Origin of the sequence: Alcaligenes sp. SJTW-7 (assembly GCF_047716895.1) — a bacterium.
GTDB classification, from domain to species: domain Bacteria; phylum Pseudomonadota; class Gammaproteobacteria; order Burkholderiales; family Burkholderiaceae_B; genus Alcaligenes; species Alcaligenes ammonioxydans.
The window spans coordinates 2,174,144-2,231,814 of sequence record NZ_CP136682.1; the positions used below are offsets into that span (position 1 = coordinate 2,174,144).

A 57,671-nucleotide genomic window follows, 5' to 3' on the forward strand; every position below is an offset into this window, starting at 1 on the left:
CACCCGTATTGGAGGACTGCTCGTTCAACACATAAGACTGCTCAAAAAATGGAATGGAGAGCCAGAAAATCAACAGCGTGGCGGGCAAAAGAAAAAAGATGACGCCAAAGATGTCGATCCAGACTTGAACACGAGGTGGGAAGCGTTCTGCCACGGCATCCACCCGTACATGCTCATTGACAAAGAAGGTATAGCCCGCCGCCAGCAGGAAAATTGCACCGAACAAATACCATTGCAATTCCAGCCACTGGTTGGAGCTAATGCCGTAGACCTTGCGCACCACGGCATTGATCGCACTGACCAACACCACAATGAGGGTCAGCCAGGTTACGGATTTACCAACGACCGTGTTCAGTCGGTCGATCAAACTAGACAATCGTAAAAAGAATTTCATGGCCTTGCTCAGGATATGGTCGCCTTCAGGACTCGCTTGTGGCGGATGCCCGAAGGTGGTCGGCCTTATACAGATAAGAATGTAAGAAAGAAAATGGCTTCACATTTTATACGATTGAAACAGGTGAAGCCGATTCGGATACCGGGGATAAACCCTTTAGAAATGCGCTAGATCATCATTTATTTTCAGCTGCCTTGGCAAAACGCAGTCCGCTCAATTCATAGAGCAAGTCATCGGGGTCCGACGTGGGGAGATCAAAGTGAGCCGGATAATCCACCCCGGCCAGATACAGGCCACTGGCCTCAAAAGTCGGAGCCGACAAGCGGCGATCACGCTGGGCCAGGAGATGCAGCACCCAGGAGGGAGGCTGGCGGCCTTGTCCGATATAGACCAGCATGCCCATCAGATTACGGATCATGTGATGCAAAAACGCATTGGCGCTAAAGCGAAATAGAAAAAAATCACCCTGCTGCTGAATCTGAATCTGGGTCATGGTCCTTACGGGACTGGCAGCCTGGCACTGCGAGGAGCGAAACGCACTGAAGTCGTGCTCACCCACCAAGTGCTGGGCAGCTTGCTGCATCAGGGACAGCTCCAAAGGACGAAACACCCAGGCAACCCGCCCCTGCAACAAAGGGGAGCGTACCCGGTGTTGGCGCAGCAGGTAGATATAGTGACGTCCTTGCGCGGAAAAGCGCGCATGGAAGTCTTCCGGCACTTCGCGCGCCCATTGCACCGCTACCGAGTCCGGCAACAACGCGTTAAGCCCGCGCACCCAGGACTCCAGACTACGCTCGACTGTCGTGTCCAGATGAACCACTTGATTGAGCGCATGAACGCCCGTATCCGTGCGCCCGGCGCAGATCGTAGAAACGGGCTGGGCCGTAAAACGGCCCAGTGCCTGCTCCAGAACATCTTGAACGGTGTTGCCACCGGCCTGACTTTGCCAGCCTAGCCAGGGCGTCCCCTCATAGCAGACACCCAGTGCAATACGTCTCATGGTGGGTTTGCCTTACTGACGTACAGGAGGCTCGTCCGAAGGCGGCTGATCCAGGTCCAGATTGATTTTTTCCAGTTTCTCCCGAACCATTGCCTCGCTGACAGGCGCAGGCGAATCATCACCATGACGATTTTCGGTATTGGCCCGGCGCAAGACCCAGGTCACCAGGACCACGATCAACGCCAGTACCACGGCCATGACGGCCAACATATGTTCTTGTATCCAGGACACGGTCTTTTTTGCCTTGTTAACTGCACCGGCCATCTTGCCCTGCTCGGGCTCGGGAGGCACGGAAATCGCTCCTGCCACCGCGGCAGAAGAAGCGGCGCCAGAAGCGCCAGATTGAGAAGATGAGTGGGTCGTCTCATTGCCGGACTGGCCCAGACCCAGCTCGTTAGCAGAGTCCAGAATCAAGTCTTTGGCCGCCTCGCCTTGGGACTGCAAGGCACGGCCCAGCGTCGAGACATTTTCTTCCAACTGCGAAACACGATCCCCGGTCTCACGTAATTCGTGCTGCAATTGCTGCTTGTCATCACGGGCTTGAGAACCGGCCGACAGAAGCAGACGATCCTGGCCTGCCCCATTTGCAGCGGATTCGCCACTCTCGGTCTGCATCCGACCTTGGGACGCATCGCCCTGATCGCCTCCAGCTTGCGCTGCCAAGCGCAACGCCTGGGCCTGATCCACGTAGAAACGGCGGGCCTGGGCATCGTTTATCGCCAACATGGCCGCCGCATCCGGAATCTGCAGAGTCTTGCCGGCCTTCAGACGATGCATGTTCTGATCGATGAAGGCATCGGGGTTGTGCTGCTGCACCGCCCGCATCCACTGGTAAGCGCTGACACCGGCCACGGCGTGGCGACGGGCCAAAGCATGCAAGGTATCGCCCGAGCGGACGCGCACCGCATTCGCGCCTTTCGTATCCGATGAGTTCGACGCAGCTGAAACCTGCACCGCCACAGGGGCCGGACGAGCCACCTGATCCTGGGCCACCGGCCGGACAGTCAGTGGGGCGGGAGCCAGAACACTGACCTGATGCAAGAACTGCCCGCTGTCGCTTTGAATCTGCAACAGCACATCCGCAACAGAACCCGAGAACATCTGCTCGGAGGACAGCCGGATACGTCGCACCTGCCCCTGCTCGTCACGCTCGATGAATGCTCTGAGAGAGTCCAGGTCAACGGGCGGTGTCAAGCCAGCCTGTTGCCAGGCCGACAAAGGTGCGGGCGCCACTTTCAATGACAGACTTTCTTCGGGACTGATCTGGCGAATACCCACATCCAGCGTGAAAAGCTGATTGGGCGCGGACACCAGACGACTATGACCGAGCTCCAGCGCGCACACCGGCGCGGCCGCCAGCATCCCGGCCACAAGCAGGGCCGAACCCAGCGTACGTACAGGATGCAGACGGCCAGCCATGATCAGAGCTCGCCCAGGGCAATACGCAACATGCGGCGCAATGGCTCGGCAGCACCCCACAGCAACTGGTCGCCCACCGTGAAGGCGCTCAAGTACTCGGGGCCCATGTTCAGCTTGCGCAGACGACCTACCGGGATGTCCAGCGTGCCAGTCACGGCAACCGGCGTCAGCGCTTCTATCGTGGCCTGACGCTCGTTGGGCACGACCTTGGCCCACTTGGAGCCCTCCGCCAGGATGTCCGTGATCTCGTCCAGCGGCACATCACGGGTCAGTTTGATGGTCAGTGCCTGACTGTGACAGCGCATGGCACCAATACGTACACACAGGCCGTCGATAGGAATGTGCTTGTCCTGTGCACCGCGGCCCAGGATCTTGTTGGTTTCCACGCCGCCCTTCCACTCTTCGCGCGTCATGCCGTTGCCCAGGTCGGAGTCGATCCAGGGAATCAGGCTGCCGCCCAGTGGAACACCAAAGTTTTTCTGAGGCAGATTGGGATCGCGCTGAGTCTGCAAGACACCGCGATCAATATCCAGAATGGCCGAGGCAGGATCGTCCAGCAAGCTGGCAACGGACTGGTTGATCAGGCCAAACTGTGTCAGCAGCTCACGCATGTGCTGAGCGCCACCGCCCGAGGCAGCCTGGTAGGTCATGCTGGTCATCCACTCAACCAGATTCTGGTTGAACAGCCCCCCCAGGCCCATCAACATGCAGCTGACCGTACAGTTGCCGCCAATGAACTGCTTGCCACCTTTGGCCAGCGCCGCGTCAATAACAGGACGGTTGATGGGGTCCAGCACGATCACGGAGTTTTCATCCATGCGCAGCGTGCTGGCCGCATCAATCCACAAACCGTTCCAGCCGGCGGCACGCAGCTTGGGGTAGATCTGGCTTGTGTAATCTCCACCTTGGGCGGTCACAATAATGGGCAGCTTTTTCAAAGCGTCAATATCGTGAGCATCCTGCAATGGGCCAGCGCCATCAGCCCACGAGGGAGCTGCGCCGCCAGCATTGCTAGTCGAGAAAAACACCGGCTGAAAAAGGGAAAAATCACCTTCGTCGCGCATGCGCTGCATGAGCACGGAGCCCACCATCCCACGCCAGCCGACCAAACCTACCGCTTGAGTCATGGTAATACCACCTGGATATATAAAAAAATAAAACGATAAAAGATACTATCGCAAAGCCTTGAGCACTGCATCCCCCATCGCGCTGGTGCTCAGCAATTGACAACCGTCTTCGTAGATGTCGCCGGTACGCAGGCCCTGCTCCAGCACGCTGGCAACCGCCGCCTCAATGCGTTTGGCCTGATCTTCTGCATTGAGCGAATAGCGCAGCAACATGGCGGCAGACAAAATGGTGGCCAGGGGATTGGCTTTGTTCTGGCCGGCAATATCGGGGGCCGAGCCATGGCTGGGTTCGTACAAGCCTTGCTGGGAGGCATTCAGAGAAGCCGAGGGCAACATACCGATCGAGCCCGTAAGCATGGCGGCTTCATCCGATAGGATATCGCCAAACAGGTTGCCTGTGACAATCACGTCGAATTCTTTTGGCGCACGCACCAATTGCATGGCAGCGTTGTCCACGTACATGTGGCTCAATTCGACGTCCGGATACTCACGGGCCACATCAATCATGATGTCGCGCCAGAACTGGGATGTTTCCAGCACATTGGACTTGTCCACGCTGCACAAACGTTTCTGCCGTTTTTGTGCGGCCTGGAAACCCACGTGGGCAATACGGCGCACTTCGCTTTCGGCGTAGTGCATGGTGTCGAAACCCTGACGCTCGCCTGCGAAGTTACCCTCTTCCACGGTACGCACGCCACGCGGCTGGCCGAAGTAGATATCGCCCGTCAGTTCACGCACGATCAGGATATCCAGACCCGACACGACTTTTGGTTTCAAGGTGGAAGCGTTGGCCAGTTGCGGGTACAGGATGGCGGGACGCAGATTGGCGAACAGGCCCATCGCACGACGCAGGCCCAAAATGGCCTGTTCGGGGCGCAGGTGGCGCTCCAGCGAGTCATATTTCCAGTCACCCACGGCACCGAACAGCACGGCGTCGGAGCGTTGAGCCAGGCTCAAGGTTTCGGGTGGCAAGGGGTGACCGTGCAAATCGTAAGCGGCGCCGCCCACCGGGGCCACGGTCATCTCCAGATCCAGGCCCAGAGCGCCCAGCACACGCTGAGCCTGTTCGGTAATCTCGGGACCGATGCCGTCACCGGGCAATACTGCAATTTTATGAGTCATGATCAATGGGACGTAAAAATGAGAGAGTGGGAGGGAAAGGTTCCGGCTCGATCGCCGGAACATCCCAACAAAATCCTAGCGGGACGATCTTGCGCCTGGCATCAGGCCCCTGGCTGGCCCACCAGCCAGGGATGACGGGCCAAACGCTCGGCCTCGTACTGACGGATCATGTCCGCCTTTTGCAAAGTCAGGCCGATTTCATCCAGTCCATTCAAGAGGCTGTGCTTGCGCGAAGCATCAATGGTGAACGGCAGCTCACGACCTTCGGGCGTAATGACGCGCTGTTCAGCCAGGTCAATACGCAATTTGTAGCCAGGAAAGGCTTTGACCTCATCGAACAGACGGGCCACATCCAGCTCGTTCAATACGATGGGCAACAGCCCATTCTTGAAGCTGTTGTTAAAGAAAATATCGGCAAAGGACGGCGCGATAATGGCGCGAAAGCCATATTGCATCAGGGCCCAGGGGGCATGTTCGCGACTGGAGCCACAACCGAAATTCTTGCGGGCCAGCAGCACGGAGGCGCCCTGGTAACGGTCCTGGTTCAACACAAAATCCGGGTTCAGCGGACGGCGGGAATTGTCCATGCCAGGCTCGCCGTGGTCCAGATAACGCAGCTCATCAAACAGATTGGGGCCAAAGCCGGTGCGCTTGATGGATTTGAGGAACTGCTTGGGGATGATCAGGTCCGTATCCACGTTTTCCCGATCCAAGGGAGCGACCAGACCTTCATGAGTAGTAAATGCTTGCATGGTGTGGATTTCCTCAGTTGAACGAACGCACGTCGACAAAATGGCCCGCAATGGCGGCCGCTGCGGCCATGGCCGGGCTGACCAGATGGGTTCGTCCACCCTGCCCCTGACGTCCTTCAAAGTTACGGTTGGAGGTTGAGGCACAGCGTTCGCCCGGCTCCAGGCGGTCGGCGTTCATGGCCAAACACATGGAGCAGCCTGGTTCGCGCCACTCAAAACCGGCATTCAGAAAAATCTTGTCCAGCCCTTCCTGCTCAGCCTGACGCTTGACCAGGCCAGAGCCGGGGACGATCATGGCCTGCTTCACATTGGAAGCCACTTTGCGCCCTTTGGCCACGGCGGCTGCGGCGCGCAAATCTTCAATGCGGGCGTTGGTACAGGAGCCGATAAACACGCGATCGATACGGATATCAGTCAGGGGCATATTGGGCGTCAGGCCCATGTACTCCAGGGCACGCTCCATACCATTACGGGTGACTTCATCTTTTTCTTTATCGGGGTCCGGCACCCGGCTGTCGATGGGCAGTACCATTTCAGGCGAGGTTCCCCAGGTCAGCTGAGGGGTAATCTGACTGGCATCAATCTGAACCACGCGATCAAACTGCGCCCCTTGGTCAGTATGCAAGGTTTTCCAGTACGCAACGGCCTGATCCCACAACGCGCCTTTGGGCGAATAAGGTCGACCACGCAGGTACTCAATGGTTTGCTCATCGACGGCAACCATCCCTGAACGAGCCCCGGCCTCAATCGCCATATTGCACACGGTCATGCGTCCTTCCATGGACAGGGCACGAATGGCCGAGCCACCGAACTCAATGGCGTAGCCCGTTCCCCCGGCAGTGCCGATCTGCCCAATGACATACAGGATCAGGTCTTTGGCCGTGCAGCCAAAGGGCAGCTTGCCATCCACCTGAATCAGCATGCTTTTGCTTTTTTTCATCAGCAAGGTCTGGGTGGCCAGCGTATGCTCAACTTCAGAGGTGCCAATACCGAAGGCCAGAGCGCCCACGGCACCGTGCGTACTGGTGTGAGAGTCGCCACACACCACCGTCATGCCGGGCAAGGTAGCCCCCTGCTCAGGACCGACAATATGCACAATGCCCTGACGCACATCATTCATGCGAAATTCGGTAATGCCAAACTCTTCGCAGTTGGCGTCCAGGGTATCGACCTGCAAACGCGAAATGGGATCTTCAATGCCATTCTGACGCGAGGTGGTGGGGACGTTATGATCTGCCACCGCCAGATTGGCACTGACGCGCCAAGGCTTGCGTCCGGCCAGAGTCAGACCCTCGAAGGCTTGCGGGCTGGTCACTTCATGCAGCAAGTGGCGATCAATGTAGATCAAACAGGTGCCATCCGTGTCCTGATGTACGACGTGTTCGTCGAACAACTTATCGTATAAGGTTTTTGCCATTGCACTCTCGCGATTCAGTTGTGATTGCGTCCCGCAGCACACGGGGCGCACTAAAATTTGCACTTATTATGACAGGCGCAGTAACTGGGACAAGACCAATCACCATCCTAGTATTGGAACTACCACGATAGGACGCTTTCCCCGAATCCAAGGCAGACACTCAAGCCATATTCTGCTTCGCGCAGTCAACTCCCGTGATTCACAGCCAGGGCTTGGCTAAAGAGTGATAAGCACCACTCGCCTCCCCGACTAAACGCTGTCACCCTAGGCCTCATTCAGACCAAACTGGCGCTGGACAAAAGCAGCCTGGGCAAAGTGTTGGTCGAGCGGGTGTATTGACACACTTCACCAATCAAGGACGGCTCTTTCTGTCTGGACATGCATGCCACCTCGCTGGGCAACCCGGGTGTGGCGAACGCCAAGCATGGGCAAGTAAACCGCGTTCCATAAAAAAACCCAAACCGGCACCGGTTTGGGTTGTGGTCCGAACGCGGTCACCCCGTCACGGCTTGGCCGCCTGCTGATACAAGGGCATGACCCGCTCCGAGATCGCCTGCAAATCTGCAATGCGAGTTGAGGACGCCGGGTGAGTCGACAAGAACTCGGGCTGGGCTCGGCTCTGCTCCAAAGACCCCATTTTCTGCCATAGCGTCACGGCAGCCCGTGGGTCATACCCTGCACGAGCTGCCAATTCAACACCGATCAAGTCTGCCTCGGATTCATGCGTGCGACTATTGGGCAATTCGAACATCACTTCACTCAGCGTGCCGCCCAGATCATTGACCGCTTGTACCCCTGTCAGGGCGGACAAGACTGTCAGCCCCAAGGACGTCGCCATTTTCTGGGACACCTGCTCGCGTGAGTGCTCTCGCAAAGCGTGCGCGATTTCATGACCGATCACCGCTGCCAATTCAGCGTCGCTAGGGGCGATGCGCTTGAGCAAACCACTGTAGACCGCAATCTTGCCTCCGGGCATGCACCAGGCATTGACCTCGTCCGCATTGATGACATGCACCTCCCAGTTCCAGGCAGGAGCATCGGCACGGAACGCGCCAACCTGTCCAATCAAACGTTGAGCGATCGCTTTCACCCGCTGAGTCTGGGCAGCGTCCGTATCCAGCGCCTTTTGCTGGCGTGCTTGCGACAGGACCTGCGCATAGTTCTGGGCGGCAGCCTGATTCAGCTCGGCCTCAGAAACCAGATTGGAGATGAACTGTTTGCGTTCGACCCCCACTGCCCCGCTTTGCGTGGTCTGGACCGACGCACAACCCGCGCTAGCCAGTATCAAACCGGCCGCCAAGACGCGTTTTCCGTTCACAATACCTTTCATGATCAGCTCCTGCAAACCAACCTGATTAGAAAATGACGTGCCGGCCTCCGGCGCAAACCCTTACATCAGACTCCGCATTGCGAGCGGTGACGCAAGCAATGATCCATCAGCACAATGGCCAGCAAAGCCTCGGCAATCGGTGTGGCACGAATACCCACGCAGGGATCATGACGACCCAGGGTTTGAACCTCGACCGCTTCTCCGGCCCGATTAATGGAGGGGCGCAGGGTACGAATGCTGGCGGTCGGCTTGATCGCCAGCGAGACGGTAATGGCCTGCCCTGAAGAAATACCACCCAGCACGCCCCCGGCCTGATTTGTCTTGAATCCATCCGGGTACAGCGCATCACCATGCTCTGAACCTTTTTGGGTGATGCAATCAAATCCGGCCCCGATGGAGACACCTTTAACCGCATTCAAGCCCATCATGGCGTGAGCAATATCAGCGTCCAGACGGTCATAAATCGGCTCTCCCCAACCGGCAGGCACCCCTTCGGCCACCACTTCAATGCGGGCCCCAATGGACTCACCTTCTTTGCGCAGCTCGTCCATATAAGCTTCCAACTGCGGCACCACATCCAGATCGGGGGCATAGAAGGGATTTTGCTCGACCATGTCCCAGCTTTTGAACGGAATGGCGATGGGGCCCAGTTGGCTCATATAGCCGCGAATCTTGACGCCGACGTGTTCGGCCAGCCATTTCTTGGCAATCGCCCCCGCAGCCACAGTAGGCGCGGTCAAGCGAGCCGAAGAACGCCCCCCTCCACGCGGGTCACGGTTGTCGAACTTTTTCCAGTAGGTGTAATCGGCATGACCGGGACGGAAAGTATCGAGCAGATTGCCGTAATCTTTGCTGCGCGCATCGGAATTGCGAATCAGCAGACTAATGGGCGTGCCGGTTGTGCGGCCTTCGTAAATGCCGGACAGAATTTCCACCTGATCAGGTTCGCGGCGTTGGGTTACATGGCGCGATGTGCCTGGACGACGGCGATCCAGCTCAAACTGAATGTCCTGTTCAGACAGCTCCAGACCCGGAGGGCAGCCATCGATCACTGCGCCAATCGCTGGACCATGGGATTCGCCGTAATTCGTGACGCGGAAGCTTTTACCTAGAGTATTGCCGGACATAAAGAAAGTGAACGCAAAGAAATGGAAAATTAAAAGTCAGGCACGATTATGGCATTGTTCCCGAATCCGGACATGCCCTGGACCGCGCCCGGTCTTTTAGGAAGAACAACTGACGGCCAGTTCCGCACTGCCTTCAGGCGGCGGCATGGCATAGGCCTCAAAACCGGCCCGCTCGGTGTAAGGATCTCGCAGCAACATCAGCAAGGTGTCAATTTCGCTGGCATCGTCCTTGGCAGCCGCCTGAATGGCCTGCTCGGCCAAGTGGTTACGCAAGACATACAAGGGATTGACGCGATTCATGGCCTCGCGCTGCTCAGGCGTGTCGGAGCCGTCCAGAGTCAGACGTTGGCTATAGGCTTGCCACCAGGCCCGAGCCTGATCTTCGGAGCCATCAAACAGGCTCAGAAACGCCTCAGGGGCCTTGCTGGCTTGTGCCAGAGCACGGAAGGACAAGGTGAAATCGGCCCCGCTGTTATGCAGCAAACGCCACCAGTCATCGACCAGTTGGGCATCGTCCGCCTGCCAGGTACGCAGGCCGAACTTGGCCTGCAAGTTGGCGTGATAGCGATTCAGGAAACTGGCTTCGAACGTCTGTAAACGCTCTTTCACCACTTCCACATCCAGGCCCAGCACCATCAAGGCACTGGCCAGGCGATACAAGTTCCAATGCACAATCGCAGGCTGCGCATTCCAGGCATAACGGCCTTGATTGTCGCTGTGATTGCAGACGTGATTCACACGAAATCGGTCCATGAAGCCGTACGGGCCGTAATCAATGGTCAGGCCCAGGATGGACATATTGTCGGTATTCATGACACCGTGGCAAAAGCCGACGGTTTGCCAGTCCGCCACCATCTCGGCACTGCGGCGCGTGACCTCCTGCAAGAAGCGGCAGACGCGCTCCTGCTCCGAATCGCCGTCCTGGCGCAGTTCGGGATAGAAATCGCGCAGCACATAGTCCAGCAGCTCACGCAAGCGCTCGGCGTCGTTCGCCCAATGTTCAAATGAGCCAAACCGCACAAAACTCGGGGCGACGCGGGTGACAATCGCGCCCGTTTCCACGCTTTCACGATAGACAGGCGTATCGGAAGTGACCAGCGCCAACGCGCGACTGGTGGCAATGCCCAGACCCGCCATCGCCTCACTGGCCAGATACTCACGCACACTGGAGCGCAGCACGGCACGACCGTCACCCATACGGGAATATGGCGTTTTGCCCGCGCCTTTCAATTGCAGCTCCTGAGGGCCTTCGGGCGTATCAATCTGTCCCAGCAGATGCGCCCGGCCATCACCAAGCTGCCCTGCCCACACACCGAACTGGTGCCCGCTATAGACGGCCGATACGGTCAGCCCCCCGGGCAAGGGAGACTGGCCACTGACGACATCGAGAAACTCTGGCTCGCCCAGGCGTGACACATCCAGACCCAGTTGCGCCGCCAGCGCCTGATTGACATGGAGCAAACGGGCATTTGCCAAAGGTTGCGGCGGCACTGCCGTATGGAAAGCCGACGGCAGATCGGCAAAATGATGACTGATGGTCAGACCATCGAACGCACTGGACATACGCCCCCCTCAGGCTGATTTGGCGGCTTTGGCAGCCTCGGCTTTTTCGGCTTTGCTGCGCTGCTTGGCCGCTTTTTTGGCAGGCCAGAGATAAAAAATGGCGCAGAAATAATAGATCAGGGACAAGACAATTTCTGCCACCGCCCAGGGTAAAACCTCTGCGACCGGATCGGACCAGGCACGCATGACCCCTTCTGCGAAATACAGAAGAATCATCATGGACGTCCATTGCAGCGTATATAAATTGCCCTTGAGCACGCTGCGCAACGGCAACACCAGAGGGAGGACTTTCAGCGCCAGCCAGGAGCCGCCCGGTTTCAGGGGCGCAAAATGCAGCTCCCAAGCCAGACACAAAACAATCAAGGCGACCAAGGCCAGGGCCGCCACTCGATGAAGTATGGGGTTTAAAGGTTCATGCATGCTGTTATTATCACCTGAACCCTGTCGAAAAGCAGCGTCCGCCGCATCAAACCGCTATGAAAAACGACGAGAATCCTCCTATGCCCTCTGAGCAAGCTGAACCCACAGACTTGAACCCAGACACAACAGACCCTGCTGTCGGGCAGAAGCCCCCGCCACCCACTGCCAGACACCACTTTTTGAATGTGCTGCGCTTTGCGATCAAGCGGGTGGCAGAAAAAGATCTGATGAAGGTGGCCTCCAGCCTCACCTACACCACGATTTTGGCTATTGTGCCTTTATTGACCGTGGTGCTGGCCCTGTTCACGGCGTTCCCCCTGTTTCAGGAATTTGAACATGCCCTCGAAGGGTTTCTGACGCGCAATCTGATGCCCGAGGTGGTTTCAGAGAACGTCATGCTGTATCTGAACCAGTTCGCCGCCAAGGCCTCGGGTCTGACGGCAGTAGGCAGCTTGTTTTTGATCGTCACCTCCATCATGCTCATCATGACCATTGATGAGACGTTCAACAATATTTTTCAGGTCCATGTTCAACGTCCGCTGGGCCAGCGCCTGTTGGTGTACTGGGCCATTATTTCCCTAGGCCCGATTCTGACCGGTGCCAGCTTGTGGGCAACCACCATTCTGGCGCGCGAGTCCATGGGGTATATCGGGGACTTGTCCGGTATTGTGTCTTTCGCCCTGGCCTACGTGCCCTTTTTGTTCACGGCGCTGGGGCTGACTGCACTGTTCATGTACGTACCCAACCGGCGCGTATGGTGGCGCGATGCGCTGATCGGCGGGGTCGTGACAGCGGCCCTGCTGGAGCTGATGAAAGCCGGCTTCGCCTTTTATCTGACCCGCTTTCCCACCTATACGATTATTTACGGCGCCTTTGCGATCTTGCCGATCTTCTTGCTGTGGATCTATATCTCCTGGCTGATCGTCCTGCTCGGAGCTTCCATGGTCGCCATCTTGCCCGACTGGCGAGGCCGCAACTGGGTCAAAACAAATGTGCCCGGCATCGCCTTTACCGACGCCGTCAATCTGCTCCATCAACTCTGGCTGAACCGCCAGAACCCGGAAGGCCTAAGCGTCAGAGAGCTCAGCCACACACTGGAACGAGACCCCGACGAGCTCTACAACGTTTTATGCCAGCTCAAGTCCATGGGCCTGATTGCCGATACCCAACTGAACAATGACGAGCAATGGGTATTGAGCTGCGATCTGCGGCTGGTCAGTCTGAATCAACTTATCACCGCATTTTTGCTGGACCGCGCCCATACGCACGAGGGTCCGCTAGAATATGTATTCAACTACCTTTCTCAGTTTTTCGATCAGCGACTCTCTAATCTGGAAGCACTGTTCGAGTCGCCGCAAGGCATTCTGACAGAGCAACCAGCCATACCAAACGCCGATCCCGGTCAGGAGACCCAGTATGCTAAAAGTCAGTGAAATCCTGCGTGTCAAGGGAGACACGCTTTATACAGGCACCCCCGAAATGACCGTCGAAAAAGCGGTGCAGAGCATGAGCGAGCTCGATATTGGTTCGCTGGTGATCATGGAGCACGGTCAGTTGGTGGGTATGTTGACCTTTCGCGAGATCATTCGCCACTGGCACGCCCATGGCAATAAGGCCCCAGGCTTTACCGTACGCAGCATCATGGATGACGCCCCCGTCAGCGTGACTCCCAATACCAGTGCCGACGAAGTCCAGCGCCTGATGCTGAACAACCACGCACGCTACATGCCCGTCATGGATGGCCCGGTGCTGATGGGTGTGATTTCCTTCTTTGACATGGCGCGCGCCATTGTTCACGCTCAGCAGTTCGAGAACAATATGCTCAAGGCGTATATCCGCGACTGGCCGACCGATTCCGAGGCTGCCAGCGCATCCTGATCCATCCGATTCGGGCCCGTTTTACTGGCGACTCTGCAATTGCTCCCAGGCCTGCGCAAGCAGGCCTGGATCGTTTTTGGACAGCCACGTGTGTTCCGACAAGGTACGGCGCCACTGACGTGCGCCTTTTTTGCCATGCGGCCAGCCGAGCATGCTTTTGATCACGATACGCAAGGGCACACCGACTTGAACATGATGCCGGGCGTAATCAATCATGCGCTCGACCACGGTGTTTTCGTCCATCAGGGGATGTTCGGGCCACAAACGACGATGTATCTCGCTTAAGACGGCGGGCGTATGCCAGGCCGCCCGCCCCAGCATCACCCCATCGAACTGCTCTTGCAAGGCCACCGCCTGATCAGGCTCCTGGATGCCTCCGTTCAAGATAAACAAGGCCTGGGGAAAGTCTTTTTTCAATTGCAGCGCCATGTCATAGCGCAACGGTGGAATTTCCCGATTATCTTTGGGCGACAGACCTTTCAATACCGCATTGCGGGCATGCACGGTAAAGACACGGCAGCCGGCTTCAAACAAAGTCCCGACAAAGTCGCGTACAAAATCATAGGACTCGTTGTAATCCAGACCCAGCCGGTGCTTAACGGTAACAGGCACCGATACCGCATCTTGCATCGCTTTGACGCAATCGGCCACCAGGCGCGGCTCGCTCATCAAACAGGCACCAAAAGCCCCTTTCTGGACTCGCTCCGACGGACAGCCACAATTCAGATTGATTTCGTCGTAACCCCACTTCTCACCGGCCAGGGCGCTGGTGACCAGGGCGTCCCGGTCACTGCCACCCAATTGCAGGGCAACTGGATGCTCCGCCTGATCAAAGTCCAGATGGCGCGCCTGATCGCCATGAGTCAAGGCGCCGGTCGTGATCATCTCCGTAAACAGCAAAGCGCGTGGCGCTAACAGACGATGAAAAAAGCGGCTGTGGCGATCGGTCACGTCAATCATGGGCGCCACACTCAAACGCCACATCTGGCTGTCCGGCATCACAAAATTAGTCATAAGCAAGGGAACAGATGGCCTGACTTCAGGCCTGATACGAAGAAGAAACGTTCATTTTAATGGTTTCAGACCCGCACAGGATGAAGATAAAGCGCCGTAAATTGTCGCAAGACTCCAAAAAGGCGGCGCACTGGTCTAAAATCGGCCGTTTGACATACTTGCGCGCCCGATAGTGCGCCAACAACCGGACCCTCACTGAAAGCATGGCTGTTTTTACTTCTGTCAGCGAACTTGACGCCCGCGAACTGCTGGAACACTACACAATTGGCGAGTTTGTTTCCTTACGCGGCATTACCGCCGGCATTGAAAACACCAATTACTTTCTGAGCACCACCCAGGGTGAGTATGTTCTGACCTTGTTTGAAGTTCTGACCCAGGAACAACTGCCTTTTTACATCGAACTCATGCACCACCTGGCCGCCAAAGGTGTACCGGTGCCCCAGCCCATGACCCGCCGCGACGGCAAACGCATTTGCGTCATGCACGGCAAGCCCTGTTCGATCGTCACGCGCCTGCGGGGAGGCTACGAGCCCGAGCCCACCGTTGAGCACTGTCGCCAGATCGCCCGCACCCAGGCCCAGGCCCACCTGGCGGCTCAGGATTTCCCGCTGGAGCAACCCAATCTGCGGGGGCTGAGCTGGTGGAAAACCACCGTGCCGCAGGTGCTGCCTTTTCTGGACGACAGCCAGGCTGAGCTGATCCTGGCCGTCCTGCAGGAGCAGGCTGAATTTGCCGACAGCGACACCTACCGCTCCTTGCCCAAGGGGCCGGCCCACTGCGATCTGTTTCGCGACAATGTATTGTTTGCGGGTACATCGGACGCTCCACAAATGGGTGGCATCATCGACTTTTACTTTGCCGGCTGCGATACCTGGTTGTTTGATGTGGCCGTCGCTGTCAATGACTGGTGTATCGATCGGCTCAGCGGAGCCCTGAATCAGGAAAAGACCCAGGCCTGGCTGCAGGCCTACGCGCAGGTGCGTCCTTTTACCGAAGCTGAGCATGCCGCCTGGCCTATACTGATCCAGGCTGCCGCACTGCGCTTCTGGATCTCGCGCCTGTACGACTTTTATCTGCCCCGCCCCGCTCAAACCCTCAAGCCGCACGATCCACGGCACTTTGAGCGCGTACTGCGCCAGCGTCGCGAACAGGCTGTGCCGACGCTTCCTCGATAAACACGGATACTGATATGCAAGCTGCCAAACTTCCCTTTCTCTACGGGTGGTACTGGATTCAGGAAGGGTTGCGTTTGTTCAAGCTGCAACCGGCCGCCCTGTTTTTCTGGAGTTTGATTACTTCCATCCTGATCAACCTGAGCAATATCTTTCCCATCTTCGGGCAGATGGTGCTGATCGTGCTGGTCCCCACCATGACCTTCATTATCCAGAATGCCTGCCGCCGCATTGATGCCGGGGAAGTGATGCGTCTGGGCATGTGGACCGAACCCTTAAAGCCGGTGCCCGTGCGCAACCGACTCATCAAGCTGGGCTTTATTTACCTGTTGGCCTGCCTGGCCGTGGGTTTTATTGCGACCTTCCCCTTTGTCAGTGAATTGTCGCAGTTGATGGATAACCGCGAGGCCAGCCCTGAAGCCATCATGGCGGCGTTTCGCAAACCTATCTTCCTGTTCTTTATCCTGTACCTGGGTTTATCGGCCTTGTTCTGGCACGCTCCTGCCCTGGTAGGCTGGCACGCCATCCCGGTCAAGCAAGCCCTGTTTTTTTCCATGGTAGCTTGCTGGCGTAACAAAGCCGCCTTTCTGCTCTACGGCCTGTGCTGGGCTGCCGCCTTCTTCACCATCCAGACACTGGGCGAGCTGCTGCTGGGTGCCGGTTTAAGCCCGGGCACAGCCACTTTGGTGCTGACACCTATCAATCTGGCAATGGCGGCTATCCTGTACGCCAGCTTTTACCCGGCTTACCGCAGCGTGTTTGGTGACTCAATCCGCGACCAACACCGCATCTAAGGTCGATTCATCCATACCCCGCCCCCTGACCGCCGCAGCTGTTGCATAGCAGCGGCCCAGGGGGCAAATTGTTCTGGCCTTGACAGTGAGCCGGCTGGAGCCTCCAACACCGATCTGGCCCGCATGAGCCAGCACACCCTCCCAGGCGATACCGAAGGACAGAATCTTAAGGGTTGATCGCGATCGTCCAGAAAGCAAATATCCAAGGGCTGGGTCATTCCCCACAGATGCACCGCAAAGCAGGGACGCAGCCAGACCGCCGCCACACAGCCATTCGTCTGTGGTAGCGCTTTCAAACCTCGCCAACGCGTCCAAAAAGTGCGGGCTTCCAGCAAATAAATAGACTGCAGCATTGCGCCCGGAAGGCTCGTCATCCTGCCCCTCCTGCCAACCAGGGCCCGAGCAGACTCATGGCGATCACCAGAAATGTGCAGGGAAAAATGCACACCACTAAAGGGGCCAATAAGTACACCGGTAGCTTGAGCGCTCGTTGCTCGGCTTCAAGCTGCAGATGGGCGCGCAGCTTTTCCGCCTGCGATCGCAGCAACAAGGCCAGAGACAGGCCTGTGTCTTGCGCCAGTTCCAAAGACAAGGCCAATTCCTCCAGCTCCACCACTCTGAATGTCGAAGCAATCTTGCGCAGGGCCTGGGGCAAACGTCTGCCTGCCCGAAGCTCTCCCTGCACCTTGTGCAAACTGATCGACAAACTGCCCTGCGGGGTGGCCTCCAAGGCACGTGCCCAGGCTTGTTGCAAGCCCAGACCCGACTCTACCGCCAGCACCAACAAATCCAGGAAAAACGGCAGATCCCGTCGGCAGCGAACATGATGTCGGCGCTGAAGCGCTCTACCTCGTGAGGCTGCCTGCAGCACACTCAGCAGCAAACCGGCCGCAGCCATTCCCAGAATATCCATCAGGGCGCCACCCCAACTCAAGTACCAGGCCCCTATCACGGTCACCAGCAAAATGAGTATGGCCACTCGCTGACCCAGGTAAGCTTGCATCTGACGGGTATAGGCTCCCCACGATCGCTCCGACCACTCATGTACAAAGGGCAGGGACAAACACAGGCTCACCCCCTGGGCAAACGGGGCTTGCCAGGCCTGCCATGCAGCCTGCCCCAAACTGCTTCCCCCTTGCAGAAAAAACAGGTAGCGCTTGCGCCAGGCCCATAAACAACCCATTACCAACAGGACCGCACTTGCAGCAGACAACAGCCAGATCAGGGAAAGTGTCATTCCCCGTCTCCTTGCAAGATCCTATGCATCCACCAAAGCCCAACAAGCAACATGGCGCCGATGATGGCACTTACCCAAAGACCGATGATATTGAACCAGGCTTGCCTGAATGCATGGGAATCCAACATGTACAAGGCACCAGCCACAAAAGCTGGCAGACAAAACATGATTCGCGCTTGCAAGCGCGCCTGGGCAGTCAGCGCAAGGATTTTGTCCTCGATGTTCACGCGTGCCCGAATCGTCTGGGCCAGTATCTTCAGACGCTCGCCCAAACCTGCGCCCGTGCTTTGCCCCATTTGCAGTGCGCTGGTCACCATCGCGAGCTCGGACACCGGGACGCGCAGCAAGAGATTTCCATAGGACTCCCGAGGACTTAAACCTACCCGCTGCTGGCGCAAGAGCAAGCGTAGCTCTGGCCCCAACGGGGCCGGCAAGGACTGCGACAGTTGCTGCATGGCAGCTTGCAAGGCCAGTCCTGCCTGCAAGCTCAAGGCCAATGACAAGACAAAATCCGGCAACTGCCGTCGAAGCAGCTCCAGCCGTCTTCGTTCCATCCAACGCAACACCACCAATGGTGTCGCCGCAACAAACACTGTTACAGCGACTGCCAGCCAGAACGACTGAATCAGCCACCACGCCAGCAATAAGCTCACGGGCAAGAGTCCCCAGGCCAGGCCCCCAAGATAGTGACTGCGCACAAAAACAAAATGTGACTGCAAACTACGTTCAGACTGTCCGAGCAACTGCTGTCTGTAATGCATGAGCAGCCGGTGCCCCAAACGCAAGCACACATAGGCCAGCAGGCCAGCGCCACAAACTGCCAGCAAGATGCTCAAAAGCCTCATGCTTGCTCCCCTGACTGAAAGAGATGTTCGGACCTGAGGCCACTGGCTGCAAAGCCCAGTTCGGGGCGATAGCAGTACAAGGTCTGTAACTGGATACGCTGCGCCTCGATGCCGGTAAGCTCCACAATTTCATGAACCAGGCGCCTGCCATCGGGCAAGCGGCTCAGTTGCACGATAATATGCAAGGCCCGGGCGATATGTTCACGCACCACCTGCAAGGGCAAGTCCAGACCAGCCATCAACACCATGCCTTCCAGACGCGACAAGGCATCCCGAGGCGTGTTCGCGTGCAAGGTTCCCATTGAGCCTTCATGCCCGGTATTCATGGCTGACAACATGTCGAAGGCCTCCGCTCCACGGCACTCCCCCACCACGATCCGGTCAGGCCTCATCCGCAAGGCCTGGCGCAGCAAACTTCGTATATCTACCTGTCCCTGACCCTCTGCATTGGCGGGGCGGGCTTCCAGCGCAACCCAATTGCTATGCTGCAGCTGCAGCTCGGCCGCATCCTCCAGCGTCACCAGGCGCTCACCCTCATCAATACAGGTACTGAGAACATTGAGCAGTGTGGTCTTACCGGTCCCTGTTCCACCGGACACCAGAATATTGCAACGCCGTTGCACTGCCTGCCGCAGAAATGCGCCCATCTCTGAAGACAGACTACCCATCTGCAACAAATCCTCCAGACCGAGGCGGCGCTTGGGAAATTTGCGTATGGTCACGCAGGTTCCCTTGACGGCGATGGGCGACAGGACCGCATGGAAACGGGACCCATCTGCCAGTCGCCCATCCACGGCCGGAGAACTGATATCCAGGCGTCGTCCCAGCGGCGCCAGAATTCGGTCGATGACGGCGCGCAAGGCTGCATCGCTACTGAACACCATGGGATGAGCCTGCAGCCGTCCGGCCTTTTCCACAAACACCCGGTCATAACGATTGACCATAATCTCCGAAACAGCCGGGTCAGCCAGCAAAGGCTCCAAGGGCCCCAGACCCACCGCTTCCGCGCATACACTGGCCTGCAATCGGGCCTGCTCATGGGGCGGTAGCGCACATTGCGTCTGAATCAGACGGCCGAGACAATCAAACGCCTCCTGTTCAAGCTGCTTGTCCGTTACGCGAGACAGATCGCGACGCTCCAGGTCCAAGGCCGATAACAAAGCCTGGTGCAAGCGCTGCTGCTCTTGCCTGAACAGCTCGCTGTTTGATAAAAGTGGCGCCCCCTGCCCCTGCACATGTTCAATCTGCTCCTTACCGGATGTCTGATCCGCTTTCGACGGAGCAGACACTGATACAGGTATGGAAGCAGCAGTTGCTACGACCATCGCCGACACCCGCGTTTCTGGCTCAGTCATGGGGTGCGCAGAGCCAGGTCGTGGTGGCGACCCCAAGCCAGCAATGCGCAGTTTGAACCCCCCGGCAGTGAGCACGTCACCGACACGCAACGGCCCATCGTCGTACACCCTTTTGCCGTTGAGCTGCACCCCTGTCAAGGAGCCATGATCCTGGATATACACCGCTCCCGCCCGATTCAGCAGGCTGGCATGCTGACGCGCGATACGCCAGGAGGGCAGGACTACGTCACAGGCCGGGTCGCGGCCTATGAGCGCTGGCAAACGAAGGGTGCAGGAACGAGTTGTCCCCAACTCCGACTCAAGTTCAAGGTTCAACACGAAACACCTCGCTCTGTGGCTCTACCCATTGCGACCATCGACCTTGGCGGCTCCCCTCGGACAGGGCACGAACAGGCGTATTCAACCGCGGTGCATCAGGAAAGCCCTGCTCCAGCCACTGAGCGGCATTCGCCTGCCGGGCCAGCAAATCAGGATGTTCGGCCGCCACCAAAGTGGGGGTCACAAATACCGCCAGCTCTGTTTCCTGCCGGGCAAACCGTTCAGAACGAAACAGGGCTCCCAATACCGGCAGACTAGCCAGTCCCGGCAAGCGATCCATATGCATGGACTCTTCCCGCGATATGAACCCGGCCAAGACCAGTGTTTGACCCGAACGTACGTTGAACTCGGTCGACGCCCGCCGGGTTTTCAAGGATGGCCCGGCAGGCTGGGACAGACTGGCATCCACGGAACTGACTTCCACCTCGATCTGTGATCGGACCAGCCCCCCTCGCTCGACGCGCGGAACGATGCGCAGCGATACACCGTAGGGCTTGAAGCTGGTCCTGCTGTTTCCTTTGTCGTCGGTGGTGGTATAAGGCAGCTCGCCCCCTGCCAGAAATTCGGCCTGTGAACCGCTGCGCGCCAAAAGCTGCGGTTGGGCCAGCACCAACGCGTGGCCCTCCTGCGCCATGGCCTGGACGCGTGCGGACATCAAGGCACCGACGCCAAAAAAGGCGGCCCCCTGACTGGCAGGAAAAGCCAAGGGCAGCACCGCTTCGCCAGGACGATCCAAAAACTGATGCGTCGCTGCGTCCCAGGCACCGCCCATGCTCAAGCCACCTTGGGACTGCCCCTGCCAGCGTACACCCAATTCGCGCAAACTGTTGCGCGGCACCTCGACCACCTGCACATCAAGCAAAACCATGGGCTCCCAACCATCTTGCTGCGTGAAATCCAATAATTGGGGATGCTCCTGGCTCAAGGCCTGAATACGCTGCTTGTCCTGATCACTCAGTCCCTCTCCTTCCAGCACCAGCTTGCCGCCTAGTTCACTGATGCGAAGCTCTGGAATACGCTCCAACAAACTTCGTAACTCCGCCAAAGTCTGCCTGTGATTTTCGGGTAGCACCTCAATCTGATAAGACTGGCTTTTTCCTGCCAGAGACCAGACCTGCACTACCGTGCTGCCCGTCTTGCGTGCGAACAGAATCAGCTCACCGGACTCGGTCGTGACCGCATGGACAATATCGCCATCTCCTACCGCCACCCGCTCAACCTGCGTATCAGGCAGCACCATCAGCTCACCGACTTGCAGCCCCAGATCCCGAGCTGCACTTTGCACGCTGACGAGCAGCAAGGCGGCAACAAGCATTCCCAACACCAAGCGCCTAGACCCCGATCGATTCATGCTCATGGCTGCGGTCCCAATGAAAAGCTGTCAGGCATATCAAGCCAGCCCAGACGCTCCGCTTCTGCCTGAACCTGCTGCCCTCCCGGCCTGTTGCCATACAGCACCTGCACGGGCGGCCTGGCCACCACACTCTGTCCCAGCCCCAAAATATCAGCCAGCTCTCCCCGGACTGCCGCCTGATGGGGAGTGTGGTCCTCGGGGTTACGCAACAAAGCACTGATACGCCCATGCTGCCTGGCCGCCAGCAACTTCAAGGCATCGTCGGGGCCAACATCCAGCGTCAAGGTGTTGTAGACATCCTTATCCGTGCGCATCGTTGCAGAAGCCTCACCCGACTTTTGCCCAGTCGCCAGAACCAGTACCGACTGCAGCAAAGGAGCCGTCACCCGCCTTTGTCTGTCCTCGAAACTGACATAGATATCAATCAAGTCTCCTGGCCGGATCAGGCCCGACACCGAGCTGATCGCATCGACCGGCACCGTCAAGGCACGCCTGCCGGATAAGAGCTGCTGAGAGAAAGGGCCGCTGGCCTCCTGCACATGCGCATTGCTAATCAGATCACCTGCCCGTAATGGCTGGCTGAGCACCCGTCCCAACAAGTTCTCAAACTGTGCTGCGTCCCAGCTATCGCTGGGCACCAAGTCGGCAGGAAAGGCTCGCGCCGCCAGATGCTCCGCTTGCAGCACCGTTCCCGCAGGCAGGCTGGAGGCCGCTACCACCCTGTCCAGATGGGCACGCTGCGCAGCCTGTCGCAAAGCCTGCTCCTGCCGCTCCAGGTAACGGCTGCTGGCCCCCGCCGCCATCAGGCCAGCCAATAAAGCCAGGAGGCCAAAGCCGACGCTGGGATGACGGCATAGCCAAAGAAATTTTGCCCGAATCATGACGCCTCCTTCTCACAGGCACGGCAGATCACGAGCAAATAGGCTTGCTGCTCGTGTTCCAGCTCCATTACATCTAGTTCGGCGGGACCTCTTTGCCAGTAACGTCCATCCGTTTCCGCACCCCACTTGTTGCGGCGCAACTCCGCTTGCCAGCCTGGCTCAGCCAGCAGCAGCCAGCTTTGCGCCTCTCCCGGTTGTTCGTGTTGCCACAAAACGGTGCCAGCTACGGGTGCTACTGCCTGAATATATGAGGGAACAACCGTCTGAGCCGGCTCGGAAACACTTAACAAGCCTGACAGAGTGGGTGCCGCTATATCCTCCACCCACAGCACACAGTTTCTGCCATCACGAGCGCGCAGAATGACCCACTGCGCTTGCAGGCGGATTGCGCCATAGTGGCTACCGCAGAACGGCTCAAGACTGTCTGACAAGACGTGTGCCTCCAGATCGGCTGTCAGTCCCCAGCTCTGTATGGGCCCAAGTGCGGTCTGCGTGATCTGCCCTTGATCCCAATGAATCCTTGCATCCGGAACAGGGCCAGACACGGTCTGTGTTTTGACAGGCAGGGGGCTCAGCGTCCACAAAAGTAATAAAAACAAGGCATATACCCGTCTCATGCTCACTCCCTGCCTCGGTGATCGGGTGAAAAATCCTGCCAGGGTCCCAACCAGTCCAGGTCAACGTCTGCCCGCCCCCACGCGGCATCCAAGGGACCCGCGGCCCGTATTGTGTCCTGCGCCGCTCGCCTGCTCGATTCCATCGCCTGTGCCCAGGCCGTTCTGCTGCTTTCAAGCCGCCGTCGCGCTTCTTGTGTGGAGGCCGCCTGCCCCGCAGCAGCCCACAAGAGAGACTGCCGTTGGAGTTGTGTTAGGCGGGTCAAGGAACGCAGCCACTGTGGCCACGGAAGGGAAAATCGTGACTCCACCGCCCAGAAACCATCTGACAGGCTCAAAAGCTCCTGCTGCAAAGACGGCGCGGGCGATGTAGGGAGCTCCAGAAAACCGGCAGTCACCGTGCTGGGACTCGGAGAAGAGCTCAGAGAAACCGGCGCTCCTTGGGCGTCATGCAGGAACAGGCTCAGATGCGTGGCTTGCTGCATCTGCTGCAAGCGGTACTGTTGCTGCATCAGCCAACGCCCTGCCATCACCATCAGGGCCAGCACCATGCCCAGCAAGCAGGCCTCCAGTAACGCCATCCCTTGTTGCCGCTCGCTCATGATCGCCGCCTCCCTGCGTCCGTTAGTCGCGCCTGCCAGAAAGGCATAAACAGGCTGGGCTTTGGGCCTGCCCCAGCATCTGTGCTACCCGGAGGCAAAGAGAAAAAAGACTGGGCGGCTGCCCGGGTATAAATGGTCTGCCCCAGATGACCACGAGCCTGCAAGGTCAATACCAGATCTGGCCCCTCATTCCGTCTGGAATCAGCCAGCGCATACCCCTTTACCCACGGACGTTGACTCCAGGGGCGGGCATCGCGCCGCGCCCAGGACTGCGCCACGGTATTGCTCTTAGCCGACAACAAGGAACTGTTACCCTGCTCCAGCGCCCACTTCCAAAAACTTTGTCCTGAAAAGTCCTGCGGCGCATCAATCCCGGACGCACCCGCTGGCGTCTGTAAGGCCCATGCCATGGCATATTCGCGAAAGTAACAGCCTATCCAACGATTGGAGCGCACCATATGCATGGACTGCGTATCGTTGGAATGCCAACGGCCCAGATGATCAAGCGCGGTGCGGCCAGCGCGACGCAATCGATGCTGCCACAAAGGACAACGCCGATCGACGCCAGGGTAGGAGCGGGCCTCGTAATCACGCGGAGCCAGAAAGCCGTACAAGGAGATCAGATGCCTCAGACCGCTATCCCATTGTCCTTGCCCTGACTGCAGCAGGAGGAACTGAGGCCAATCGTCCTGTTCGGTGTGCCAACGAATCACCTGCTCCGGCCAATCTGGCAGGCTGCCGTCCAGAGTGGCTTGAATAATGGCTTGTCGTCGTTGTGGCAAGCCCTGCACCAACTGTTCCTGAGCTTGCGCCAACACCTCATAAATCACATGTTGATGTGCTTGAAAAGCCTGCTGCAAAGCGTCCTGATTATCTCCGGCCGAACGTGCCCGGGTGTACGCCAGGCCATGCGCAGAACCAAACATCATCGCGACCAAGTGTGCAGGCGGATTGGCCCGACGCACCTGTCCGGACTGTGTTTGTGCTGCCCTGTCCCAGGTTGCCAGCGTCAGCAGGTGCCCGAGGGCAAGCTGATGTCCCAACTGCGCCCGATTGATATAGGCCAGTAGATTCAAGGTGCGCGCCTGTTCGGTTGCCGCCCCATAGGCCGCCGCATCCAGCACCAGGGACAAGCGTCCTTGTTGCTCCGCGATCTGGTTCACATGAAAGTAGCCGCCCCATGCAACAGAAAGGAGCGCCAGCGCGATCAGGCCCCAGGCCAGTGCCGCACCTTGTTGCGGATGGATGGGGCGTCTCATTGCGCGTTGCCTGTAAAGGATTTCAGGCTCTTGGCAGCGCCTTGAGCGGCCGCCGCTGATGCAGCAGATTGCGCTTGTTGTGTCTGCTCGGAGCCGTCCTCGCCTGCCAGCTCCTTGGCCATGGCTGCGGTCTGGTTGCGAATGACCTGACCAAATGACTGATAAACGGCGATGGCTGCCACGGCAACCAAAGCCACAATAATCAGGTACTCGACCATGCCCTGCCCGCGCTGTCGTCTGGTGAACTGTCTCATTGGAATCTCCCAAAAGTCAGTTCACAGTCTGCCTGCCGTCAGGGGGCCGTACTATTCGGAAAAGCCGAGCGGGACGGCTTTGTCTCGCCAGCCTCTATACGCCAGCAGCGCGCAAGACCTCGTTATTCGTGTCAGCATCCGATCACTCAGCACGTTTCCTTTGCTCCTGCTCGTCTGCTGCTTCTTCGTCAGACCGGAAAGACAAGGGGCCCCAGGGCTGACAGTCATAAAAAAACCCGCCTGATGGCGGGTTTTTCTTCAAACTCATATAGATCAGACCAGACGAACGTCTATGCTGCCCAGACCCTCGATCACCCCGTGCATCACATCACCACGTTCCACCGAGCCGACACCGGCCGGGGTTCCCGTGAAAATGATATCACCCGGGAACAGCTCGAACAGACCTGACAGATAAGCGATGGACTCAGCGACATTCCAGATCAGCTGATTCAAATCGCCAGTCTGGCGTCGCTCACCGTTGACGTCCAAGGTAATGGCCCCTTGGGATAGATCGCCAATACGGCTACGAGGCACCAGCGGGCCCGTCGGTGCGGAGTGGTCAAAGGCTTTGCCCACTTCCCAGGGACGACCGGCTTTTTTGGCTTGCGTCTGCAAATCCCGACGGGTCATGTCCAGACCCACCGCGTATCCCCACACACATTCAGCAGCCTGCTCCACCGTCAGATCACGCCCGCCCTTGGACAAAGCCACGACGAGCTCGATCTCGTGATGCAGATCCTGGGTGCGGGAAGGATAAGGCATGTCGCAGACTTGGCCGGGCAGCACATTCAAGATGGAGTCGGCCGGTTTGCAGAAGAAGAAAGGATCTTCGCGCCCGGTAAAACCCATTTCCTGTGCATGCTCGACATAATTGCGGCCGACGCAATAAATGCGGCGTACAGGAAAAACCTGCTCACTGTCCTGTACGTTCAGCGCCGCAACCGCTGGCGTGGGGATGACGGTACTCATTTTGCCTGGCCGTCAGCAAAACGCTTGGCGCCGTCTACCAGTTCTTTCTTGGCAGCTTCGATGCCGTCCCAGCCCTTGACCTTGACCCATTTGCCTTTTTCGATGTCTTTGTAGTGCTCGAAAAAGTGCTTGATGCGCTCCAGCTCTTCAGGCTGCAGATCTTCAGGCGACTTCACGTTGCGGTACAGGGGGTACAGCTTGTCGGTTGGCACAGCCAGTAGTTTGGCATCACCACCGCCTTCATCATCCATGTGCAGCACGCCGATAGGGCGGCATGGAATAACCGCACCGATCTGGATGGGGAAAGGAGCAATCACCAGCACGTCAACCGGGTCGCCATCATCCGAAATGGTCTGCGGAACGTAACCATAATTGCAGGGGTAGTGCATGGCGGTCAGCATGAAGCGATCCACAAACACCACGCCGTTTTCGTCAACTTCGTATTTGACGGGGTCCGAGTTCATGGGAATTTCGATGACTACGTTGATCTCGTCGGGCAGTTTTTTGCCAGCTGGTACGTGGGCGAGGCTCATTCGTGCAAACCTTTAAAAATAAAAGAAATTAATCATTGGATCGTCGAGGACGATCCGAAGTTTGAGAGAGATCGACCCCGGGAATGGGAGCCGTATCAAAGTAATCATCCAAATCAGCGGAAGAGCTCAGGCTGTCTTGTTCCGGTTTTGCAGCAGGCGCAACAGGCTCTGCAACCACCGGCAAAGGCCGACCCTGATCGGGTAAATCCTCGGCCACGACGCTGGCTGCGTAGGTGTAATGCGGCAGGCCCTCGTCCTGCGAGGGCAGGCTGTCAGCATCGGTATGGCTGGGGTCATGACGGGTATCGGCCGCTGGCAAGGCGGTGCTGACGGCGAGAACCGGTAGGGTCCCCGCCATGGACGCGGCCTTGCGCCAGTACGAAACAGCCTCGTCGTGACGCCCCAGGCTATCGTACAGATTACCCAACAAGGCATGATTGCGCAGATCGCCCTGAATTTTCAGACTGCGCAACAAGTAATGCTCCCCCTGCCCCCACAACTGGCTGGTCAGGCACAAATGACCCAGCGTGGACAACAGAACCGGATTATTGGGCTGGCTACGCAGCCATTCCTCGGCCTTAGCCAAGCGACGCCCCACAAACTCCGGCGGACATTGGGCATAGGCTTCGAGCAGACGACTGTCAAAGCTAGCTGCGATTGCTGGCTCCAGGATACGACCGGCTTCTTCGTAATTGCCGTCGCGCTCCTGAATCAAGGCAGCCTCCAGGGCCACACCCGGCAAGGTTTTCTCTTCAGACTTCAGATCGGACCACAAGGCCTTGAACTGCTCTGCCCCGCCGGCGCGCAGTCGAGCGGCAGCCGCAAATTCAATGTGACCTAGCGCCTCTTGGCGTTCAATGCCACTGCGGCGCATCAGCAAGCGAGTCAACTCATACACACGTTCGGCATTGCCTTCTTGCCGATAAGCACGCAACAACAAACGAGTGGCATGCAAATGGCGGGAGCTGGCATCCTGCAAATCCTGAAGCAGCTCGATCGCTTCTTGCGTGCGGTGCTGATCCAGATACAGTTCAGCCGAGGCTACGGCACTGGCTTCTTTCAAACGCACATCATTGCCAGCGGCAGCACGGGCGGCGGCCAGCGCCTGATCACGCTGAGCAATTTGCCCCTGATAATGTGCGGCACGCGCCGCTGCCAAACCGGCCACGACTTTGCTTGACTGCGAGCGGGTCTTGCTCATCAGCTTCATCAGGTCTTTTTCAGCTTGCTCGTAACGACCTTCCAAAATACTGATCCAGCCTGTTTCCAGCAAGGTCTGGTCACGTCGCTGTGCACGGCGTCCCCGCCACAAGCGAAAACGCTCCGGGCCATCACCAAACCAGGCCAGCAAACGCAACAGTACATACAGCACAATGAACAAGCCCAGTATGCACAGAACCACGTAGGTCAATGAAGCACGGGCCAGATAATGCGGAGTCACCAGATAGACATTACCGGCATGCTCGCGCAAGACTAGCGCCAGGGCAACCGCGGCGATAAATAGGATAAGTGTCCAAAACCAGGTACGCATAGTTTACCCCTGCGCCTGAACGGGCGGTTCCGTCTGGGATGAAGCCGCAGAGCCAGACTCAACCGGCTCAGCGACAGGGTCAGTGGGCTCCTTGCTGTCGGGCTGCGCGGATTGAGAGGGGTCAGGCAGAGCGGAATCTGCATCGTTCTGTTCAGTGGCCGAGTCGGGCACACTGTCCTGAAGGCGACCCGCCTGGGCCTGACGCAGGCTTTCAATCGCCGCCAGCGTATTATTGACCGTCGGCAAGCGCGCCCCAATGCGGGTGTCTTGCAACTGCCGTGTCAAGCGCAAGGCTTGCTGAACCTGAACAGACTGCGTGTCAAAGCGCTTTTCCAACGCGGTAGCCACAGCATTGAGCTCTGTTTGCCATACAGCAGACTGATTCATCATCATGGCCAGTTGAGCCGCCATGACACGTAGACGCAAGTTCTCACGCAAGCGGGCAGCCTGATCGGGTGACATCAACAAAGCGGCAGCATCGTCCACGCGTCGGATGGAGACAAATTGTCCCAGATCATGGCTGAGCGATCGCCACGCACTGCTGCCCCACTGTTCAACCGTGTTCCAGCCGCGCTCCCACCAGGGGGCATCTGCGGGCAACTCGGGAGCCGGAGCAACGGCATCAGAGGACAAGTCCAGCGCTTGCGTATGAGCTCCCCCCGCCACATCATCCGGTACCAGCAAGGGAGCTTCCGACACGTAGCGCGAGAGGGTATCGAGTTGACGCGACAGCGAGGCCACATCGACAGTCGCTGCCGCACGCAGACGCTCCAGATCACCATTCAGGGTTTGCTGCAAAGAAGCCAGACCCACCCGATTGGCACGCGCCAACTGGGCCTGGGCGGCTTCCAGAGAAACGATGGCATTGGCCACATTGCCACCGAGCATCAGTTGCTGCTGGGCAATAGTGGCCAGATGATCGATGTCGTTAAGCAGAACCAGCTCAGAGCCGCTATCGGTCATGGTCTGGAAAGCCTGGCTCAGATCATGAAACTGTTCGGTGGAATCCTTGAAGGATTTTTCTAGCTGCTCAAGCTTGTCAGCCTGCCGCTGTGCCAATGCCAGAGCCTGCTGGGCCGTCTGACGCGCTTGTTCCGTGGAATTGATATTGGTCGCCAGTTGAGCCTGCAGCTCAGCCTTGTGCTTGTCCAGCAATGAATTCTGGTACCAAAGACCGGCAGCGGCCAGCACTACAACAACAGCTGTCAAAGCATAGGCCGGACCCGCCGCGCTTTTACGCTTGCCAGGTGCCCTCGTGCTGTCTTGAGGTTCAGAATACGGACGAGGCGCCGCTGTACTGGCTGGGCTGGAAATGGGAGTCCCCGGTTCGCTTGCGGATGCGTTCTCTGTTTTATCGTTCATGGCAAGATTGTAATCCGTGTGAGGCTAATCGCGCGAGAGCACCGCCATCATGGCAGCGACAATGTCATCATCGTCTGGCGTACACCTTTTTACCATTGGTGGCGCTGTGATTCCAGCCTGCAGCAATAAGGACTGTAAATGTTCTTCAATACGCGGATGAATGACCACGTAAGCACACTGCGACCACACATCCGTCAAGCCCAGGCTTTGCACGTTGGCAAATACGGCGTCGGCACTTTGGGAGCTGCTGAGCAAAACAGCCAGGCGGCCTGCCTGCAAGCTGTCACGAATTTGACGGCCCTGCTGCACGCTCCACTTGGCCGGGCTACGCTGGTAAATGGCTAGACGCTGAACCTGAATACCGTGGTTCTCCAACTGCTGCCCCAACCATTCACGACCGCTATGGCCACGCACAATCAGAACCCGCTCGAGTTGTGCGAGTCGGGGCTCCAGAACCGCCCACAAGGCCTCTGAATCCTGCAAGGAATCAACGCCTTCAGGGTGAAGCACGGCTTCCGGGGACACGCCGGGCTGGGCACGCAGACAGGCAGCAGTAGCAAAACCAACGGCAGCCAGCAAGACCTTGTCAGGCCAGTTTTGACCGCGCGCCTGCAAGGCGGCAAAGTAGAACTTGACCGCACTGCTGCTTACAAAAAGCACCAGGTCAAAATCCTTGGGGTCTTGCCATTGCGTTTCGGAGAGGTCTTGCGGCTCCAGGCTCAAGGCGGGCAAAACCAAAGAAGAAAAACCCTGCGCGGCCAGGGCGGCCGACAGGGTTTCGTTCCGTCCCGCGGGTCGGGTCAATAATGCGCAGGGCAGGTTCATGCCGCTTTACTCGCCCTCTGCAGGCTGCTCCGTCAGCAAGCGATCCAGAATGGCTTGAGCACCTTGTCGTTTCAGATCCTCGGCCAGCGACAGTCCCAGTTCTTCCGCATTGTTAGCTGGACCATGAATCTGCGCGCGGTAAACCGTGGAACCATCCGGCTCGGCCACCAGGCCACTCAGAGTCAGTTCGTCGCCATCCAGCGTGGCATACGCAGCCAAAGGAACCTGACAGGAACCACCCAAAGCGCGGGATACAGCACGTTCAGCCAGCGCGCACACATGGCTGGTGGAATGCGCCAAGGGCGCCAGCCATTGGGCCACATCGCTGCGAGTTTTCAGAATCTCGATACCCAGGGCGCCCTGCCCAGCGGCCGGCAGGCTGTCTTCAATGGAAATGTAATCGCGGATACGCTCGGCCAGTTCCAGACGGCGCAAACCGGCAGACGCCAGAATGATGGCGTCGTAATCGCCCCGATCCAGCTTGGACAAACGTGTCTGAACATTGCCACGCAAGGGGCGAATGTCCAGATGTGGATAACGCTCACGAATCTGGGACTCGCGGCGCAAGCTGGAGGTGCCTACGATGGCACCGGCAGGTAAAGCAGCAAGATTGGGATACGTATTGGAAACAAAAGCATCGCGTGGATCGTCCCGTTCCATGATGATGGGCAGATCAAAGGACTCGGGCAATACCACCGGCACATCCTTCAGGGAGTGCACGGCCAGGTGAGCACGGCCATCCAGCAAGGCCGTTTCCAGTTCTTTGACAAACAAGCCCTTGCCGCCCACTTTGGACAAGGTGCGATCCAGGATCTGATCACCACGTGTTGTCATTTCCAACAAGGACACCTTGCACTGCGGATACAGCGTTTGCAAACGGTCGCGCACATGCATGGCTTGCCACAAGGCCAGTTGACTGGCACGAGTGGCAATGACCAATTCTTCTGGAGTAGAAACCACAGCGGTCATGCAGCAAAGTAGCGCACGATGGCGGCTGCAACAATACCGATAATGGCCAGGATTCCTAAGCCCTGTAGCAGGGACAGGCCGCTTTCCTGACCTTTGGCGTCAGAGGATTTAAAAATTGCCATAGAACTATGTTTCCTTGGTAGAACCTTTACGGCGCGCCAGCCATTTGCCCAGCGCCACCACTAATAAGGCACAAACAATCTCGACCCCGAGTTTAACAGGCTGTGGCTGGAGGCCAAATTGATTTTCCACAATCTTGTCCGTGACCAGCATGCCACCGGCAATCCAGCCCAACAAGGCGCCGCCCAGGGTCACCACGACAGGAAAGCGGTCGATCAGCTTGAGCACCAGGGTACTGCCCCAGACAATAATGGGAACACTGAGCAGCAAGCCAAAAATCACGTAGCCCAACTGGTGGTCCAAATGCGCATTCTGCGCCGCCCCGGCAATGGCAATCACATTGTCCAGACTCATCACGAAGTCCGCGATGATGATGGTTTTGACGGCAGCCCAAACAGTGCCACCGCCTTGAATATTGCCATGCTCGTCATCATCGGGCAGCAAGAGCTTGATACCGATCCACAAGAGCAACACGCCGCCCACCAACTTCAGGAAAGGCAGATCCAGCAGGGTCAACGCAAAAAAGATCAGGACGACGCGCAATATAATCGCCCCTACCGTCCCCCACAAGATTCCCTGCATGCGCTGCTGCTTGGGCAGGTTACGGCAGGCCAGCGCGATCACGACGGCATTATCACCGCCCAGCAAAATATCAATCAGTACAATCTGAAACAATGAACCCCAATGCAGGGTCTGGAGAAATTCGATCATGGTGTTCCCGTGTCGCTAAAGATGAACTCTCTTTCCAGCCGCTGGACACTTCTTCTTTTTCTGTCGCCGGGCTGTCCCAAGACAACAATGCCCCATCACGCACAAGGCTGAGCGCCAGTGTCGCAAGGGGCTTCTTTTTACGTCATTCAATTCAGCATGAACAGGCTGGCCAGATTCGGGAAGGAATGCGCCGGGTTGTGGTGTTTTTCTTGACGAAACCGGCTGGCCAATCGTGTCGGACTGCCAGGCAGCCGGACAAGGAGCCCGCCTTGGCGGGCCCCGTACTACTTGTTTACAGCACCGATTTGAGCAACTTGCCCATTTCGGATGGGTTGCGTGTGGTACGAATACCGCAAGCTTCCATCACTTCCAGCTTGGCGTCGGCCGTGTCGGCACCACCGGAGATCAGGGCACCCGCGTGACCCATGCGTTTTCCGGGAGGCGCTGTCACACCAGCGATAAAGCCAACCACAGGCTTGGTCATGTTGTCTTTGGCCCACAAAGCCGCGTTGACTTCGTCTGGACCGCCGATCTCGCCAATCATGATAACGGCATCGGTATCAGGATCGTCGTTGAACATCTTGAGCACATCGATGTGCTTCAGGCCGTTGATTGGATCGCCACCGATACCCACAGCCGAGGATTGACCCAGGCCCAGTTCAGTGACTTGAGCAACAGCTTCGTAGGTCAGCGTGCCGGAGCGGCTAACCACACCGATGCGGCCCTTGCGGTGAATGTGGCCGGGCATGATACCGATCTTGATCTCATCAGGAGTGATCAGACCGGGGCAGTTCGGGCCCAACAGCAAGGTTTTGCGGTTTTCAGCGCGCATGCGGTTGCGAACTTCCAGCATGTCGCGAACAGGGATGCCTTCGGTAATGCAGATAACCAGATCCAGGTCAGCTTCAACCGCTTCCCAGATAGCTGCTGCAGCGCCTGCAGGTGGAACGTAAATAACCGACACAGTCGCGCCAGTTTCAGCCTTGGCGTCGGACACGGAGGCGTAGATAGGTACGCCTTCGAAATCCTCGCCAGCACGCTTGGGGTTCACGCCAGCCACAAAGGCTTCCATGCCGTTACCGTATTCACGGCACATGCGGGTGTGGAACTGGCCGGTCTTGCCGGTGATCCCTTGCGTGATGACTTTGGTGTCTTTATTGATCAGAATCGACATTTGCTAATCCTCAACCTTTTCTTACTTGGCGGCAGCGACAACAGCAGTCGCCGCTTCGGCCATGGTGTCAGCACTGATGATGGGCAGACCGGAATCGGCCAGCATCTTCTTGCCCAGCTCTTCGTTGGTACCCTTCATGCGTACCACCAGAGGCACGTTCAGGTTGACGGCCTTGCACGCAGCGATCACGCCTTCAGCGATCACGTCGCAGCGCATGATGCCGCCGAAGATGTTAACCAGAATGGCTTTGACGCCCTTGTTGGCCAACATGATCTTGAAGGCTTCAGTAACTTTTTCGGCCGTAGCGCCACCGCCCACGTCCAGGAAGTTGGCAGGCTCGCCGCCAAACAGCTTGATGGTGTCCATGGTCGCCATGGCCAGACCGGCGCCGTTGACCAGGCAGCCGATATTGCCGTCCAGCTGGATGTAGGCCAGATCGTATTTGCTGGCTTCAACCTCAGCAGGATCTTCTTCAGCCAGATCACGGAACGCCACGATATCGGGGTGACGGAACAAAGCGTTGCTATCGAAGTTGAACTTGGCGTCCAACGCAATGATGTCGCCCGAGCCGGTCAGGATCAGAGGGTTGATCTCAGCCAGTTCCGCGTCCGTTTCGGTGTAGCACTTGTACAGCTTCTGGAATTCGGCAACCGCCTTGTCGATCGAAGCGTCAGGCACGCCAATACCGCGGGCCAGCTTGGTAGCCTGCTCATTGGTCAAACCGACAGCAGGGTCCACGAACTCTTTCAGAATGGCGTCGGGGTTGCGCTCGGCCACTTCTTCAATTTCCATGCCGCCTTCGCTGGATGCCATCACGGCTACACGCTGGGTAGCACGGTCGGTCACGATACCGACGTAGTACTCTTTCTTGATGTCCGCGCCTTCCTCGATCAGCAGGCGACCCACCTTCTGGCCTTCAGGACCGGTCTGGTGAGTGATCAGCTGCATGCCCAGGATTTCCGAGGCCAGTTGACGCACTTCGTCAATCGAACGAGCCAGTTTGACGCCACCGCCCTTGCCACGGCCACCGGCGTGAATCTGGGCTTTGACAACCCACACAGAGCCACCCAGCTCCTGCGCAGCTGCAACCGCTTCATCGACGGAGAAGGCAGGAATTCCGCGTGGCACGGCAACGCCAAACTGCTTAAGCAGTGCTTTGCCCTGATATTCGTGAATTTTCATGTGATACCTGTCAGTCTAAAAACACAATAAAAAAAGAAGGCAGGAACTCCAGGCCTGAGCCTGAAACCTGACTAAAACAAAAAACTACTCCACCCCATCCGTCACTTTGGGTCGATACCAGACGGGGTAAAACTCCTCAACCACGGGACCGCTCAAGCGCAAGGCATGGCAGCCATCCAGATGGAAAGGCTGCTTGTCGGTACGATAAATTTCTGATTCCCCACTACTGCGACGCCGACCGGCCATGGTCTGCACGGCTGCGGTGGGCAGGACCAGCGCCAACTCGCTCATGTGCGTACAGCCTGCCGAGCGTCCGAAACGCTCTTTGACACCCTGACGAAATTGCTTGAGCAAATTCAGACCGACCAATTTGCGATAGGCATCTGAAATGGACGAACAGTTGTCCTGGTAGGGAGCTGCGTCATAGACCGCCACGGCATCCACAATGGCAAAGCTGCTGTCGATGGTGACACGCAGATGCATCAGGTGAACAGGATCGCCCGCCTTGTGGGTCTGACCGTTACGGATGGGAAAGTCATAGGACTTGATATCCAGCAACGACGCCTCCAGATCCCAAAGGCCATCTTCCCGTGCGAACGACTGTACCGTGATGGTACGCGTATGCAATGGTTCACGGGCAACGGACGGCGGAGGCAAAGGCATTGATATGAACGAGGCGGCAAGATTGAAACTGATCAAGTATAACGCACCTCGTATGTTCCGTATCAGCCACTTACATAATCTGTAAGCGCATTCCAGGCGGGCCAAACGCAGGTTTCATGCGCGGTGCATCCTACGGTATACCAAATTCGCATGAAAAAAACGACCCTTTGCCGGACAAGCCCATCCACCCTGCCTCACCGTTCCTGTGAACTTGGTCAGGTGTGCCGTTTTACCCCCCCTGTCCAGTGCAACCGGGCATTTCCGTTTCCCCGCTGGGGAGCGCGGAACCTGAACGCTTCCGCTCGGCTTGGCCGACTAAAGTGGTCCCCAAGCCTGCCCTAGCCCGATGCTGGGGCACCCACACCCAGATCATGAACAACTGTCATCATCAACACGCTGTGCATCAATAGAGAGCCCTTATCAAGCAGGAGCGAATCATTGCCTCTGTATAATTAGTAAGAAAATCAGATACGCTGTGTGGAATATGAGTTTTTCTCAACATGCTTGAAATCCGTCACCTGGAAACCCTAAGCGCCATCCGTGACAGCGGAAGCTTGCAAGAGGCCGCCGAGCGCCTGAATGTCACCCAGTCTGCTCTCTCGCACCAGTTGCGCGATCTGGAGTCCCGATTGCACGTGCCACTGCTGAACCGTCGCACCCGCCCCGCCCGCCTGACCACGGCCGCCTTGCGTATCCTGATGTTAGCTGATGACATCTTGCCGCGTGTGCGCGCTACCGAGCGTGATCTGCAGCGTCTTGCCGCCGGGCAAACGGGGCGCCTGCATGTCGCCATCGACTGCCACTCCTGCTTTCAATGGTTGATGCCGGCATTGGATGCCTTCAGACAAGAGTGGCCCGATGTCACACTGGATTTGAGCGCAGCTTTTTCTTTTGCCCCCTTGCCCGCCTTGATGCGCGGGGACCTGGACGTGGTGATTACATCAGATCCTCAGGCCGATCCGGCTGTACATTACGAGCCTCTTTTCCGCTACGAGCTGGTTCTAGCGGTTTCCAGACAGCACCCCTTGTCGCAATATCGCTATATAGAACCGTCTCAACTGGCAGATCAAGTTCTGATTACCTATCCGGTAGAGCGCCACCGTCTCGATATTTTTATGCAATTTCTGACACCAGCCGATGTAGAGCCTGCTGCGCTTCGGCAAGCCGAACTAACCCCTATGATCGTGCAATTGGTGGCCAGTCAGCGCGGAGTGGCGGCTCTGCCCAATTGGGCCTTGACGGAGTTCTTGAACCCGGCCTCAATTCGCACCTGTCGCCTGGGGGAGAATGGTGTGTGGCGAACGCTTTACGCAAGCGTCAGAAGTGAAGATGTGCAAGCGAACTATGTGCAAGCCTTCCTGGCACAGGCACGCGCGACCTGCTTTAAAAGCCTGCAAGGGATTGTGGCTGCTCAAGCGTGACTCATTGACGCCTTGCGGCAAAAGGATAAACCCCGCGGGTCAGATTAAAAATTCAGGCAAGGGGCGGCAGTCAGACATGCCCCAAGCCGAGAGGGTTCAACGTAGGCAAATGGATCGGATTACCGGCAACTGCGCCCCGCAATCACCAAGTGCGCGAGCAATGCAAAAGAGGCAGCTTGCTCAGGCTAGATCGTCTTCCCAGTCGCCCAGGATCTGCTGCAAGATACGACCCGAAAAGCCACGGCTGGCCATGAAACGATACTGCTTTGCGTAACTGCGAGGGTCATCCGGGGGGGCGCTGAACTTCTTGCCCCACACCTGTTTGGCACGCTCCAGCTCAGTTGCCATCAATTCTTCTTTAATAATTTCAGTCTGATGCACATCGACGCCATGCTGGCGAAGCTCTTGCAAAATGACCCGGGTGCCCACCCGCGAGGCGCGCCGATTGACGACGCTGTGCGCAAAACGTTCGTCAGACAGCCACTTTTGCTCGACCAGTGCGTCAAGCAGGGCTTCCACTTCTTCTGCACTATCAGCATGGGGCGCCAAGCGCCGGCCCAACTCCAGACGTGAATATTCACGTCTGGACAGAAAATTCAAGGCTCTGGCCTTAAGCGAAAGCCCCGCCCGTTTGGAGGTCGCTTTCTTTTCTACAGCCGAAGCATCATCGCCAACGCTGGCTGGCTCGCCATTCCTGCCCGAGTTTGTAGATCGGGCAGAAAGCGCAGCGATACGCTCCCTTTGAGCCTGCTTCCGTTCCCGGATTTCTTCCGGATCGGTCTCAAAGGGCTCCTCATCGAACTCAGGAGGAGAGATCAACGATCACCCTCGGGCGCGTCAGCAACAGGCGCAGCTTCGGCACGGCTGACCGTGGTGCTCATCAAGGCTACGCCCAGTTTCTCGCGAACCTTGTTTTCGATTTCACGCGCCAGCTCCGGACGCTCTTTCAGGAATTCCCGCACATTGTCCTTGCCCTGGCCAATCCGGTTGCCGTCGTAGCTGTACCAGGCGCCCGCCTTGTCGACCACACCGGTTTGTACGCCCAGATCGATAATCTCGCCTTCACGCGAAATACCGCTGCCGTACATGATGTCGAACTCGGTCTGTTTGAACGGAGGCGCGACCTTGTTCTTGACCACTTTAACGCGGGTTTCGTTACCCACCATTTCGTCACCGCGCTTGATCGAGCCGATGCGACGAATATCCAGACGCACGGACGAGTAAAACTTCAATGCGTTACCGCCCGTGGTGGTTTCGGGGTTGCCGAACATGACACCGATCTTCATGCGGATCTGATTAATGAAGATAACCGTACAATTGGCACGCTTGATGGTGGCGGTCAACTTGCGCAGGGCCTGACTCATCAGGCGGGCTTGCAGACCAGGGAGGGAATCGCCCATATCGCCTTCGATTTCAGCCTTGGGGGTCAGAGCCGCGACCGAGTCGATGACAATCAGGTCCACCGAGCCCGAACGTACCAGGGCTTCGGTAATTTCCAGGGCCTGCTCACCCGTGTCGGGCTGAGAGATCAGCAGATCAGCCAGATTAACGCCCAGCTTTTGAGCATACTGCACATCCAGCGCGTGCTCAGCGTCAATAAACGCGCACGTTCCCTTGAGCTTTTGCATTTCGGCAATCACTTGCAAGGTCAAGGTGGTCTTACCCGAGGACTCCGGCCCATAAATCTCGATAACGCGACCACGAGGCAGACCACCAACGCCCAAAGCAATGTCCAAACCCAGCGAGCCCGTGGAAACCACCTGGATGTCGTGCTCGACGGTGTCGTCGCCATAGCGCATGATCGAACCCTTGCCGAACTGCTTTTCGATTTGCGACAGAGCGGCGGCCAACGCCTTGGAACGTTCCGAGGCCACTGCTTTGCTGTTTTTATCGTCCATGAAAAATCCTTGACTGTGGAATGGCGCCCCAACGGACGGGCACGACAATTAAAATTCAAACCTCATTATTGCATCAAATTATACTGTATATATACACAGATATTCAAATAAATTAGGCCTGCAGCCTCGTTATCCCCTACTGACCGGCCTGACAGCCTTGTGCCACAATGCCAGCCAGCCATTCAATCATTTGTTTGTGTAGGGTCATGCGCATACTCATAGCTGAAGACGACAGTATTCTCGCGGATGGACTTTCTCGCTCCTTACGCTACGAAGGCTATGCGGTCGATGTCGTGCACGATGGCGATAGCGCCGACTCGGCCTTGCAGCTTCAAAGTTTTGACCTGTTGATTCTGGACCTGGACTTGCCCAAAAAGCCTGGCCTGTCCGTATTGCAGTCCATCCGCCAGCGGCAGGACACGCTTCCCGTGCTGATACTGACTGCCAGCGACACGGTGGAGCAGCGCGTGCGCGGCCTGGACCTGGGCGCAGACGACTATATGTCCAAGCCCTTTGCCCTGACGGAGCTGGAAGCGCGGGTACGCGCCCTGACGCGGCGCAGTACCGGCACCAGCAGCGCCTTGCTGCATCACAAACGGCTGAGCTTCGACCTGAAGGGCCGTATGGCGTATATCGACAATCAACCCCTGGAGCTGTCAGCCCGCGAAACCAGTTTGCTGGAGATTTTCCTGTCGCGCAGCGGGCGCATGATCAGCAAGAACCAGTTCGTGGATCTGCTCTGTGAGTGGGGGGAGGAAGTCACCCCTAATGCCATTGAGGTCTACATTCACCGCCTGCGCAAAAAGCTGGAGCCCAGCGGCGTGCGCATCTTGACTGTGCGGGGCCTGGGATACTGTCTGGAACCGGAAAAACTGCGAGAAGACGCTCCAGCCTAAGCGAAGGGATCGTCCATGCAGCCCGCGTCGCCCCCATCACGTGCCACTGTCGCGCCCGCCCGAAAAAGGCGCGGGGCGCCACGTCCGCTCATCCACAAGATCATGATCTGGATTTTCGGGCCCTTGTTTCTGCTGTGGACCGTGGGCATTGTCATTACCTATTTCATCGCCCAGCATATTGCCAACTCGCCCTATGACCGCACCTTGCGCGATCATCTGGACCTGCTGCGGGTGGAAATCAGCCGCCAGGACCTGAACCAGCCTATTGAGCTGTCGCACGGCGCGCAAACCATTTTGCGGCAGGAAAGTCCCACGCCCACCCTCTGGCAAATCCGCGATGCCAATGGAGCCCCGTTGGCCGGCAATGCCCATTTGCCAGTTCCCGACAGCTGGAGCTATGACACCGACCTGCTGCGTTACCGGGATGTGGTTCTGGACGATCAGAGTCTGCGTCTGGCCTATGTCTGGGGGGGCAAGGACAAAAACAACACGCCTTTTCTGGCGGTTGCCGCTGAAACGAATGAACATAGAGCGGTGCTACACCGGGAAATCCTGATCGGAATGCTGACTCCGCAATTCATTCTTGTGCCGCTGGCAGCCATGCTGGCTGGACTGGGGCTGACGCACGGGCTGGAGCCCCTGAACCTGCTGCAGGCGCGCCTGCGAGCCCGGGCGCCGGGCGACCTGTCGCCTGTGGACCAGGAACAGGCTCCGGCCGAAATTGTGCCGCTGATCGATGCCATGAACGGTCTTTTGGCTCAGCAGGCCCAGTTCTCCGCCACTCAAAGACAGTTTGTTGCCAACGCAGCCCATCAGTTGAAAACTCCTCTGGCGGGCATACGCACACAAGCCGAACTGGCCCTGCGAGAGCGGGACCCCCAACAAACGGAAGCCAGCCTGCAACAGCTGGTCCGCGGCACAGAGCGCGCCACGCGGCTGGTCACGCAAATGCTGGCGCTGGCGCGCGCCGAAAGCAGCGATGCCCTTTATGCCCCCACCAAGCAGAGCCTGGACCTGAACACCTTGACTGAACTGCATGTAGGCCAACGGGTGCCGGACGCCCTGAGTCTAGGGCTGGACCTCGGCTTGGAAAACCACCCCAAGGCCATCCTTTTGCAGGCCGATCCGGTGTTACTTGACGAGCTGATCAACAATCTGCTGGACAACGCCCTGATCTACACACCGGCCGGTGGCTGGATCACCCTGCGTACGGGTCAGGCAGCCGGCAAAGGCTGGCTGGAGATTGAAGACAATGGGCCCGGTATCCCCGCGGAGCATCAGTCACGAATCTTTGACCGGTTTTATCGCATCATGGGCAACCAGGCCGACGGCAGTGGTCTGGGCTTGGCCATCGTGCGGGAGATTGCTGACATTCATGGCGCCTCCATCGACTTCATGCCACTGACGGGAGGCCAACCCAGTGGCCTGCGCTTGCGTGTCAGTTTCCCACTGTCTTTGCCTTGGAGAGCCTGAACGCATGCCCCAGACAATCACCAGTGTCGCCTCCCCCAAAACCAAGAACAAACTCGACACCCAGGGACGCAAGGTTATTTTTGCCTCGGCCCTGGGGACCATGTTCGAGTGGTACGACTTCTATCTGTATGGCTCCATGGCGGCCATTTTGGCCCAGCACTTTTTTTCTGCCGTCAACCCGACGGCCGGCTTTATCTTTGCCTTGCTGGCTTTTGCGGCGGGCTTTGCAGTGCGCCCCTTTGGCGCCCTGATCTTTGGCCGCATCGGCGATCGTGTCGGACGAAAGTACACTTTTCTGATCACCATTTTACTGATGGGCCTGTCCACTTTTTTGGTGGGCGTCCTACCCAGCTATGAGGCTATCGGGATCGCCGCCCCCATCATGCTGATCGTCCTTCGTCTACTGCAGGGTCTGGCCATGGGAGGTGAGTACGGCGGCGCTGCAACCTATGTGGCCGAGTACGCTCCCCAGCACCGGCGCGGCTTTTATACCAGCTGGATTCAGACCACGGCTTCAGTCGGTTTATTGCTGTCGCTGCTGGTCATCATGGGCATACGCAGTCTGGTCGGCGAAGAAGCTTTTGTCGTCTGGGGCTGGCGTATTCCATTTTTGATTTCCGTGCTGCTGCTGGCCATTTCCGTGTGGATACGGATGAACCTGAAAGAGTCGCCCGCCTTTCAGCACATCAAGGAAGAAGGCACGTTGTCGACCTCGCCCATTACCGAGTCCTTTGGCCGTTGGGCCAATCTGCGCATCGCTCTGCTGGCCTTGTTCGGACTGACGGCAGGCCAGGGCGTGGTCTGGTATACGGGGCAGTTCTACGCTTTGTTCTTCATTACGCAAATGCTGGGACTGCAGGCCACGCTGGCACAAACCCTGATGGTCATCTCGCTCTTGCTGGCCACTCCCCTGTTCATCTTTTTTGGCTGGCTATCCGATCAGGTCGGACGCAAACCCATTATTCTGACGGGCTGTCTGCTGGCTGCACTCACCTACTACCCCGTGTTTCAAGGGCTGGCTTATTTTGCCAACCCTGCTCTGGTGCAGGCCCAACGCAACGCCCCGGTTACGGTCATCACCGATCCGACCCGTTGCTCCTTCCAGTTCAATCCCGTGGGCAGCCATACCTTCACCAGTTCTTGCGACATTGTGAAGTCGTATATGGCCAGCCATGCGGTCAGCTACAACAACGTCAAGGGCGCCCCCGGCCAGGTGGCCCAGGTCCGAATTGGCGATCATGTGATTGATGGCTTTGAGGGTGGGCATCTGAGCCGGGCCGATTTTGCCCGGCACTCGCAGGAGCTGAAAAACGAACTGACCGACACCATGCGTCAGTACGGATACCCGGACAGGGCCGATCCCGAACAGGTTAACAAGCTCATGCTGGTGGTCTTGCTGACTTATCTGGTAGCGCTGGTCACGGCAGTCTACGGCCCTATCGCCGCCATGCTGGTGGAGATGTTCCCGATTCGTATCCGCTACACCTCCATGAGTCTGCCCTATCACATCGGCAACGGCTGGTTCGGCGGCTTCTTACCGACCCTGTCTTTTGCCCTGATTGCGCTTACCGGCAATATTTATGACGGCCTGTGGTACCCGATTCTGGTGTGCCTGCTCACCGTCGCCATTGGTGCGCCTTTTGTGCGAGAGACGCGCCATAACGATATCAATCGTTAGCCCTGTCTGCAGGCGGATAGCCTGGCGTGTCGCAAAAAGGCCAGATGGACTGGCAAATGCAAGGGTGCGTAAATGGCCGGGCGGCACAAGAACATCTGCGCGTACAATCGAACATTGCCTCGGGCTGTATGCCCGCTCCTTTTCTACGTTTATTTATCTTCGTCTCCATGTGGTTTAAGAATCTACGCATCTATCGCCTCTCCCCCGACTGGACATGTTCCGCCGCAGAGCTGGAAGAAGCTCTGGCCAAACACAGCTTTACGCCAGGCTCCAGCCAGGAACCCTTGAGCCTGGGCTGGGTTAGTCCCCGTGAAAACAATGCCCTGGTGCATGAGGTCAACGGTCAGTATCTGATCGCCCTGCGCGCCGAAAAGAAACTGCTGCCCACCACAGTCATCAATCAGGTCGCGCGCGAGAAGGCGCGTGATATTGAGGAGCAGCAAGGCTACAAGCCCGGCCGCAAGCAGATGAAGGAAATCAAGGAACAGGTCATCGTAGATCTGATGCCGCGTGCTTTTGCGGTCTCGCGCGACACCCGGGTCTGGCTGGACACCCGCAACCACTGGCTGGCCATTGATGCGGCGGCTACGGCTAAAAGTGATGAAGTGCTGGGGCTGCTGGCCAAAAGCGTGGAACCGTTCCCTGTGCAGCCGCTTTACACCGAACAATCCCCCGGCGCCGCCATGACCTCCTGGCTGGTGGAAGAAGAACAGCTGGCCAATTTCACCATTGACCAGGACACCGAGCTACGTTCGACGGGCGATAGCGGTGCGGCCGTGCGCTACGTCAAGCAAAGTGCCGATATCGACGAAGTGCGCAAGCACGTCGAAGCGGGCAAGCAATGCACCCGACTGGCCATGACCTGGGCGGATCGCATCAGCTTTGTACTGACCGACGCGCTGGACATCAAACGTGTCGCACCGCTCGATATCCTGACGGAAAAGCAGGATGTGACTGCCGTCAACGACGAAGAAATCTTCGATGCGGACATGACGCTGATGACGTCCGAACTGGCTAAAATGATCAGCGACCTGGTCGAGGTGCTGGGCGGTGAACGCAAGTAAGCCCACGTCCTTCCTGGACTGCTGGCCCCCACTTCAGCTTAGCTCCTGCTGAGCGGCACGATACACACCGGGCGTCATCCCCGTCCAATGACGGAAAGCCCGGTGAAAGGTCGCTGGCGAACTGAACTTCAATGCATACGCAATTTCAGCCAGCGACATATCTTTGCGCAGCAATTTGAAAATCGCCAGATCCCGGCGCAATTCATCCTTAATCCCTTGAAAGGACAGACCTTCTTCCTGGAGTCTGCGGATCAGGGTACGCGCCGAAATATGCAGTTTCCCCGACACGTCCTGCAGGGTCAAACCCAGATCGGTGTGCAAAATCTCCCGTACTTTCAATCGCAGGGCATGCTCATGATACGAGGTGAAAATCCAGTCGCGCGGGGCCCGCTCCAGAAAGGCCCTGGCCTCCACCTGAGTGCGCTGCGGACGCACCTGACCGAGTTCCGCGCCAAACACAATGTGCGAGCACGGCACATCAAAACTCACTGAAGCAGGAAACAAGACGGAGTAATCCGCCGCGAACGCTGGCCGCGCAAACGCAAAAGCCACTTGTTGCACGGGCACCTCACGCCCCATCAGCCAGGACACGATGCCGTGCGTGAGCTTCAGCATCAGGGCATGTCCGAAACGATGCACACAGGCATCCCCATAGCGGGGCACCAGCTCAATACCCAGGTCTGTATCGGTGCGGATCAGATTCAGGCTGAAATCGTCCAGCAACAGGTTCCAGAACTGGGTAAAGCGGTACAAAGCCACATTGATGGACGGCGCATCCCGCACCGTGCGCACGATGTATTTCAAGGCTCCCGCCCGTATAGGCCGGGTCCAGAACCCCATCATCTCATCGCCTGTTTTACGGGCGCTGACCTGATACAAGCGCACCAGTTGATCCCGCGTCAGACGAGCGCCAGGGCGATCAATAAAATCCTTCACGATGCCTGACTGCTTCAGGCAATGATCCAGCACCTGTTCCGAATAGCTGGTGCGCAAACTGTGAAACCAGTCCTGCACCAGATCCAGCGCCACCGTGGCAGTGTGCGCAGCATCGACAGGAACCGGTAGCGTGCCGGGCAAAGCATTCATCTTTCCATGACCCTTCAAAGATTGTCACTTTTTGCATATTCAACGGCAGTATTCGCTATTGGGCAAGGGGCGAAACCATCCTATGCTGATAGTCATAATACAAGGAGACATCACCATGTTAGGCACTGGAAATATGATGCACATGCCCTTGCTCATCAGTTCAATTCTCACCCATGCCGTAGAGAATAACCCGGAGCAAGAAATCGTCACCGCCCTGGACAATGGCGAGCTGCATCGCTACCGCTATTTTGACTTTGCCCACCGGGTTCAGGATTTGGCCCAGGGACTGCGACAGCATGGGGTGCAAGCGGGCGAGCGCGTGGCGACATTAGCATGGAACACCTATCGTCACCTGGAAATTTACTATGCCACCTCGGGTATCGGTCTGGTCTGCCATACCGTCAACCCCCGCCTGACGCGCGAGCAAATTGCCTTCATCATCAATGATGCCCAAGACGCGGTGATGTTTTATGACGAACATTTTGAGGACCTGGTCAGCGATCTGCGCACCCAGTGTCCCAGCGTCCGACACTGGGTACGCATGGGTAGCAAGGCACAAGGTGACCTGGCCGACCAGTATGAAGATTGGCTGGGCAACGATACGACGGGCTTTGAATGGCCGGTCTTTGACGAGCACACCGCCAGCGGCCTGTGCTACACCTCCGGCACCACCGGCGACCCCAAGGGCGCGCTCTATTCCCATCGTTCCACCCTTTTGCATGCCTATGCCTCAGCGCACCCCAATGCGCTGTGCATTGCCAGCGCCGACGCTGTCATGCCGCTGGTGCCCATGTTTCACGTCAATGCCTGGGGCCTGCCCTACTCTGCGCTGATGTCCGGCGCCAAACTGGTACTGCCTGGCGCCAATCTGCAAGGTGAGCGCATTTATTCCCTGTGTGAGCGCGCCGGCGTGACGCTGTCCGCTGGTGTACCCACCATCTGGAAAACCGTGCTGGATTACGCCAACGCTCAAGGCAAGACATTTAGCACCTTGAGTCGCATTTTGATTGGCGGTTCGGCCTGCCCGCCCAATATGATTGCCAGCTGGGCTCAATACGGCATTACGGTACGCCATGCCTGGGGCATGACTGAGACCTCGCCGCTGGGCACCGTCTGCCAACTACTGCCCAAGCACCGCACCTTGCCCGAGGCGCAGAAACAGCACGTTCTAGCCTCTCAAGGCCGTGCCCTGTTCGGTGCACGCCTGAAGACCGTTGACGACCAAGGCAATACCTTGCCACGCGACGGCAAGAGCAGCGGCCACCTGCTGATCCAGGGCAACTGGATCATGGACCGCTATTACGGCAAGCCCGATCTGGCCAGCGAAAACGGCTGGTTCCGCACTGGCGACGTAGGCTCCATCGACGCCGACGGCTATGTCTACATTACCGACCGTAGCAAGGATGTGATCAAGTCCGGTGGCGAATGGATCTCTTCGATCGAGATCGAAAACATCGCCATGGAAGAACCCTTGGTTGAGCTGGCTGCCTGTATCGCCCAGGCCGACGACAAATGGGGCGAACGACCAGTCCTGTTCGTAGTGCCCCGCGAAGGCGCTGAGCTGGACGAGATCCACCTGCTCAAGCGCTACCAGGATCGCGTCACCCGCTGGTCCGTACCCGACAAAGTCATTTTCATCGACCAGATGCCCATGACAGCAACTGGAAAAATTCAAAAAATGGCGCTGCGCAAGATGCTGACCGATCAAACCGATCCCCGCTGACTTGCACCACTGCCCTCGCATTTACGTAACACAAGGAGTTTTTTATGGCCGCCCCTTTCCTGCTCACCACCGAGTTGGACAACATCGGAATTGTCACGCTGAACAAGGCGCACAAGCGCAATGCCCTGGATGAAGAGGCCATCGCTGAAATTGACGCCTACTTTTCCAATATTCCCGAGCATATCCGGGTAATTCTGATGAAGGCCGAAGGCGATCACTTTTGCGCAGGCCTGGACCTGAAAGAGCACCACGATAAAGAACGGAGCGCGGTGGACTTTCTGCGTGTCTGCCAAAGCTGGCACCGGGCCTTTGACAAGATTGAGCACGGCGGCATTCCCGTCATTGCCTGCCTGCAAGGCGCAGTGGTCGGAGGTGGGCTGGAACTGGCCAGTGCCGCGCACATCCGCGTTGCCGACAGCAGTACCTTTTTTGCCCTGCCCGAGGGTACACGCGGCATCTTTACTGGCGGCGGTGCCACCGTGCGAACGGCAAAAATCATCTCTCCGAACCGCATGATCGAACTGATGCTGACAGGTCGTGTGCTCGATGCCGTGGAAGGAGAGCGTCTGGGGCTGGCGCATTACGTGTGCAACAACGAAGCCAATCCCAAAACAGCCTATGAGCTGAGCCTGGAACTGGCCCAGCGCATTGCGGGCAATGCCCTCTTATCGAACTACGCCATCGTCAGTTCGATCAGCCGCATTGCCGATATGTCTGCCACCGATGGTCTCTTTGCCGAGGGCTTGATGGCAGCGGTCGTACAGACCGGGCGGGACGTACAAGAGCGCCTGGGCGAGTTCGTTAACAAGAAAGCTCATAAAGTGAAGCCGAGCAAATAACATCGGCCAGGCGGACATGGGCAGTAATCACAACAATACGGAGACAAAACCATGCTGTCGCATCAAGAGTTAAGCCGGGCACTGTCCGGACTACAGGAATATGAACAACTCAAGTCGCAGCGTCGGCGTCTGGCATTTGCCTGCGCCGGCATCTGCCTGGGACTGACGGGCCTGTTTATTGTAATGGCCATTTTCTGGCCGACTGTGTTGACCCATGACCTGGGCGGTGGAGGAGCCGTCAACGCAGGCATGGTGTACGGAATAGGACTGATTTTTGTGTCCTGGTTATTGACTGGCGTGTATATCCACATCGCCAACACCCGCTTTGACCCCTTGTGCGAGCGCGTACTGGCCAAGGTGAACCCATGAATACTCAAGCCATTTTGATCTTTGGGGCCTTTGTCGTGGTGACCTTGGGCATCACGTACTGGGCATCGTCGCGCACGCGCTCCAGCTCGGACTTTTACACGGCGGGCGGAGGCATTACCGGCACACAAAACGGTCTGGCCATTGTGGGTGACTATATGTCCGCAGCGACCCTGCTGGGCATTTCGTCCCTGGCGTTTACCAACGGCTTTGACTCCTTGCTGTACGCCGTCTGCGCCTTTATGGGCTGGCCGATCATCATGTTTTTGATTGCCGAGCGTTTGCGCAATCTGGGCCGCTACACCCTGAGCGATATTGTCTCGTACCGTCTGGATGAACGCAGCACCCGCATCTTTACCGCCATCAGCTCGCTGACCGTCGTGCTGTTTTACCTGATCGTCCAAATGGTCGGTGCCGGGCAACTGGTACAACTGCTTTTTGGTATTGATTACACCTATGCCGTGGTAGCGGTGGGTCTGCTGATGATGGTGTATGTGGTCGTTGGCGGCATGGTGGCTACCACCTGGGTACAAATCATCAAGGCCATCCTGATGATGGGTAATGGCTTTCTGATGGCGGCCCTGGCCCTGTATTATTTCAACTTCGACTTTTCCGCTCTGGTCAGCGCTGCGGCCGACCATCACCAGGCTGGTACTGCCATGAAAGGCCCCTGGAAACTCATGGCCGATCCCTTCTCCGGCCTGTCGCTGGCCGTCTCGCTGGTGTTTGGCATTGCCGGTCTGCCGCACATCATGATGCGCTTTTTCACCGTGCCCGATGCGCGAGCCGCTCGCAAATCCGTCTTTGTGGCGACTGGCCTGATGGGTGTGTTCTTTGTGGTGATCTGTTTTCTGGGCCTGGCTGCCATGGCCATCCTGCCGAATCACCCCGAATTCTACTTGGACGGCAAGGTGGGCGGCATGGTGCTGGGCGGCTCGAACATGCCTATCATGCATCTGGCTACGGCCCTGGGCGGCAACCTCCTGTTCGGTTTGCTGGCCGCGGTCTCCTTTGCCACGATTCTGGCCGTGGTCAGTGGCTTGACCCTGGCCGGTGCCTCGGCCATTGCGCATGACTTGTACGCCAAGGTGATCCGTCGTGACGAGGTCACCCCCTCCCAGGCCATGCGCGTCAATCGTCTGGCTTCCATTGGCATTGGCCTTGTCGCCATTTTCCTGGGACTGTTGTTCCGTGATCAGAATGTCGCCTTCCTGGTTGCCCTGGCTTTCAGTATCGCGGCCTCGGCCAATTTCCCGGTCTTGCTGATGTCCATGTACTGGCGCGGGGTGACGACTCGCGGCGTCATTTATGGCGGTTTAAGCGGCCTGCTTGTGGCCCTGGGGCTGGTGATTCTCTCGCCCGCCGTCTGGGTGCGCATTCTAGGCTTTTCCGAAGCCGTATTTCCTTACGACTTCCCCACCCTGATTTCCATGCCTTTGGCATTTTTCATGATCTACCTGGTATCGAAGCTGGACAGCAGCCGCCGCGCCAGCCAGGACCGCGCCGGGTTTGACGCCCAGCAGGTCCGGGCTGAAACCGCCGTCGGCATTGCCGCCGTGTCTCACTAGATAACTGGTACTCTGGCGGCAAGTCACCTGACGAACTTGCCGCCCCTTGTTTCCATTCATCCCAGCAGGAGCATCACCATGACAGAGTTAAACACCCCCGAAATTGCTCACTACATCGGAGGTGGCCAGCACGCTGGCGCCGGCACACGCACTCAAGCGGTATACAACCCGGCTACCGGCCAGGTCAGCGCCAAGGTCAAACTGGGTAACCAGCAGGATATCGACAACGCCGTGGCCAGTGCCCAGGCCGCTTTCCCAGCCTGGGCCGACACGCCGCCGCTGCGCCGCGCCCGTGTGTTGTTCAATTTTTTGGCCTTGCTCAATGAGAACAAGGAAAAACTGGCTGCCATGATCACTGCTGAGCACGGCAAGGTCTTATCCGATGCTATGGGCGAGGTCACCCGAGGCATTGAGATTGTGGAATTTGCTTGCGGTATCCCCCAACTGCTCAAAGGTGATTTCACCGAACAGGTCAGCACCAATATCGATAACTGGACCCTGCGCCAGCCTCTGGGAGTCGTGGCGGGCATCACTCCCTTCAACTTTCCCGTCATGGTTCCCATGTGGATGTTTCCTGTCGCTATCGCGGCCGGTAACACGTTCGTACTCAAACCCAGTCCCATTGACCCCAGCCCCAGCCTGTTCATCGCCGAGCTGCTCAAGCAAGCCGGCCTGCCCGACGGCGTATTCAACGTGGTGCAGGGTGATAAAGACGCGGTTGAGGCCCTGGTCAATCACCCGGATGTTCAGGCGGTATCCTTTGTAGGTTCCACCCCGATTGCCAATCGCATTTATGAAATGGGCGCAACGGGCGGAAAACGTGTTCAGGCGCTGGGCGGCGCCAAGAACCACCTGGTCGTCATGCCTGACGCCGATATCGACCTGACCGTGGACGCCCTGATCGGCGCCGCCTACGGCTCGGCTGGCGAGCGTTGCATGGCCATCTCGGTGGCCGTGCTGGTGGGTGACTCTGCCGAACGCATCCTGCCCAAGCTGGAAGAACGTACTCGCAGTCTGAAGATTCTGAACGGCACCAATGCTGCCGCCGAAATGGGCCCCATCGTGACCCCTCAAGCGCGCGAACGCATCCGTGGCTGCATCGACAAAGGGGTACAAGAAGGCGCCAAGCTGCTGGTGGATGGCCGTAACTTTGACGGCGCCAAAGCGGGTGAAGGATGCGAGGACGGTTTCTGGATGGGCGGCACCCTGTTCGATCACGTCACCCCCGACATGAGCGTGTATCAGGACGAGATCTTTGGCCCTGTTCTGTGCTGCGTACGCGTACCGGATCTGGCCAGCGCCATTGAGCTGATCAACAAGCACCAGTTCGGCAACGGTGTGGCTTGCTTTACCAGCGACGGTAACGTGGCCCGTGAATTTGGCCGCCGCATCCATGTGGGCATGGTTGGTATCAACGTCCCTATTCCTGTCCCTATGGCCTGGCACGGCTTTGGTGGCTGGAAGAAGAGCCTGTTTGGCGATATGCACGCCTACGGTGAAGAAGGCGTGCGCTTTTACACCCGCCAGAAATCCATCATGCAGCGCTGGCCAGAAAGCATCTCCAAGGGAGCGGAATTTGCCATGCCTACGTCCAAGTAAAGGTGGATTTGCCGGGCTGACTCTTCGCCTCCTGGCGGCGATTCGGCCTGGCATATCGCTCTAAGCCTGCTCACCCAGCAGACTTAAAAAGCACTTTTATCAAAGACAAAAAAACCGGGGCTCTGATTCAGAGCCCCGGTTTTTCTATTCATGTGTATTTAGCGCTGACGCCTGCTCCACTTAGTACATACCGTGGAAAACCGCATCATCAGGACCGACGTGGGAGGGAGGATTCCAGGTCACATCCCGCATCGAGTGCTGCACCAGCGTTTCCACACCCAACAAAACGGCAAAGATAGCCATGCGGACAGGAATCCCATTGTCAGCCTGGCGGAAAATAGCCAGACGAGGGTCGTGGTTCAGATCCACGCTCAAATCATGGGCCCCTTCGCGGCTATCGCGTGGCAGCGGGTGCATCACAATCACATCCGGGCCGCAGCAGCGATCAATAATCGCCTTGTTAACTTGAAAGTCGGCCGTAAAGCTGCCGTCCTGCCCTTCCTCAAACCGCTCTTTTTGTACACGCGTGGCGTAAATCACGTCCACACCGGGCAAGCCTTTTTCCAAGGAACTGGTCTGCTCGATCACATGCTTACCTTGCTTGGCCACCTGCTCGACAATATGTTCGGGCATCTCCAGGCCAGGAGGCGCAATCAATGTAAATTTCAGGCCGCGGTACATGCCCAGCAGCTTGATGAGCGAATGCACGGTACGGCCATATTTCAAGTCACCCACCAGGGCGATATGTGCGCCGTCCAACAATTTGCCCAGACGGGAGAACTCCGTGCTGATGGTATACAAATCCAGCAAGGCCTGGCTGGGGTGTTCACCCGCCCCGTCACCACCATTCACCACCGGGATGTTGGTAGCGCGCGCAAATTCAGCAACCGAACCCTGTTCGGGATGACGAATCACCATGGCGTCCACGTAACCGCTCATGACGCGGCTGGTGTCGTAAATGGATTCGCCTTTGGCCATGGAGGAAAAGGTGAAGCCGGTCGTGTCACACACCGAACCACCGAGGCGGCAAAAGGCCGAGCCGAAGCTGACGCGGGTACGAGTCGAGGCTTCAAAAAACAGGTTACCCAGCACAGCGCCTTCCAGCACGCGCGATACTTTCTGACGGCGGGCGATAGGCTGCATGATGTCGGCCAGACTGCACAGCTCTTCCACGGTTTCACGGGTGAACTGGTCTACAGACAAGAGCTGATGTTTGCCACCGGTGGCAATGCGATCACGCAAGGGGCCCGACTGTGCGCTTTGCGCATACTTGCTCAGCAACGCTTCATTTTCCACGATTTCCGTGACAAAGCGCTGCACCACTTCGGGCATGGCCCGGGACTCCAAGGAGCCTTCCGGCAGCAGCCAGGTATCAAGAGCACGACGCTTCACCCCAATACGTGCCGCAAAAACGTCACGAGTCAGGTTCAGGCGACGCATTGCATCACGCAAAAAAACTTGTTGGGAGACGGCCATATCAGCTCTCGCTTATGAAATATACGCAATGCGCATATTTTAAAACCGCAAAGCTGAAAAAAGCGAGGAGGAATTGTGGCTATTGCAGAAAATACAACGCCGATCTACGCAGCAGATGGCAGGACACGACATGCGAAAGCCCAGCCCGCTGGCATGGCATCGTTCAAGGATGCTGCCGGATCACTATTGGGTACACTAAAAACCGGTCCGCTTTACTGGCCTGTCAGCCATTCACTATGTTGATAGGCAAAGTCGGCCAAACCCAAGGTGCCCCAGACGCCAATCACAAACAGCGCCAAGCTCAGGGCCAGAAAGAAGGCAGAACAGAATCCGGGTATCCAGGCCCAACGGCGCCCTGTCCTGGAACTGTGCCAGACCAAGGTCCACTGGCTCCAGCACAAGGCCAGAAACGCTGACACCACCCCCATTAAAAAGACAAACAAGGGCAGGCGTAAAAGGGCGGGAACAAAAACTGATGAGATCGCCCCCGTGCCCATCAACATGATGAACACAAGCGCCGCCCCGTGCAGGGCGATCAGAACCCGGAAAGAAAGAATGTAGAAAGCAAGACTGCCTGGTGGGTTCACCATACCGACTTTCCTGTCAGGAACAAGAGCAGCGGGCTGGCGCCCACCGCGTTTTTCAAACAGCCGGACTTGGGTGAACCCAGGGCCAGAGCAGCATTCAAATCAAACAATCGCGCTTACTTCTTGCCGTTGTTTTGGGTCGCCTGCGGGCCGGCTATGGCGCGAGCCGCCGCCAGCGCATTGGCTTCCGTGCCTACCATGAAAATCAGGCGGCCGTCTTTAACGGGCGAACCATACGCAGGTGCCGCCAACATGGTGTCACCCACGACCAAAGCCAGACGCTTTTTGGGGAACTGGGTCGTCACTTGCAGCAAACGCTGAGCCGCTTCAGGCGTCAGATCCAGCGCCAGCAAACCCTCTTTGCTGTCGTTGGTGCCGGCCTGCACGCCCACCAAATCCTCACGCACCACAACGGCGCGTGGATTCACGAACAGCACACCATTGGGCTGCACATCGACGCGAGCCCAACCTGCTTGTTCCTGTGTATCAGCCAAAAAGATCTGCACAGGCGCTGCCTGTTGCTCGGCCCCGGCCTGAGCGGGTGCTTGTTGCGCTGACGTAGAGGGAGCCTGCGTTGCCGCGCTGGACGTACCGGCAGCGTCACTCGGCTTTTCTTGTACGGTTTGACAAGCAGCCAAGGCGAGCAGACCAACGGGCGCCAAAATTCGAGCCAGTGTGCGTAAAGTCATCATAGTGAAGTTCCCCCCTCTCTTTACGAAGTATCAATAAGGATAGCAGTGTATCAGTCATGCAAAAGAGCAAGCGGTTAATCTTTGTTAAAGCTTGTCATTTGTGCACCTCTAATTTGTACACTGACTTGGTCCATCAACCGACCTTGTTCGGTTTTCAGTTCAATGCGCAGCGTACCGGGTACCAGGGGAATACGCACTTGGGCCCCACCGCCCGCTTTCACGCCCTGGACCCACCATTCCAACGCTTCGTTGATTTGCCCCTGCGCCAGCAAGCGCAGTTGCTGGTTTTGCGGCGGAATATCCGGGTCCAAGGCCAAGATCGTACCGTTGACGGGCTCCTGGATACGGGCCGGACCGGCATAGGCCAGATTTGCATCGTTCAACTGAATACGATCGGTCTGCGTGCCCTCTACAAAAAACTCTTCACGACTGGGCTCCAAAGCCGGCACAAACACGATTTGTCGAAGCTGCACCTGCTCTGGCCGGACCGTTTGACGACCGGGTCTGTACTGGTTCAGGACAGAGATGACCTCGTGCCAGATCGGTGCGGCCCCACTGACGCCGGATACATCTTGCATACTTTGTCCTGCACTGTTGCCAACCCAGACGCCCACTGTGTAGTGCTCCGTCCAGCCCAGAGCCCAGTTATCACGCATATCTTTACTGGTTCCGGTCTTGACCGCGCTCCAGAACGGGGTACTCAAGGCACTGTCCAAGCCGAAGGTCAGCACACGGGCCTGACGGTCAGACAACATATCACCCACAATCCAACTGGCTCCAGGGTCCATGACGGGACGAAACGCGGCCATGGACTGATCCATACGCACGTTTACCGCCTGAGCCTGGCCCAGATTAGCCAGAGCACGGTACGCGTTGGTCAGCTCCAGCAAGGTGACATCAGCACTGCCCAGGGCCAGGCTGTAACCATAAAAATCACCGTCCTGCCGCAAATTAAGCCCCAGTTCGCGCAAACGCTCCACCAGACTGGCCGGCCCCAGCAAGGTCAGAACGCGTACGGCAGGGATATTCAGGGACGAAGCCAAAGCATTGCGCGCACTAACCCAGCCAATAAACTGCTTATCGTAGTTTTGTGGAATATACAGACCATTGCCGGTTGGCAGATTCAAGGGTGAGTCCTGCAGCAAGGAAGCGGCCGTCAGCAGACGTTTCTCGATGGCCAGCTCATATAGGAAAGGTTTGAGCGTGGAACCGGCCTGACGCAAAGACCGGGCATGATCGACCTGCGCGGCTTCGGACAGGTCGCCGCTGGAGCCCACATAGGCCAGCACCTGCCCCTGATGATTATCCAGCACCACTACGGCCGCATCCTGCACACGGGCGGTGCGCAGATCCAGCAGATGTCGTCGCACACTGGCTTGAACCTGCCGTTGAAGACGCGAATCCAGGGTAGTGTGCAAGCGATCCCCTGCTTCGGTCTGTGGACTTTGCTCCAGAACCCAGCGGGCGAAATGCGGCGCCAGTTGCGTCTGCCCCAGTGGTGCCTGCCCGGCTCGACGCAAGGCCACAGGCACCAGATGACTTAATGCTTGGCACTGCTGGGCGCGTCCCATTGCCTGCAAGGTCAAGCAGGCCCGACGCTCGACCGTCAAGGCCGAGGCATTGGGGCCTCGCAGCAAAACGGCAGCAATCGCTGACTCGCGTGCATCCAGCGCAGCGGCCTGCTTTTGAAACAGGGTGCGTGCCATCGCATCCACCCCGACAAGCTCGCCCCGAAAGGCTACCTGATTGAGGTAAGCCTCCAGAATTTGCGGTTTGGTCCAGGTATCTTCCAATGATTGAGCGGCAACTACCTGATCCAGTTTTTGCCACACCGAACGCCCGCCCCGTCCGCCAAGCAGCGTATGATCCAACAGCCCGGCCAACTGCATGGTAATGGTGGACGCGCCTCGGCTCCGTCCCGCAAACACACCGTCCCAGGCCGCAGAACCCACTGAAAGCCAGTCCACCCCGCCATGCGATTCAAAACGGCGATCTTCGGACATCAAGACCGCCAATTGCAAAGCCGGGGAAATCTGCTCCAGCGCCACCCAGTCGCCGCGCCGTTGATGAAAGTCCAGTCGCACCCGCTGGATGAGCTGGCCCTGGCGATCCAGGACCTGCACATCAGACGATCGGAAGGACTGACGAACGTCTTCATAGCTGGGTGTGGCCTGTCCGGAGCTGGCCCATAGGGCCAGTCCCGACAACAGCAACCCTGCTTTAATGGCTTGGCGCATCCACAACGTCCAAAACGTGCTCATTAGGCCAGAGAGCAAAAACATCGGGCTCGTACAAAGCCTCGGCCCGCGTGGCCGGCAATACAAACTGGCCCACCGTGTTCAGGCGCAGTGTGTAACTGACTTCCGTCGTGCCTTCCTCAAAACGCTCGTAATACGCCCGGTAACCATCGAAGCGGCGCTCGATAAAGCTGGGCCATTGACCGGACTGCGTCTGACCAGCCGTGGCCATGGCCGAATCCCGACCCAGTCCACTGCCCAGAATGGTCGCGCCGGCAGGAACCGGGTCAGACACGACCACCCAACTGGCCTGGCCTTGCGCCTTGACCTTGATCGTCACCCGCATGATGTCGCCACGGCTCCACACGCCTGGTTTGGCCTGCTCCACAGCCTGAACCTGACGCTCTATGCTCAAACCGGCCGCCACAGGCTTGGTCACCGGCACAGCGGCCAGAGAGCGAACGTCAATCCAGGCCTTGCCCTCACCTAGTTGCTCAACGCTCAAGTTGTCTGCCTGCTCGCCACGCCAAGGCACATCCATTTTGGTGGAGCGTGCGCCCTGGCCGTCGGGTGTCAGCATATCCCAGTCCACCACCTGGGCCGTTTCGGAGCCCAGAATCACCATGGACTGTCCTGTCGGGGCCTGCTCGTGATGACGGCTGAATTGCTCGATGGCCAGGCTGCCCAAGAGGTTCTCCGTCGTCATGCGCCAGGCACCACGCTGTTGCTCGGCCAACAGACCTTGGGCCAGACGAGGCATGTCCTCAGTCCAGTCAGGCATCTCATTGACCAAGAGCATCAGGCGAGCCTGATTGGTCACCCGGCTGGTCATGGCCCAGGGACTGCCATTGAGTGCATCGTCGCCAAACACCAGACGGGTTCCGCGGCTGATCAGACGTGCCTGAATCAGCCCCAGTGCTTCTTTACGGCTTTGCACAGCTTGCTTGATCCCGGGCAGGCGCTGGGTCAGATCCACCCATGCCAGCAGAATATCGGTCGGCCAGCTTTGCAAATTCAACTCGACCGAATCGAGCATTGTGACGCGCGCACGGCCGTACTTCGCCAATACGGCAACCGCACGAATGACTTCGATATCCCGCTCCTGGCGAGAAACGGTCTGCATGGACGGGATTCGGCCATTGACCACGTTCTCCAGTCCTTGCAGCATCTCGTTGCGAAAGCCGTCAGGAATGGGATAGTCCAGCCCCATGGACTGAGCCATGTAGCTGATATCCAGAATGTAGCTGGTCAGTACACGGCTACCCCAACCGTAATTGCTGGGGAAATAACGCAGCAAGCCATCCTGGTCTAGATAGGAAGGCAGACGCTGCATCAGACCAGCCCATGCGCCTTCAGCACGCAAGCCCATGAAGCGGGAGGCTTGCTGTTCAAAGCAGGTATAAGGATAGCGTTCAAACCAGGCCCGCACCCCTTCCATTCCGCCCCCCAAGGAGGAACGGAACAACATTTGCAGGCCGCCCTGCACCCCGCCCTGCTCATTTTTCAGGGCGCCGGCCGGCACTTGCACCGACATGTTCAATGGCTGCTCCATGGACACGGACACCAGCGTTCCTTGCTGAACCGTTACCGGCGTGGCCGTAAAGACTTCCTGCTTGATGGAGAGGCTGTCCTTGGCAGGTTTGCTCTTGCCCGCCGCCTGCAGCACTTCCTGCGCATCCAGTGTCCATTCCAACTGATGCGAATCAGCCGAGCCACTGGAGGCTGGGACCGTTATGGGCCAGGAGACCACTTTGGCCGAACCGGAAGCCAGTTCAACGGTT

At 57.8% G+C, this 57,671-nt stretch carries 54 protein-coding genes (2 of these 54 running past the window's edge); 14 read left to right on the top strand and 40 right to left on the bottom strand.

Translation table 11 applies throughout. The annotated features are described in order from the left end of the window. From RSQ48_RS09760 to RSQ48_RS09810, 11 genes are all read right to left on the bottom strand, one after another. Window positions 1-394, bottom strand: partial view of a TRAP transporter small permease subunit gene (locus tag RSQ48_RS09760; protein WP_003799584.1) — the 5' portion only. Its footprint begins 224 nt before the window's first position; 394 of the gene's 618 nt are visible here — the first part of the coding sequence; its start codon is at window positions 392-394; the stop codon falls past the left edge of the window. 175 nt (window positions 395-569) lie between these two features. Next, window positions 570-1,394 (bottom strand): tRNA pseudouridine(38-40) synthase TruA, encoded by an 825-nt coding sequence (gene truA / locus RSQ48_RS09765; protein WP_301605807.1) that lies wholly within the window; start codon window positions 1,392-1,394, stop codon window positions 570-572. Window positions 1,395-1,406: 12 nt separating this feature from the next. Beyond that, the gene (locus tag RSQ48_RS09770) at window positions 1,407-2,813 is read right to left on the bottom strand and encodes a FimV family protein (RefSeq protein WP_415301731.1); all 1,407 of its coding nucleotides are present in this window, start codon (window positions 2,811-2,813) and stop codon (window positions 1,407-1,409) included. 2 nt (window positions 2,814-2,815) lie between these two features. Continuing rightward, window positions 2,816-3,940: an aspartate-semialdehyde dehydrogenase gene (asd, locus tag RSQ48_RS09775; RefSeq protein ID WP_003799579.1), complete on the bottom strand. Its 1,125-nt coding sequence runs from the start codon at window positions 3,938-3,940 to the stop codon at window positions 2,816-2,818. Window positions 3,941-3,985: 45 nt separating this feature from the next. After that, window positions 3,986-5,062 (bottom strand): 3-isopropylmalate dehydrogenase, encoded by a 1,077-nt coding sequence (gene leuB / locus RSQ48_RS09780; protein WP_415301732.1) that lies wholly within the window; start codon window positions 5,060-5,062, stop codon window positions 3,986-3,988. A 101-nt stretch (window positions 5,063-5,163) separates the two neighbouring features. Further along, a complete protein-coding gene (gene leuD, locus RSQ48_RS09785) occupies window positions 5,164-5,814 on the bottom strand; it encodes a 3-isopropylmalate dehydratase small subunit (protein WP_003799577.1) in 651 nt (216 codons plus the stop codon). 13 nt (window positions 5,815-5,827) lie between these two features. Further along, the gene (gene leuC / locus RSQ48_RS09790) at window positions 5,828-7,231 is read right to left on the bottom strand and encodes a 3-isopropylmalate dehydratase large subunit (protein WP_003799576.1); all 1,404 of its coding nucleotides are present in this window, start codon (window positions 7,229-7,231) and stop codon (window positions 5,828-5,830) included. A 502-nt stretch (window positions 7,232-7,733) separates the two neighbouring features. Further along, window positions 7,734-8,561, bottom strand: a complete 828-nt coding sequence (locus tag RSQ48_RS09795) for a M48 family metallopeptidase (protein ID WP_059317564.1) — start codon at window positions 8,559-8,561, stop codon at window positions 7,734-7,736. A 65-nt stretch (window positions 8,562-8,626) separates the two neighbouring features. After that, the gene (gene aroC, locus RSQ48_RS09800) at window positions 8,627-9,688 is read right to left on the bottom strand and encodes a chorismate synthase (RefSeq protein ID WP_003799574.1); all 1,062 of its coding nucleotides are present in this window, start codon (window positions 9,686-9,688) and stop codon (window positions 8,627-8,629) included. A gap of 96 nt (window positions 9,689-9,784) precedes the next feature. Continuing rightward, complete coding sequence (locus RSQ48_RS09805) at window positions 9,785-11,251, bottom strand: protein adenylyltransferase SelO (protein WP_059317563.1); 1,467 nt, start codon at window positions 11,249-11,251, stop codon at window positions 9,785-9,787. A gap of 9 nt (window positions 11,252-11,260) precedes the next feature. After that, window positions 11,261-11,671 (bottom strand): DUF2069 domain-containing protein, encoded by a 411-nt coding sequence (locus RSQ48_RS09810; protein ID WP_415301733.1) that lies wholly within the window; start codon window positions 11,669-11,671, stop codon window positions 11,261-11,263. Between the two features lie 80 nt (window positions 11,672-11,751). Here RSQ48_RS09810 and RSQ48_RS09815 point away from each other — a divergent pair, with 80 nt between their 5' ends. Beyond that, the gene (locus tag RSQ48_RS09815) at window positions 11,752-13,104 is read left to right on the top strand and encodes a YihY family inner membrane protein (protein WP_003799569.1); all 1,353 of its coding nucleotides are present in this window, start codon (window positions 11,752-11,754) and stop codon (window positions 13,102-13,104) included. Next, window positions 13,088-13,549: a CBS domain-containing protein gene (locus RSQ48_RS09820; RefSeq protein ID WP_003799568.1), complete on the top strand. Its 462-nt coding sequence runs from the start codon at window positions 13,088-13,090 to the stop codon at window positions 13,547-13,549. Before RSQ48_RS09815 ends, RSQ48_RS09820 begins: the two co-directional genes overlap by 17 nt. A gap of 21 nt (window positions 13,550-13,570) precedes the next feature. Here RSQ48_RS09820 and dusA read toward each other — a convergent pair whose 3' ends face one another. After that, window positions 13,571-14,563 carry a tRNA dihydrouridine(20/20a) synthase DusA gene (dusA, locus tag RSQ48_RS09825; protein ID WP_415301734.1) on the bottom strand — a complete coding sequence of 331 codons (993 nt, stop codon included), beginning with the start codon at window positions 14,561-14,563 and terminating at the stop codon, window positions 13,571-13,573. Window positions 14,564-14,766: 203 nt separating this feature from the next. Here dusA and RSQ48_RS09830 point away from each other — a divergent pair, with 203 nt between their 5' ends. Together RSQ48_RS09830 and RSQ48_RS09835 are read left to right on the top strand one after the other, a co-directional pair. Next, entirely contained in the window at window positions 14,767-15,738 is a 972-nt protein-coding gene (locus tag RSQ48_RS09830) for a homoserine kinase (RefSeq protein WP_003799565.1), read from the top strand. Window positions 15,739-15,752: 14 nt separating this feature from the next. Next, entirely contained in the window at window positions 15,753-16,529 is a 777-nt protein-coding gene (locus tag RSQ48_RS09835; RefSeq protein WP_003799563.1) for a BPSS1780 family membrane protein, read from the top strand. Between the two features lie 370 nt (window positions 16,530-16,899). On the opposite strand, the gene RSQ48_RS09840 is transcribed toward RSQ48_RS09835, so the two are convergent. The 20 genes from RSQ48_RS09840 to RSQ48_RS09935 form a co-directional block, all read right to left on the bottom strand. Next, the gene (locus RSQ48_RS09840) at window positions 16,900-17,766 is read right to left on the bottom strand and encodes a type II secretion system F family protein (RefSeq protein WP_415301735.1); all 867 of its coding nucleotides are present in this window, start codon (window positions 17,764-17,766) and stop codon (window positions 16,900-16,902) included. Further along, window positions 17,763-18,611, bottom strand: a complete 849-nt coding sequence (locus tag RSQ48_RS09845; RefSeq protein ID WP_059317560.1) for a type II secretion system F family protein — start codon at window positions 18,609-18,611, stop codon at window positions 17,763-17,765. Before RSQ48_RS09845 ends, RSQ48_RS09840 begins: the two co-directional genes overlap by 4 nt. Beyond that, window positions 18,608-20,281 (bottom strand): ATPase, T2SS/T4P/T4SS family, encoded by a 1,674-nt coding sequence (locus RSQ48_RS09850; RefSeq protein ID WP_415301736.1) that lies wholly within the window; start codon window positions 20,279-20,281, stop codon window positions 18,608-18,610. Before RSQ48_RS09850 ends, RSQ48_RS09845 begins: the two co-directional genes overlap by 4 nt. Further along, on the bottom strand, window positions 20,271-21,599 hold the full coding sequence (locus RSQ48_RS09855; RefSeq protein WP_003799555.1) for a type II and III secretion system protein family protein: 1,329 nt from the start codon (window positions 21,597-21,599) through the stop codon (window positions 20,271-20,273). The genes RSQ48_RS09850 and RSQ48_RS09855 overlap by 11 nt, the downstream gene beginning before the upstream one ends. A 38-nt stretch (window positions 21,600-21,637) precedes the next feature. Beyond that, a complete protein-coding gene (cpaB, locus tag RSQ48_RS09860) occupies window positions 21,638-22,519 on the bottom strand; it encodes a Flp pilus assembly protein CpaB (protein WP_059317558.1) in 882 nt (293 codons plus the stop codon). Next, complete coding sequence (locus RSQ48_RS09865) at window positions 22,516-23,136, bottom strand: hypothetical protein (protein WP_415301737.1); 621 nt, start codon at window positions 23,134-23,136, stop codon at window positions 22,516-22,518. The genes cpaB and RSQ48_RS09865 overlap by 4 nt, the downstream gene beginning before the upstream one ends. A 2-nt stretch (window positions 23,137-23,138) precedes the next feature. After that, window positions 23,139-23,735, bottom strand: coding sequence for a pilus assembly protein TadE (locus tag RSQ48_RS09870; RefSeq protein ID WP_240208629.1), 597 nt, complete (start codon window positions 23,733-23,735; stop codon window positions 23,139-23,141). Next, window positions 23,732-24,994 carry a hypothetical protein gene (locus RSQ48_RS09875; RefSeq protein WP_415301738.1) on the bottom strand — a complete coding sequence of 421 codons (1,263 nt, stop codon included), beginning with the start codon at window positions 24,992-24,994 and terminating at the stop codon, window positions 23,732-23,734. The genes RSQ48_RS09870 and RSQ48_RS09875 overlap by 4 nt, the downstream gene beginning before the upstream one ends. Next, entirely contained in the window at window positions 24,991-25,248 is a 258-nt protein-coding gene (locus RSQ48_RS09880) for a hypothetical protein (RefSeq protein WP_003799547.1), read from the bottom strand. The genes RSQ48_RS09875 and RSQ48_RS09880 overlap by 4 nt, the downstream gene beginning before the upstream one ends. A 273-nt stretch (window positions 25,249-25,521) precedes the next feature. After that, on the bottom strand, window positions 25,522-26,217 hold the full coding sequence (locus RSQ48_RS09885; RefSeq protein ID WP_003799545.1) for a fumarylacetoacetate hydrolase family protein: 696 nt from the start codon (window positions 26,215-26,217) through the stop codon (window positions 25,522-25,524). Continuing rightward, window positions 26,214-26,750, bottom strand: coding sequence for an inorganic diphosphatase (gene ppa, locus RSQ48_RS09890; RefSeq protein WP_003799543.1), 537 nt, complete (start codon window positions 26,748-26,750; stop codon window positions 26,214-26,216). The genes RSQ48_RS09885 and ppa overlap by 4 nt, the downstream gene beginning before the upstream one ends. Before the next feature lie 28 nt (window positions 26,751-26,778). Continuing rightward, window positions 26,779-28,281 carry a heme biosynthesis HemY N-terminal domain-containing protein gene (locus RSQ48_RS09895; protein ID WP_003799541.1) on the bottom strand — a complete coding sequence of 501 codons (1,503 nt, stop codon included), beginning with the start codon at window positions 28,279-28,281 and terminating at the stop codon, window positions 26,779-26,781. Window positions 28,282-28,284: 3 nt separating this feature from the next. Next, on the bottom strand, window positions 28,285-29,490 hold the full coding sequence (locus tag RSQ48_RS09900) for a uroporphyrinogen-III C-methyltransferase (protein WP_230406166.1): 1,206 nt from the start codon (window positions 29,488-29,490) through the stop codon (window positions 28,285-28,287). 177 nt (window positions 29,491-29,667) lie between these two features. Continuing rightward, on the bottom strand, window positions 29,668-30,468 hold the full coding sequence (locus RSQ48_RS09905; RefSeq protein ID WP_415301739.1) for a uroporphyrinogen-III synthase: 801 nt from the start codon (window positions 30,466-30,468) through the stop codon (window positions 29,668-29,670). 6 nt (window positions 30,469-30,474) lie between these two features. Continuing rightward, window positions 30,475-31,437 (bottom strand): hydroxymethylbilane synthase, encoded by a 963-nt coding sequence (hemC, locus tag RSQ48_RS09910; RefSeq protein WP_003799535.1) that lies wholly within the window; start codon window positions 31,435-31,437, stop codon window positions 30,475-30,477. Then, the gene (locus RSQ48_RS09915; protein WP_003799533.1) at window positions 31,434-31,559 is read right to left on the bottom strand and encodes a hypothetical protein; all 126 of its coding nucleotides are present in this window, start codon (window positions 31,557-31,559) and stop codon (window positions 31,434-31,436) included. Before RSQ48_RS09915 ends, hemC begins: the two co-directional genes overlap by 4 nt. Before the next feature lie 4 nt (window positions 31,560-31,563). Further along, window positions 31,564-32,268, bottom strand: coding sequence for a TerC family protein (locus RSQ48_RS09920; RefSeq protein ID WP_003799530.1), 705 nt, complete (start codon window positions 32,266-32,268; stop codon window positions 31,564-31,566). Window positions 32,269-32,560: 292 nt separating this feature from the next. Beyond that, complete coding sequence (gene sucD / locus RSQ48_RS09925; RefSeq protein WP_003799528.1) at window positions 32,561-33,442, bottom strand: succinate--CoA ligase subunit alpha; 882 nt, start codon at window positions 33,440-33,442, stop codon at window positions 32,561-32,563. Between the two features lie 21 nt (window positions 33,443-33,463). After that, complete coding sequence (sucC, locus tag RSQ48_RS09930; protein ID WP_003799526.1) at window positions 33,464-34,624, bottom strand: ADP-forming succinate--CoA ligase subunit beta; 1,161 nt, start codon at window positions 34,622-34,624, stop codon at window positions 33,464-33,466. An 84-nt stretch (window positions 34,625-34,708) separates the two neighbouring features. Next, window positions 34,709-35,287, bottom strand: a complete 579-nt coding sequence (locus RSQ48_RS09935; RefSeq protein ID WP_039942913.1) for a DUF2889 domain-containing protein — start codon at window positions 35,285-35,287, stop codon at window positions 34,709-34,711. Window positions 35,288-35,787: 500 nt separating this feature from the next. Between RSQ48_RS09935 and RSQ48_RS09940 the strand changes: the two genes are divergently transcribed. Then, a complete protein-coding gene (locus tag RSQ48_RS09940) occupies window positions 35,788-36,708 on the top strand; it encodes a LysR family transcriptional regulator (RefSeq protein WP_336579428.1) in 921 nt (306 codons plus the stop codon). 180 nt (window positions 36,709-36,888) lie between these two features. Here RSQ48_RS09940 and recX read toward each other — a convergent pair whose 3' ends face one another. Further along, window positions 36,889-37,527: a recombination regulator RecX gene (recX, locus tag RSQ48_RS09945; protein WP_235587613.1), complete on the bottom strand. Its 639-nt coding sequence runs from the start codon at window positions 37,525-37,527 to the stop codon at window positions 36,889-36,891. Next, entirely contained in the window at window positions 37,524-38,606 is a 1,083-nt protein-coding gene (recA, locus tag RSQ48_RS09950) for a recombinase RecA (protein WP_003799517.1), read from the bottom strand. Before recA ends, recX begins: the two co-directional genes overlap by 4 nt. Window positions 38,607-38,812: 206 nt before the next feature. Here recA and RSQ48_RS09955 point away from each other — a divergent pair, with 206 nt between their 5' ends. From RSQ48_RS09955 to RSQ48_RS09970, 4 genes are all read left to right on the top strand, one after another. Further along, complete coding sequence (locus RSQ48_RS09955) at window positions 38,813-39,502, top strand: response regulator transcription factor (RefSeq protein WP_003799515.1); 690 nt, start codon at window positions 38,813-38,815, stop codon at window positions 39,500-39,502. A gap of 102 nt (window positions 39,503-39,604) precedes the next feature. Continuing rightward, window positions 39,605-40,975, top strand: coding sequence for a sensor histidine kinase (locus tag RSQ48_RS09960; RefSeq protein WP_003799514.1), 1,371 nt, complete (start codon window positions 39,605-39,607; stop codon window positions 40,973-40,975). A gap of 4 nt (window positions 40,976-40,979) precedes the next feature. Further along, window positions 40,980-42,653, top strand: coding sequence for an MFS transporter (locus RSQ48_RS09965; RefSeq protein WP_059317549.1), 1,674 nt, complete (start codon window positions 40,980-40,982; stop codon window positions 42,651-42,653). Window positions 42,654-42,820: 167 nt separating this feature from the next. Beyond that, complete coding sequence (locus tag RSQ48_RS09970) at window positions 42,821-43,717, top strand: recombination-associated protein RdgC (protein WP_003799509.1); 897 nt, start codon at window positions 42,821-42,823, stop codon at window positions 43,715-43,717. Window positions 43,718-43,750: 33 nt separating this feature from the next. Here RSQ48_RS09970 and RSQ48_RS09975 read toward each other — a convergent pair whose 3' ends face one another. Then, window positions 43,751-44,803, bottom strand: coding sequence for a helix-turn-helix domain-containing protein (locus tag RSQ48_RS09975; RefSeq protein ID WP_003799507.1), 1,053 nt, complete (start codon window positions 44,801-44,803; stop codon window positions 43,751-43,753). 115 nt (window positions 44,804-44,918) lie between these two features. Between RSQ48_RS09975 and RSQ48_RS09980 the strand changes: the two genes are divergently transcribed. The 5 genes from RSQ48_RS09980 (at window position 44,919) to RSQ48_RS10000 (ending at window position 50,898) form a co-directional block, all read left to right on the top strand. Beyond that, on the top strand, window positions 44,919-46,526 hold the full coding sequence (locus tag RSQ48_RS09980; RefSeq protein WP_415301740.1) for a long-chain-fatty-acid--CoA ligase: 1,608 nt from the start codon (window positions 44,919-44,921) through the stop codon (window positions 46,524-46,526). Window positions 46,527-46,570: 44 nt separating this feature from the next. Continuing rightward, on the top strand, window positions 46,571-47,365 hold the full coding sequence (locus tag RSQ48_RS09985; RefSeq protein ID WP_003799503.1) for a crotonase/enoyl-CoA hydratase family protein: 795 nt from the start codon (window positions 46,571-46,573) through the stop codon (window positions 47,363-47,365). A 51-nt stretch (window positions 47,366-47,416) separates the two neighbouring features. Then, window positions 47,417-47,734 carry a DUF485 domain-containing protein gene (locus tag RSQ48_RS09990; RefSeq protein WP_131070639.1) on the top strand — a complete coding sequence of 106 codons (318 nt, stop codon included), beginning with the start codon at window positions 47,417-47,419 and terminating at the stop codon, window positions 47,732-47,734. After that, a complete protein-coding gene (gene actP, locus RSQ48_RS09995; protein WP_415301741.1) occupies window positions 47,731-49,299 on the top strand; it encodes a cation/acetate symporter ActP in 1,569 nt (522 codons plus the stop codon). Before RSQ48_RS09990 ends, actP begins: the two co-directional genes overlap by 4 nt. Before the next feature lie 78 nt (window positions 49,300-49,377). Beyond that, window positions 49,378-50,898, top strand: coding sequence for a CoA-acylating methylmalonate-semialdehyde dehydrogenase (locus RSQ48_RS10000; protein WP_131070640.1), 1,521 nt, complete (start codon window positions 49,378-49,380; stop codon window positions 50,896-50,898). Window positions 50,899-51,078: 180 nt separating this feature from the next. Here the strand turns inward: RSQ48_RS10000 and RSQ48_RS10005 are convergent, their stop codons facing one another. The 5 genes from RSQ48_RS10005 to RSQ48_RS10025 form a co-directional block, all read right to left on the bottom strand. Further along, complete coding sequence (locus tag RSQ48_RS10005) at window positions 51,079-52,374, bottom strand: aspartate carbamoyltransferase (protein ID WP_003799495.1); 1,296 nt, start codon at window positions 52,372-52,374, stop codon at window positions 51,079-51,081. Window positions 52,375-52,586: 212 nt separating this feature from the next. Further along, on the bottom strand, window positions 52,587-52,964 hold the full coding sequence (locus RSQ48_RS10010; protein WP_240208622.1) for a hypothetical protein: 378 nt from the start codon (window positions 52,962-52,964) through the stop codon (window positions 52,587-52,589). Between the two features lie 113 nt (window positions 52,965-53,077). Next, window positions 53,078-53,653: a hypothetical protein gene (locus RSQ48_RS10015; protein WP_059317545.1), complete on the bottom strand. Its 576-nt coding sequence runs from the start codon at window positions 53,651-53,653 to the stop codon at window positions 53,078-53,080. 74 nt (window positions 53,654-53,727) lie between these two features. Continuing rightward, window positions 53,728-55,890: a penicillin-binding protein 1C gene (gene pbpC / locus RSQ48_RS10020; RefSeq protein WP_415301742.1), complete on the bottom strand. Its 2,163-nt coding sequence runs from the start codon at window positions 55,888-55,890 to the stop codon at window positions 53,728-53,730. Then, a protein-coding gene (locus RSQ48_RS10025; protein ID WP_415301743.1) for an alpha-2-macroglobulin family protein crosses the window boundary here: on the bottom strand, window positions 55,874-57,671 show its 3' portion. Its footprint extends 4,112 nt past the window's final position; only the last 1,798 of its 5,910 coding nucleotides appear in the window; the start codon falls outside the window, past its right edge; the stop codon is at window positions 55,874-55,876. Before RSQ48_RS10025 ends, pbpC begins: the two co-directional genes overlap by 17 nt.

Coding starts and splice junctions, on each gene's coding strand:
- RSQ48_RS10015 (WP_059317545.1), bottom strand. CDS start 53,653: ATGATGACTTTACGCACACTGGCTCGAATTTTGGCGCCCGTTGGTCTG.
- ppa (WP_003799543.1), bottom strand. CDS start 26,750: ATGAGCCTCGCCCACGTACCAGCTGGCAAAAAACTGCCCGACGAGATC.
- truA (WP_301605807.1), bottom strand. CDS start 1,394: ATGAGACGTATTGCACTGGGTGTCTGCTATGAGGGGACGCCCTGGCTA.
- RSQ48_RS09805 (WP_059317563.1), bottom strand. CDS start 11,251: ATGTCCAGTGCGTTCGATGGTCTGACCATCAGTCATCATTTTGCCGAT.
- RSQ48_RS09845 (WP_059317560.1), bottom strand. CDS start 18,611: ATGAGGCTTTTGAGCATCTTGCTGGCAGTTTGTGGCGCTGGCCTGCTG.
- hemC (WP_003799535.1), bottom strand. CDS start 31,437: ATGACCGCTGTGGTTTCTACTCCAGAAGAATTGGTCATTGCCACTCGT.
- RSQ48_RS09965 (WP_059317549.1), top strand. CDS start 40,980: ATGCCCCAGACAATCACCAGTGTCGCCTCCCCCAAAACCAAGAACAAA.
- sucD (WP_003799528.1), bottom strand. CDS start 33,442: ATGTCGATTCTGATCAATAAAGACACCAAAGTCATCACGCAAGGGATC.
- RSQ48_RS09835 (WP_003799563.1), top strand. CDS start 15,753: ATGCAAGCTGCCAAACTTCCCTTTCTCTACGGGTGGTACTGGATTCAG.
- RSQ48_RS10000 (WP_131070640.1), top strand. CDS start 49,378: ATGACAGAGTTAAACACCCCCGAAATTGCTCACTACATCGGAGGTGGC.
- sucC (WP_003799526.1), bottom strand. CDS start 34,624: ATGAAAATTCACGAATATCAGGGCAAAGCACTGCTTAAGCAGTTTGGC.
- leuD (WP_003799577.1), bottom strand. CDS start 5,814: ATGCAAGCATTTACTACTCATGAAGGTCTGGTCGCTCCCTTGGATCGG.
- RSQ48_RS09875 (WP_415301738.1), bottom strand. CDS start 24,994: ATGAGACGCCCCATCCATCCGCAACAAGGTGCGGCACTGGCCTGGGGC.
- leuC (WP_003799576.1), bottom strand. CDS start 7,231: ATGGCAAAAACCTTATACGATAAGTTGTTCGACGAACACGTCGTACAT.
- RSQ48_RS10010 (WP_240208622.1), bottom strand. CDS start 52,964: ATGGTGAACCCACCAGGCAGTCTTGCTTTCTACATTCTTTCTTTCCGG.
- RSQ48_RS09985 (WP_003799503.1), top strand. CDS start 46,571: ATGGCCGCCCCTTTCCTGCTCACCACCGAGTTGGACAACATCGGAATT.
- pbpC (WP_415301742.1), bottom strand. CDS start 55,890: ATGCGCCAAGCCATTAAAGCAGGGTTGCTGTTGTCGGGACTGGCCCTA.
- RSQ48_RS09815 (WP_003799569.1), top strand. CDS start 11,752: ATGCCCTCTGAGCAAGCTGAACCCACAGACTTGAACCCAGACACAACA.
- aroC (WP_003799574.1), bottom strand. CDS start 9,688: ATGTCCGGCAATACTCTAGGTAAAAGCTTCCGCGTCACGAATTACGGC.
- RSQ48_RS09915 (WP_003799533.1), bottom strand. CDS start 31,559: ATGGCAATTTTTAAATCCTCTGACGCCAAAGGTCAGGAAAGCGGCCTG.
- RSQ48_RS09795 (WP_059317564.1), bottom strand. CDS start 8,561: ATGAAAGGTATTGTGAACGGAAAACGCGTCTTGGCGGCCGGTTTGATA.
- RSQ48_RS09885 (WP_003799545.1), bottom strand. CDS start 26,217: ATGAGTACCGTCATCCCCACGCCAGCGGTTGCGGCGCTGAACGTACAG.
- RSQ48_RS09820 (WP_003799568.1), top strand. CDS start 13,088: ATGCTAAAAGTCAGTGAAATCCTGCGTGTCAAGGGAGACACGCTTTAT.
- RSQ48_RS09810 (WP_415301733.1), bottom strand. CDS start 11,671: ATGCATGAACCTTTAAACCCCATACTTCATCGAGTGGCGGCCCTGGCC.
- dusA (WP_415301734.1), bottom strand. CDS start 14,563: ATGACTAATTTTGTGATGCCGGACAGCCAGATGTGGCGTTTGAGTGTG.
- RSQ48_RS09855 (WP_003799555.1), bottom strand. CDS start 21,599: ATGCTTGTTGCCGCCTTGCTGCTCGTCAGCGTGCAAAGTGCAGCTCGG.
- RSQ48_RS09830 (WP_003799565.1), top strand. CDS start 14,767: ATGGCTGTTTTTACTTCTGTCAGCGAACTTGACGCCCGCGAACTGCTG.
- RSQ48_RS09880 (WP_003799547.1), bottom strand. CDS start 25,248: ATGAGACAGTTCACCAGACGACAGCGCGGGCAGGGCATGGTCGAGTAC.
- RSQ48_RS09955 (WP_003799515.1), top strand. CDS start 38,813: ATGCGCATACTCATAGCTGAAGACGACAGTATTCTCGCGGATGGACTT.
- RSQ48_RS09770 (WP_415301731.1), bottom strand. CDS start 2,813: ATGGCTGGCCGTCTGCATCCTGTACGTACGCTGGGTTCGGCCCTGCTT.
- RSQ48_RS09975 (WP_003799507.1), bottom strand. CDS start 44,803: ATGAATGCTTTGCCCGGCACGCTACCGGTTCCTGTCGATGCTGCGCAC.
- RSQ48_RS09940 (WP_336579428.1), top strand. CDS start 35,788: ATGCTTGAAATCCGTCACCTGGAAACCCTAAGCGCCATCCGTGACAGC.
- RSQ48_RS10005 (WP_003799495.1), bottom strand. CDS start 52,374: ATGGCCGTCTCCCAACAAGTTTTTTTGCGTGATGCAATGCGTCGCCTG.
- RSQ48_RS09935 (WP_039942913.1), bottom strand. CDS start 35,287: ATGCCTTTGCCTCCGCCGTCCGTTGCCCGTGAACCATTGCATACGCGT.
- leuB (WP_415301732.1), bottom strand. CDS start 5,062: ATGACTCATAAAATTGCAGTATTGCCCGGTGACGGCATCGGTCCCGAG.
- cpaB (WP_059317558.1), bottom strand. CDS start 22,519: ATGATTCGGGCAAAATTTCTTTGGCTATGCCGTCATCCCAGCGTCGGC.
- RSQ48_RS09895 (WP_003799541.1), bottom strand. CDS start 28,281: ATGCGTACCTGGTTTTGGACACTTATCCTATTTATCGCCGCGGTTGCC.
- RSQ48_RS09960 (WP_003799514.1), top strand. CDS start 39,605: ATGATCTGGATTTTCGGGCCCTTGTTTCTGCTGTGGACCGTGGGCATT.
- RSQ48_RS09870 (WP_240208629.1), bottom strand. CDS start 23,735: ATGAGCGAGCGGCAACAAGGGATGGCGTTACTGGAGGCCTGCTTGCTG.
- RSQ48_RS09865 (WP_415301737.1), bottom strand. CDS start 23,136: ATGAGACGGGTATATGCCTTGTTTTTATTACTTTTGTGGACGCTGAGC.
- RSQ48_RS09980 (WP_415301740.1), top strand. CDS start 44,919: ATGTTAGGCACTGGAAATATGATGCACATGCCCTTGCTCATCAGTTCA.
- asd (WP_003799579.1), bottom strand. CDS start 3,940: ATGACTCAAGCGGTAGGTTTGGTCGGCTGGCGTGGGATGGTGGGCTCC.
- RSQ48_RS09970 (WP_003799509.1), top strand. CDS start 42,821: ATGTGGTTTAAGAATCTACGCATCTATCGCCTCTCCCCCGACTGGACA.
- RSQ48_RS09920 (WP_003799530.1), bottom strand. CDS start 32,268: ATGATCGAATTTCTCCAGACCCTGCATTGGGGTTCATTGTTTCAGATT.
- RSQ48_RS09905 (WP_415301739.1), bottom strand. CDS start 30,468: ATGAACCTGCCCTGCGCATTATTGACCCGACCCGCGGGACGGAACGAA.
- RSQ48_RS09990 (WP_131070639.1), top strand. CDS start 47,417: ATGCTGTCGCATCAAGAGTTAAGCCGGGCACTGTCCGGACTACAGGAA.
- RSQ48_RS09840 (WP_415301735.1), bottom strand. CDS start 17,766: ATGACACTTTCCCTGATCTGGCTGTTGTCTGCTGCAAGTGCGGTCCTG.
- actP (WP_415301741.1), top strand. CDS start 47,731: ATGAATACTCAAGCCATTTTGATCTTTGGGGCCTTTGTCGTGGTGACC.
- recA (WP_003799517.1), bottom strand. CDS start 38,606: ATGGACGATAAAAACAGCAAAGCAGTGGCCTCGGAACGTTCCAAGGCG.